Source organism: Arthrobacter sp. SDR-2R, assembly GCF_057747955.1.
Map to the genome: position 1 here is coordinate 1,306,729 of NZ_CM173231.1, position 55,389 is coordinate 1,362,117.

A 55,389-nucleotide genomic window follows, 5' to 3' on the forward strand; every position below is an offset into this window, starting at 1 on the left:
AGGTGGTCCGGAACAGGGTCCACTCATCCGGCTGGCGGTGAAGGGTGGTTCGGGGCCAGTGCGCCAGGCATGCCAGGGCCTGGTCAGCGTCCGTGTCGAAACGGTGGTCCAGCAGCAGGTTTTCGCGTCCGCCGGCAGTCCCGGCGACGCGCAGGGAGGCGTACTCGGCCTGGCTCCGCGGGCCCTGGTGCAGCGCAAGCATGGCTGCGCCGCCTTCGTCAACAGGGACGTCAACCGCCAGCAGTTCGGCGCCGTCCACGGCGACGCGGATGATCCGGCCATCATCGCTGACCGCAAGGTTCCGCCAGGCGCCGGACGCCGCGTTGGTGGCCTGGGCGCTGGCTATTAATTCCGTCTCCGGAGCCGCGGGGGAGGGGATCTCCCATGCAGGGGCGTGGCGGAGCACCACTTCCCCCGTGGCGCCCAGTTCCAGCAGCAGGCCGGTGCCGGGGCCGCTGCTGCGCAGGAGCAGGCCGGCCCGGCCCATCACGGGGCGTACTCGGGCGTCAATCCGGAAGCTGGGCAGCGCAGGGCAGGGAACAGGGAGGAAGGGGGAACCTGCCACCCGGAGTGCGTGGTCGAGCACTTCCAGCGGGGCCCGTCCACCCGGGGCCCGTCCCATCCAGCCGGCCCGCCACGAACTGTCCGTGAGGCCGGTGCTGAAGGGCTGGAGGGCGGACCAGGGACCGGGGACACCGGTGGCGTCCCGGATGCGCACGCGCCAGGCGTAGTCGCTGTCCTCGTCAAGGCGGGAACCGCCGTACGGAACGCCACGCTGGGAGGAGGCCGGCACCTGCCCCGAGTTCCACAGCACGGCGCCCGGGGCATCCTGGACCTCAAGCTCGTAGCCGGTCTGCCGCGCAAGGGCGGGGTCGCCGTCGTCGTCCTGCCCCAGCTGCCAGCTGAACTGAGGTGACAGTGCGGCGGTCAGGCACGAGGCAAGCCCGTCCGTCAGGAGGTTGATGGCGTGGAGCTGCCCTGCGTCTTCCGAAATCGCTGCGGCCTCGCGGTCTGGGGCTTCCTCCACGCCCCTCATGAGGCCGGGATTTCGAAGGAAGTTGGTTTGGCGGCAGCCCAGGGGAGGCCAAGCTCACTGAACGTGGCATGCTGCCGGCCCGCGCGCTCCAGGGCGTCCTCGATGCCAACCACCACGGCATGGGCTGCATCGCCTTCGCCTTCCCACCGGACATGCGCTGGATCGATGGGAACGGGACGCGGTGCTGTCCTGACGGCCTCAAGCACCAGCATGAACGCCCCGCTGTCCACCAGGCTGCTGATCAGCGGAACGCCGTGGGCCCGGTGGGCCAGGAGGTTCTCCGTCAGGTCGTCGCGGCCGTAGGTCTCCTCCGTGCGCCCGGACGCCGTCTCGATGGTGAGCCGGTCCTCGGTGTAGTGGAACACCGCACTGCCGGCCGAGCCCTGAAGGGTGACATAGGGCTCCACGGATTCCGACGCGCAGATGGTCAGGGCGCAGGTGATCGGCAGGCCCGTAGCGGTGCGGATCCGGATCACGGACGTGTCATCCGACTCGATGTCGTTGGCACGGTACAGGTCGGTCTCCACGGAAGCGAGGTCCGCGGTGGTGCGCGCCCCGGCAATCCGCAGCGCGGTTGCCACGGCGTGCGCAAGTGGATTGGTGGCAACACCATCCACCACGTCCACCCCATTGATGCTCCGTTTTCCCGCCCAGCGGGAGCGCTTGAAGTAGGCCTTGTCCCGCACCCAGCGGCCGGTGGCGGAGATGCCTTCCAGGGTTCCGATGGTTCCGGCGGCAACCAGTTCTTCGATGGCTTTCAGGCCGTGCGAGCCGAGGCTTTGAAAGCCGATTTGTACCTCCCGGCGCGGTTGCGATGCCGCCGAACACAGCCGGTTGAAGTCCACGAGGGAGGCCACGGGAGGCTTCTCCAGGTACAGCTCAGCGTCCGTTGAGAGGGCGGCCAGGGCCAGCGGGGCATGGGTCTGGATGGGCGTAGCCACAATGATCAGGTCCAGGTCCCGGGTCGCCTCGAGGAGGTCATCGAGCCCCTGGTAAACAGCGGCCGACGGCGGGACGGCGCCGGGTGCCGGCGGCTGCGGGTCCGCCACGGCCACCAGTTCAACGCTCCCGGCCGCCTGGAGGCGTTCGAGGTTCCGAAGGTGATGGGTGCCAAAGCCGTGCACCCCCACCAGGGCAATCCTTGCCGCAGCAGGTGCGGCGACTGTCCCGGCGCCGCCGCCGGCGGCTTCCGTTGCTGTTCCCAATGGTTCTCCGTTCTGCCCGGGCACCGGCCTGCGGGTACCAGCATCGAGGTGCGCAGCAGTCCAGCAAGCGCTTTCCACCTTTTAGTGTGCGGTATGCAGGCGTCCCCCGTCCAGCTATGTAACGATTCAAAATTCCGCTTGACCCGGGTGTGGAGGGAGGGCTAGATTTTCGAGGAACCGATTACTGGCGTGATGCGGACCACTTTCCGCTTCGCCTCTGCAACGATGGAGAAGGGGGATTGCGGCATGCTGTCCGGAACCTTGAGTGCGCGCGCCTACTCATTTTTTGACACGCTCGTATGGATAGCCTGCCTCAATCTGCTGTGGATCGCCTTCACCGTTCTGGGTCTGGGGGTCTTCGGTGCTGGACCGGCTACTGCCGCCGCCCAGATTGCGGTGCGCAAGCGGGCCGCTGGGGACGCCGCTCCTCTGCTGCGTGGCTTCACCGCCGCATACTTCCGGAGCTTCCCCAGGGCGAACATGCTTTCACTCCCGGTCATGGCCATCGCAGCGGCGCTTGTCCTGAACTGGAACTACTTCTCCCGGGGCGCAGGCCTCTTTTCGCAGCTCATGGCGGCCGGCATTTTCGTTGCGGCGATCTTCGTGGCCGGTGCCGCCTGCTACGTGTTCCCCATGTATGCGCGGTATGAGCTCCCAATGGCGCAGTACCTGCTGGTGTCCTCCCGGTTTGCGGTGCGGCACCTGGCGGGAACGGTGATCCTGCTCTTTGTTTCGGCCGCGGTGGTTTATGCCAGCGGCAGCCTTCCGGGCCTGATCCCGTTCTTCAGTATCGGCGTCTGGCTCTACCTCACCGGCTGGTTGTGTGACCGCTTCTTCACCGCCAATGACGCGGCCGTAGCAGCTGTGGCGGAACCAGCCGTCCCGCCAGCCCTCCAGCAGGCCTCGACTGCCTGACTTCCCCCGGGCAGCCGGCCGCTTGCATTGATGTGGCCCAGACCTGCCCGGACACGTGACTGAAACGTATCAACAAGGGGCGGAACAACCCCCAAGTACCCCAACGAAGTGGAAAAGGAAGAATATGATCCGCAGGAAACTTTCCCTGGCCGCCGCCGTCGTCACCGCCACGGCACTGAGTCTCACGGCCTGCAGCGGGAGCAACACTCCCGCTGCGGACCTCACCTCGGTCTCCATCATGGCCCCGTTCCTGGAGGCGCAGCCGCCAGCAGCGGACGGCGCGGTCCAGAAGAAGCTGGAAGAACTGACCGGCAAACAGGTCAAGATCAACTGGGCCCCCAACGCCTCCTATGAGGACAAGACCAACATCACGCTGGCCGGATCCGACATCCCGCAGGTCATGGTGATCCAGGGCAAGACACCCGGCTTTGTGAAGAACGCCCAGGCCGGCGCCTTCTGGGACCTCACGGACAAGCTGGACAAGTACCCCAACCTCAAGACAACTCTTCCGGACATCCAGAAGAACGCCAGCGTCAACGGCAAGGTCTTTGGGGTATTCCGGGGCCGCGCCCCCATGCGTACGGCCGTCATGTTCCGGCAGGACTGGCTGGACAAGCTGGGTCTCCAGCCGCCCAAGACCGTGGAGGACCTGTACAAGGTGGCCAAGGCCTTCACCGAACAGGACCCGGACGGCAACGGCCAGAACGACACCTACGGCATCACCATCCCTAAGTGGGGTGCGCTGGGCACCAACAGCCCCTACGACGTGATTGAGGAGTGGTACGGCGCGGGGAACCGCTGGACGGAGCGGGACGGGAAACTCATCCCCAGCTTCGAAACGGACGAATTCCTCGAGGCGGACCGGTTCATCAAGAAGATGGTGGACGAAAAACTCATCAACCCGGACTTCGCCACCTTTGACAGCACCAAGTGGAACGAACCGTTCTTCAACGGAAAGGGCGGCATCATTGTCGACGTCGATTCCCGGGTGAGCGTGCTGATCAACCTGTTCAAGCAGGCAGACCCCAACAACTTCCAGAACAAGGTGGGCTTCGTGGGCAACCTCGAAGGACCCGACGGCGAACTGCACGCGCACCCCACTGACGGCTACTCAGGATTCCTGGCCATTCCCAAGGCCAGTGTCAAGAGCGAGGCCGAGCTGGACAAGGTCCTGCAGTTCCTGAACACCATGAACGGCAAGGACGTGGCCGTCCTGCTGAACAACGGCATCGAAGGCGTGAACTTCACGGTGGAGGACGGCAAAGCGGCCACCATCAAGCCCGAGACCCCTGAGGGCAAGGCTGTGACCACCGATATCAAGAGCTACGCGCAGCTTGGCATGAATGTGGCGGGCAACCAGTTCTACCCGGTCAAGCAGCCCACCGACTACGAGCAGCAGGTGTTCGACAAGCGCACCGAAGTGATGGCGGAAGACTTGAAGAGCGCCGTCTACAACCCGGCCGCCCCCTACGTCTCAGAAACCTACGTTGCCAAGGGTGCGCAGCTGGACAACATTGTGGCCGATGCGCGCATCAAGTACCTCGCCGGCCAGATCGATGAGCAGGGCCTCAAGGACGCCATCAAGCTGTGGGGCACCAGCGGCGGCAACAAGGTCAAGGAAGAGATCAACAAGCTGTGGCAGGACAACAAGTAAATGGCAGCCCCTGTCATTGACACCCTCGCCGGGGAGCAGACGCGCGGGAATGCCACCGCTCCCCGGACCGGGGGCAGGTTCTCTGTCCATTTCGCCCACTACAAGTGGCTGTACCTGCTGCTCCTGCCCGGAGTGGTGTACTTCGCGGTGTTCCGCTACGCCCCCATGTACGGGGTGTCCATCGCGTTCAAGGATTACGTCCCGTTCCTTGGCGTGAACGGCAGCCCCTGGGTGGGGTTCCGGAACTTCGAGGACTTCTTCGCGAACCCCGACTTTCCCCGGCTGCTGGGCAACACCCTGATCCTGGCCTTCCTGAACCTGGGCGTGGCCTTCCCGCTGACCATCATCCTGGCGCTGCTGCTCAACGAGGTCCGGCTGTCCATCCTGAAGCGTACGGTCCAGACGCTGGTATATATCCCGCACTTCCTGTCCTGGACCATCGTGGCATCGCTGAGTTTCCTGCTGTTCGCGTTGGATATTGGCCCGCTGTTCCAGCTCCTGAACAACGTCCTGGGCACCCACATTGATTTCCTGTCCGACCCCGCGTGGTTCCGGCCCCTGATCGTGCTGCAGGAAATCTGGAAAAACACGGGCTGGGGGACCATCATCTTCCTGGCGGCTCTGTCCACCGTGGACCAGGACCAGTATGAGGCGGCGATCATCGACGGCGCCGGCCGGTTTCGGCGGGTCTGGCACATCACCCTTCCCGCGATCCGTTCCACGATCATCGTGATGCTGATCCTGGCCATCGGGCAGATGCTCAACACGGGCTTCGAGCAGATCTACCTGATGACCAATGCCCTGAACCGGGAAGTGGCGGATGTCTTTGACACCTACGTCTACTTCGTGGGCATCACCCAGGGTGCCTACAGCTACTCCACCGCGGTGGGCCTGTTCAAATCCCTGGTGGGCATTTTGCTGATCTTCGGCACCAACGCCCTGGCCAAGCGATTCAACCAGAGCGGACTGTTCTAGCCATGAAAATCCACAACACCCGCGGCGGCCGCGTCTTCGATGCCGTCAACTACGTCTTCCTGTCCCTGATCGGCATCATCACGCTGTTGCCGTTCGTCTACGTCTTCGCCGGGTCCTTCGCCAACGAAGCCGAGATCACCCGCCGGGCCTTTTTCGTGTGGCCGGAGCAGTTCACCCTGGGCTCCTACGAATACATCTTTGCCACCCCGGCGTTCATCCGCGCTCTGGTGACCACCATCCTGGTCACCGCGGTGGGCACCCTGGTCCAGCTGGCCTTCACCGTGACCATGGCCTACCCGCTGGCCAAGAAAACCCTCCGCGGCAGGAACGTCATCCTGTCCCTGGTGGTTTTCGCAATGGTCTTCTCCGGCGGCATGATCCCTACCTTCCTGCTGGTCAAGGACCTGGGCCTGCTCAACACCTACTGGGCCCTGATCCTGCCCGCGGCCATCAACCCGTTCAGCCTGATCATTATCAAGAACTTCTTCCAGGAACTCCCCGCGGAGCTTGAGGAATCAGCCAAGATGGACGGCGCCACCGAGATTGGGATTCTCTGGCGGATCCTGCTGCCGCTGTCCAAACCGGTCCTGGCAACGTTCGCGCTGTTCTACGCCGTGGGCATCTGGAATGACTTCATGTCGCCCCTGCTCTACCTCAGCGACAACTCCAAGTGGACGCTCCAGATGTACCTCCGCCAGGTCACCGCCGCCTCGGACCTGCTGGGAACCGGCAACGTGGACCCCAACTACATTCCGCCGGAACAGGGCATCAAGTTCGCCGTGATCGTCGTGGCTACTTTGCCCATCCTTATTTTCTATCCGTTCCTGCAAAAGCACTTCGCCAAGGGCATGCTCATCGGTTCCGTGAAAGGCTGATCCGCCCGTTGAGGAAAGACACAATGAAGATCCTGCTGGCCGGAGATTCCACCGTGGCCAACTGTCCCACCCATGAGTTCCCCATGAGCGGCTGGGGTGCACACCTGCCTCCGCTCACGTACAGGTGGGGAGCGGTCCACAACTTCGCCAAGGGCGGGGCCAGCACGGAGTCCTTGCGCGATGACGGGCTGTGGGCGGCGCTGCTGGCGGAGGCCGGTGAAGGCGACGCGGTGGTCATCCAGTTCGGCCACAACGACCAGAAGAAGCAGCACCTGGCCGCCCGGACCGGCTACGCGGCCAACCTGCGCGCCATGGTGGGGGAGGTCCGGGACCGGGGCGCGGCTGCGGTGCTGTGCACCTCCGTGGAGCGGCGGCACTTCCTGGACGCGCCGTCGTCGGACGCTGTCCTGGCGGAAAGCCTGGAGGACTATCCGGAGGTGGTCCGCGAACTCGGCCTGGAGCTGGCGGTCCCCGTCGTGGACCTGAATGCCTGGACCCGGCGCCTGTACCGCCGGCTGGGGCCGGACAGATCCCGGGAGCTCTTTTGCCACTTCGGGCCCGGAGAGCACGCACATTGGCCTGCCGGCCTGGCGGACAACACCCATTTTTCCCAGTCCGGGGCTGCGTTGGTGGCGGAAGAAGTGGCCCGGCAGCTTGGTTCGCTGGGATACGGCGCGGCCGGCACCAAAGAGTTAAGTACGACGGCGGGACGCGGCTAGGTGGGCACGACGGGCTTGGAGACGGGCATCCTCTACAGCAACCCGCTGGCAGGACCGGATGACGTGGCCGGTTGGGTGGCGGAAGGGCCGCTGCGGATGGGGAGCCATGAAGGAGCCCTGGAGCTGTCCGGCGCACTGGACGACCAGGAGTTCGGCGACCACGCGCATTGGACGGTCTGGTGCCCCCGGGACTTCCCGGACGGCATCCGCATCAGCTGGGACTTCCGGCCGCTCGCGGAGCCCGGCTTGGCCATGCTGTTCCTTGCAGCCACAGGACAGGCCGGGCTGGACCTGTTCAGCCCGGCCCTTGCGCCCCGGACGGGCTTCTATCCCCAGTACCACTCCGGCGACATCAACACCCTGCACGTCTCCTACTTCCGGCACAAGCACCCGTCCGAGCGTGCCTTCCGTACCTGCAACCTGCGCAAGAGCGCGGGATTTGAGCTGGTGGCGCAGGGTGCGGACCCGTTGCCGCCCGCGGAGGATGCCGCCGGCTTCTACCGGCTGGAGGTGGTGAAGGACGGGCCCCGGGTGGCATTCTCCATCAACGGCCTGCTCCTCTTTGAGTGGGACGATCCCTCGGGAAGGGTGCTTGGCGGCGGCCGGATCGGCTTCCGGCAGATGGCTCCGCTCCGGGCTGCCTACCGGAACCTGGTGGTGGAGAGGCTTTAGGGACAGCGCAAAAACTTGGGGGGACAGCGCAAAAGCGGACGGCCTCGAAGGGCCGCCCGCTCCTGGCAATACCTGGTTGTTGGTGCTGGCAGACTACAGTCCCAGGACCCGGTTGAGCAGGTTGGCCAGGCCGCTCAGGCCGGTCCCGCCGTCCAGGAGTCCGGTGATGGCGCACAGGAGGTTGCCCACCAGCTTGCCTGCGCCGGACTGCGCCACGATGTCCAATACCACCTGGTTCAAGTCGACGTTGAGTCCCAGGACATCGAGGTGAAGCGGGCCGAGGACAAGGTTCACCACGTCGCAGCCGCCACCGCCGCCGCCGGCCATGGTAGTGGGTGCAGCAGCGGCGGTTGTGGTTACCGTCTGGCTCACCTGGGTGGCCTTGCCGGCGAGGTCGGTGAAGGTGCCCTGCACCAGGCCGGTGACCATGAGCTGGCCGTCCTGGGCATCGAAGCCGGTGGGAGTGAAGGAGCCCGCAAAGCTGCCTACGCCCTCGATGGTCTGGTTGATGGTGCCCGTAACGCCGGCAACCTTTGATGACTGGGAGGCGGCAGAAGGAGCCGCGGGTGCTGCTGCCGTGGCCGGGCCTGCCATGCCAAAGAGCATGGCGCCGGAGAGGGCGAGAGCGGTGATTGAAGCTGAGACCTTGGTTCGCATTTTCGGTAAATCCTTTCAGCGCCGGGTGGCGGCGCAATGAATCCTCCGAGGCTCCGCCCCCATGGAGAACCCCGGCGGAACTGTTTATTTCAAATGCAGTTCATTTCAAATGCAGCCCCGACGGGCCGCGACACGTGGCGTTTGACTGGTGATCCAGGCCACGGGCACGTCGACCAACCTATTAGTAAGCATGCTGATCAGTCAAGCCCGTCGGAGGGCAGGCCCGTGGTCCGGGGAGTGGCGCGCGCCTGGCTGTCCATGCGTGGGGCAAGATAGAGGGGTTCAGCAACTGCCCACTGGAGGGAGGCGGCGTCATGGAGCCCGTAACGGTCGACGGTGGCAAGGGCACCGTGGAATTGCGCACCGATGGCATCATCCATCTCATTTGGGAACCTCGTGTCCGGATAGAACTCCAGGATGCGCAGGCGGCCATGGCGACGGTGAACCGGATAGCCGGGGATGGCAGCTACCCCATGCTGGTGGATATGGCCACCACGGAGGCCGTCAGCAGGGATGCGCGGTCGGTCTTCTCCATTCCATGTGCGGCCAACCGCATCGCGCTGCTCGGGGCAAGTCCGGTGGACCGGATCATCGCCAACTTCTTCCTGGGAGTCCATATTCCACCCTGCCCCACCCGCTTTTTCACTTCGCGGGATGAGTCCATGAAGTGGCTGCAGCAGGGCGGAAACTAGCCTGGCCGGTGGGGTTGTCAGCCGGCGGTCGGTGCCGTGCTCTGCCGGATGACAAGCTCAGGCGTGAAGACCACTGACCGGTGGACGGGGTTCTGGGACTCCACTTCTTCGGCCAGCAGCTCGATGGCTGTCCGGCCCAGCAGCTCTGTGGGCTGGCGGATGGAGGAGAGCGGCACCACGGCGGAGACGGCAAAATCGATGTCGTCGTAGCCGATCAAGGCCACGTCCTCAGGAATGCGGAACGTGTGCGTCATGGTCAGTGACTGCATGACACCCAGGGCCAGAAGATCGTTGGCGCAGAAGATCCCGTCCGGCAGTTCCGCCCGGCCGCGCTGCACCAGCATGTCGCCCACGCTGCGTCCCGCAAGGACCGTCTGCCCCTTTGAATCCAGCACCTCCAGCGTGGCGTCCGGCTCCTCCTTCACGGCCCGCCGGGCACCCTGGAGGCGGTCCGCCACCTGCCGGATGGAGGTGGGGCCGCCAACGAAGGCGAGCCGGCGGCGGCCGGTGTCCAGCAGGTGCCGGGCTGCGAGGTACCCGCCGGCGTCGTCATCCACTGCGACTGAACTGAACTTTGATTCGTCAGCCAGCCGGTCCACCAGCACCGTGGGCACCCCGCGCTCGCGGAGGAGGTCCAGCCGCTCCGTGATGTCCCCCACCGGCGAAATCAACAGGCCCTGGACACGCTGCTCCTGGAAGAGGTCGATGTAATTGGCCTCCCGGCCGGCGTTGTGGCCGCTGTCGCCCAGCAGGACGGCGCTTCCCTGCAGTGCGGCAGCGTCCTCGGCGGCGCGGACCACGGAGGTGAAGAAGGGGTTGCCGACGTCCAGGACAATGAGTCCGATGGTGCGGCTGTGGCCCGCGCGGAGTTGCCGGGCGGCGTCGTTTCGGACAAAGCCAAGTTCATCGATGGCGCGCAGGACCCGTTCCTTGGTCCGTGCCGACACCCGGTCCGGATAATTCAGGACGTTCGACACCGTCCCCACGGCCACGCTTGCATGGTTGGCCACGTCCTTGATACTGGCTGTGCGGTTCATCGATTCTCCGTGCTGACTTGCCCGCTGCAGGAGGTTCCGTGCGGGAGATCAAAAGTTCCTGTCATTGCTTGACAGCTGCTCAAGTCCAAGAGTACTTTGAATCGTATTAATGAAACGATTCAAAGATCAACGTTTGAAAAAGGAGTCCCAATGAGGGTGTGCTTCCGTTCCTCGGTGCAGCCGGCGCTGATCGATGAATACCGTCGCCGGCACGCCGCGGTGTGGCCGGAGATGCTGCATGCGCTCAAGGAAGCGGGATGGCATAACTACTCCCTCTTCCTGGCGGAGGACGGCCTCCTGGTGGGCTACGTGGAGTGCGACGACTTTGACGCCGTCCGCGCCCGCATGGCCCTGACCGAAGTCAACGCCCGTTGGCAGGCGGAAATGGCAACCCTCTTTGCAGATTCCGGCCAGGCGCCCGACGAAGGGTTCCAGGTCCTGGAAGAAGTTTTCAACCTTGACAGCCAGTTGGCCGCACAGCCCTCGGCGGGCTGACGGGCTGAAGCAGGCAGCCCGCCGTCGAATCCGTCGGGCACCACCACCAGCACGGCTCCAGCAGCGGGGCACCCATCCACAACGCATCAGACAGACGCTCAGACACCGGAAAGAACCATCATGAATGACGTAGCAAAGGCGCTGGGCAGGCTCGGGGAGCTTGCCATCGAGGTCCCATCGTGGGCTTATGGAAATTCAGGCACGCGGTTCAAGGTGTTTGGCACACCCGGTACGCCGCGGACGGTCCAGGAAAAGCTGGCCGACGCCGCGAAGGTCCACGAGTTGACCGGGCTGGCTCCCACCGTGGCCCTGCATATCCCGTGGGACAAGGTGAACGACTACTCCGCACTGAAGGATTACGCCGCCGGACTGGGGGTGGGGCTGGGCACCATCAACTCCAACACCTTCCAGGATGATGAGTACAAATTCGGTTCACTGACCTCCTCCAACGAGTCGGTCCGCCGCCGGGCCATCGACCACCACCTGGACTGCATCGACATCATGCACGCCACGGGTTCGAAGGACTTGAAGATCTGGCTGGCGGACGGCACCAACTACCCGGGCCAGGACGACATGCGCGGCCGCCAGGACCGGCTGGCCGAGTCCCTGCAGGAAATCTACGCGGCCCTGGGGGATGGGCAGCGGCTGGTACTGGAGTACAAGTTCTTTGAGCCGGCTTTCTACCACACCGATGTTCCGGACTGGGGCACTTCCTACGCCCAGACCCTGGCCCTGGGTGAGAAGGCGTTTGTCTGCCTCGACACCGGCCACCACGCGCCGGGCACCAACATCGAGTTCATCGTGATGCAGCTGCTGCGCCTGGGCAAGCTGGGTTCCTTCGACTTCAACTCGCGCTTCTATGCCGACGACGACCTGATCGTGGGTGCTGCGGACCCGTTCCAGCTCTTCCGCATCATGTGCGAGGTGATCCGCGGTGGCGGCTTCGGCAAGGATTCCGGTGTGGCCCTCATGCTGGACCAGTGCCACAACCTGGAGGAGAAGATTCCTGGCCAGATCCGTTCCGTCCTGAACGTCCAGGAAATGACCGCCCGCGCCCTGCTGGTGGACACCGCGGCGCTGGCCGAGGCGCAGCGCGCCGGCGATGTGCTGGCCGCCAACGGCATCTTCAACGATGCGTTCTACACCGACGTCCGCCCGGTCCTTGCCGAGTGGCGTGAATCCCGCGGCCTGCCCGCGGACCCGATCGCTGCCTTCAAGGCCAGCGGCTACCAGAAACAGATCAACGAGGACCGCCTTGGCGGCCAGCAAGCCGGATGGGGCGCATAACCAGCCATGAGCAACAAGACTGTTGAAGACCTGATTTCCCGTTCCAACCGCCTGGGTGCGGACAAACGGAACACCAACTTCGCCGGTGGCAACACCTCCGCCAAGGGCACGGAGAAGGACCCGGTCACGGGCGAGGATGTACAGCTTTTGTGGGTCAAGGGTTCCGGTGGTGACCTGGGCACGCTGAAGGCACAGAACCTGGCGGTGCTCCGGTTGGACCGGTTGACCGCCCTGAAGAACGTGTACCCGGGTGTTGAGCGTGAAGACGAGATGGTGGCGGCTTTCGATTATTGCCTGCACGGCAAGGGCGGCGCCGCTCCGTCGATCGATACGGCGATGCATGGTTTGGTGGACGCCGCGCATGTGGATCACCTGCACCCGGACTCCGGCATCGCCATTGCCACCGCCGTTGACGGGGAAGCACTGACCACCAAGATCTTCGGCAACAAGGTGGTCTGGGTTCCCTGGCGCCGTCCCGGATTCCAGCTGGGCTTGGACATCGCCGCCATCAAGGACGCCAACCCGCAGGCCATCGGCACCATCCTGGGCGGCCACGGCATCACCGCCTGGGGCGCTACCAGCGAAGAAGCGGAAGCCAATTCCTTGTGGATCATCGAACAGGCCGAAAAGTACATCGCAGAGAACGGCACGGCCGAGCCCTTCGGCGCCAAGCTGCCCGGATATGCGGCCTTGCCGGAAGCTGAGCGCCGCGCCAAGGCCGCAGCCCTGGCGCCTGTGATCCGCGGCCTGGCCTCCACGGACAAGCCGCAGCTGGGGCACTTCAGTGACGACGCCGTCGTCCTGGACTTCCTGGAAGCCGCCGAGCACCCGCGCCTGGGCGCCCTGGGCACCTCCTGCCCGGACCACTTCCTGCGCACCAAGGTCAAGCCGCTGATCCTGGACCTTCCGGCCGACGCCTCCATTGAGGATTCGATTGCCCGGCTGCAGGAGCTCCACGCCGGCTACCGCGAGGACTACCAGGCCTACTACGACCGCCACGCGGATGCCGATTCGCCGGCGCTGCGCGGCGCCGACCCGGCCATCGTGCTCGTGCCCGGCGTGGGGATGTTCTCCTTCGGTGCCAACAAACAGACCGCCCGGGTTGCCGGCGAGTTCTACATCAATGCCATCAACGTCATGCGCGGCGCCGAGGCCATCTCCACCTACGCACCCATCGAGGAATCCGAGAAGTTCCGGATCGAATACTGGGCGCTGGAGGAAGCCAAGCTGGCCCGGATGCCCAAGCCCAAGTCGCACGCCACCCGCATCGCCCTGGTGACTGGTGCGGCATCGGGCATCGGCAAGGCCATCGCCACGCGCCTCGCCGCGGAAGGCGCGTGCGTGGTCATCGCCGACCTGAACCTGGAGAACGCCGAAAAGGTCGCCGAAGAACTCGGCGGACCCGATGTTGCCGTCGGTGTGCAGGCGGACGTCACCGACGAAGCCCAGGTCGCCGCGGCGATCGACGCCGCCGTGCTGGCCTTCGGCGGCGTGGACCTGGTGGTCAACAACGCCGGCCTGTCCATCTCCAAGCCGCTGCTGGAAACCACCGAAAAAGACTGGGACCTGCAGCACAACGTCATGGCCAAGGGCTCCTTCCTGGTGGCCAAGGCCGCCGCCAGGGTGATGATCGCCCAGGGCCTGGGCGGGGACATCATCTACATCTCCTCCAAGAACTCCGTGTTCGCCGGCCCCAACAACATCGCCTACTCCGCCACCAAAGCAGACCAGGCCCACCAGGTCCGGCTCCTCGCGGCCGAACTGGGGGAGCACGGCATCCGCGTCAACGGCATCAACCCCGACGGCGTGGTCCGCGGCTCCGGCATCTTCGCCGGCGGCTGGGGCGCCAAGCGCGCAGCGGTCTATGGCGTTGACGAGGAGAAACTGGGCGAATACTACGCCCAGCGCACACTGCTCAAACGTGAAGTCCTGCCCGAGCACGTAGCCAACGCGGCCGCCGTCCTCACCAGCAACGAACTGTCCCACACCACCGGCCTGCACATCCCCGTGGACGCCGGAGTAGCCGCAGCCTTCCTCCGATGAGTGCGGCTGTGTTTGCCGCCGTCGACATCGGTGCCTCCTCCGGGCGGGTCATGCTGGGCCGGGTCTCCCCGGACTCGGGGGTATCGCTGGAGACCGTCCACCGGTTCCCCAACGGTGTAGTGGAGCTCGACGGCGGCCTCCGCTGGGACTTCGACGCCCTGTTCGCGGAGGTCCTTGCGGGCCTCCGCGCCGCGGCTACGGCGGCGGCGGCGCAGGGCGAAACAATTGCCAGCATCGGCATCGACACGTGGGCCGTGGATTACGGCCTGGTGAACAAGGCCGGCGAGCTGGTGGCACAGCCCTTCAGCTACCGCGATGACCGGAGCAGGGCCGCCGTCGCGCCGGTGCACGCCAAGCTGGACCCTGCACGGCTCTACCGGACCACCGGGCTGCAGTTCCTCCAGTTCAACACCATCTACCAGCTGGCCGCCGAGCGTAACCTGGCCGGGCTGAAGGCCCTGTTGATCCCGGACCTGATCGCGTTCCTGCTCACCGGGGTGCGCCGGACCGAGGCCACCAACGCCTCCACCACAGGGCTGTTCGATGCCGTCGCGGGGGAGTGGGCCACCGATTTCTTCACCGCCCTCGGGCTGCGGAAGGACCTGTTCCCGCCGCTGATCCAGCCCGGGGAACCCTACGGGTACCTCCTGCCGGACATCGCCGCGGCCCTGGGACTGCCGCGTGAAACCACGGTGGTGGCGGTAGGTTCGCACGACACTGCGTCCGCCGTCGCCGCAGTCCCAGCGCAGGGCGAAAACTTTGCCTACATCTCCTCCGGCACCTGGTCCCTGGTGGGGCTGGAGCTGCAGCAGCCCGTCCTGACCGAGGCCAGCCGGGAAGCGAACTTCACCAACGAACGCGGCGTGGACGGCACCATCCGCTACCTGCGCAACGTGGGCGGACTCTGGCTCCTGAGCGAGTGCCAGCGGACCTGGGCGGGCGAGGGTTTCCAGCCTGACCTGGCCGCGCTGCTCTCCGCTGCCGCAGCCCTGCCTGCCGGCGGTCCCCAGGTCAACGCCGACGACCCCTACTTCATCGCCCCGGGCGATATGCCCGAGCGCATCCGGGCAGCAGTCCGGCGAACCGGGGACGTCCTGCCCAACGAGCCCGCGGCGATCACCCGCTGCATCATGGACAGCCTCGCAGCTGCTTATGCCAGGACCATCACCACGGCCGAACGCCTGGCAGGCCGTGAGGTGGACGTGGTGCACGTGGTGGGCGGCGGCTCGCAGAACACCCTGCTCTGCCAGCTCACCGCCAACGCCACCGGCCGCCCGGTCATCGCCGGTCCGGTCGAAGCCACCGCCCTGGGAAACGTGCTCATCCAGGCCCGCGCCGCCGGGGCTGCCACCGGGGGCCTGCCACTCCTGCGCGGAATCATCGCCGCCGGAACGGACCTTCGACGGTACGAACCCCAGGAGCTGACACTGAACGCCGCCAGGAATTGAACTCCTGGGTGTCCACAGGCCCAGGCGGCGGGATGCCGTCATCGTGCGCTAGAAATAGAGGAGCGTCCCGCTGGGGCGCCAACAACCGAAAGCAGGACGGACAACGATGCCCCTCTTCGACCTACCCCTGGCCCAGCTCCGCAGCTACACCTCCGACGTCACCCCGCCGGAAGACCTGGATGCGTTCTGGGATGCCACCCTGGCGGAGGCCCGTGCCTTCCCGTTGAACCCCGCGTTTGAGCCGGTGGAGAACTACCTGGCACTGATCGACACCTTCGACGTCACGTTCGCCGGCTTCGGCGGGGCACCGGTCAAGGGCTGGCTGCACCTTCCCGCCAACCGGGACGAGGGGGCCCGGCTACCGGTGGTGGTGAACTACATCGGCTATTCCGGTGGCCGCGGCCTGGTCAACCAGGACACGCGCTGGGCGCAGGCCGGGTACGCGCACTTCATCATGGACACCCGCGGCCAGGGGTACGGCGGCACCCTGGGCCACACCGCGGATCCCCACCCCTCGGCGGGGGATGTGGCGCACGCAGGCCTGATGACCCGGGGCATCGCGGCCCGGGAGGACTACTACTACCGCCGGGTCTACGTGGATGCCTTCCGGGCGGTGGAGGCGGCCCAGGCCCACCCCGCGGTCGATCCGTCCAAGGTGGTGCTGGCCGGAGTCAGCCAGGGCGGCGGCCTGGTGGTGGCCACGGCAGGGCTTACCGCGGGACGGCTCGACGGCGTCATCGCCGCGCTGCCCGACGTCCCCTTCCTCCAAGACTTTCCCCGCGCCATCGACATCACCCCGCGCGGGCCGTACCCGGAGATTGCCCAGTTCCTGGCACGCCACCGGGACCGCTATGAGTCCACCCTTGCCGTCCTCAACTACTTCGACGGCGTCAACCTGGCCCGCCGCGCCAGCGCCCCGGCACTGTACTCCGCGGCGCTGATGGACGACATCTGCCCGCCGTCCACCGTTTTCGCCAGCTTCAACGCCTACGGTTCCGGATCGGGCGCCTCCTCCGCCAGCGGGGCGGACAAGGAGATCGAGGTGTACCGGTTCAACAACCATGAAGGCGGCCAGGAACATCACTGGATCCGGCAGCTCCAGTACCTCCGCAAACTCCTCGGCTGAGCCCGGGCAGCGGGCCGCTAAAGCCTAAGCTTGTTCGCGGATCCGCACCTTGTGCGTCCGGATCCGCGAACAAGCCCGGGATGGAATGTGACGGAAGCCGATTTTGCTCCCGCGGCGGCCCGGGTTTATTGTCTTTTCCATGACTAACCGTTGGTATGCGTATTTTTCGTTGGCTCTGGAGGGGCCCGCGTCTAACTGACACGCATCCAGCATTCCTTCAGAGCCAACAGGGCAGAGATTATTCTCTGCCCTTCGCCGTTTCTCCGGCGGGTTCTGAAATCCGGGCCCGCTTCCCATCTGGAACAGGACCCGAACATGAGCACCGCAACAGCACCGGCACAAACCACCTCAAACCAGCGCGCCAGCGACACCAAGTCCACGTCCAACCTGCGCGTCAGCGAGTTCACTCCGCTGCCCACTCCTTCCGACCTCCTCGCGGAACTGCCGCTGGACGCCCGGGCCGCTGCCGTCGTCGAACGCGGCCGCGACGAAGTGCGCGCCATCATGGACGGCGTGGACGACCGCCTGCTGGTCATCGTGGGTCCCTGCTCCATCCACGACCCCAAGGCAGGGCTGGAATACGCCCGCCGGCTGGTCAGCCAGGCGGAGAAGCACAAGGAAGACCTGCTGATCGTCATGCGGACGTACTTCGAAAAGCCGCGCACCACCGTGGGCTGGAAGGGCCTGATCAACGATCCACGGCTGGACGGCACCCATGACATGGTCACCGGCCTCCGCACCGCCCGGCTGTTCCTGCAGCAGGTCACCGCGCTGGGCCTCCCCACGGCAACGGAGTTCCTCGAACCGATCAGCCCCCAGTACATGGCGGACCTGATCTCGTGGGGTGCCATCGGTGCCCGCACCACCGAGAGCCAGATCCACCGCCAGCTCGCGTCCGGGCTGTCCATGCCCATCGGCTTCAAGAACGGGACCGACGGCGGCCTCCAGGTGGCCATCGATGCATGCGGTGCCGCGGCGGCGGCGCAGGCCTTCCTGGGGATCGACGGCGACGGCCGGGCTGCGCTGGTGGCAACGGCTGGAAACCCGGACACCCACGTGATCCTGCGCGGCGGCCGCAAGGGACCCAACTACTCAGCGGCCGATGTGGAACGCGCCTCCGGTGAACTGGCAGGCAAGGGGCTGAACCCGCGGCTGATCGTGGATGCCAGCCATGCCAACAGCGGCAAGAGCCACCACCGGCAGGCTGAGGTGGCCCTGGAGATTGGCGCCCAGCTGGAGCAGGGCGGGGCTGCCGCGCGGGCCGTGGCCGGCGTGATGCTGGAAAGCTTCCTGGTGGGCGGCGCGCAAAACCTGGATGTTGCCGAGCACGCGGCCGGACGCGCGGAGCTGGTGTACGGGCAAAGCGTCACGGATGCGTGCATGGACTGGGACGTTTCCGCGTCCGTCCTTGAGCAGCTGGCGGCATCGGCACGGAAGCGGCGGCAGTCAGATTAGGGGCTGAAATAGGGGAGGCACTACTTTCACATCTGCCACATGAACATCTAGAGTATCTTTTTAGGTGGTTGGTGGATGGCTCAGCATCGTAACACCGCATTGGCACGTACCTGGGGTCACTGTTGTCCATCCGTCAGCAAAGGAAAATAGGGAAATGTCGGCAGAACAGAACTTCTCCAACGCGAAGTTCCTGACCGTGGCTGAAGTAGCCGAGGTCATGCGGGTCTCCAAAATGACTGTTTACCGGCTGGTCCACTCCGGCGAAATGCCGGCGGTGCGCTTCGGCCGCTCCTACCGGGTCCCCGAAAACGCCGTCGAACAGTACCTCAGGGGTGCTGTCGTGGAAGGCCACACCGAAACCGCCTGAGGCTGCCTGTCCTGAGCGGCTCCCGATAAGCGGTACCCTGTTAAGGAACGTTTTACGTCATTGTAAGAATCTGTCAGTTGTTCAGTTCGTAGCTTTGTCCACGGACATTCTCCATCAGACAGGTACTGCATCTAGTTTGTAAGGAACTTTCGTGGGTTCAGTTATTAAGAAGCGTCGCAAGCGTATGGCCAAGAAGAAGCACCGCAAGCTGCTTCGCAAGACCCGTCACCAGCGCCGCAACAAGAAGTAGCGATACTTCAAGCAGCGTGGAAATGCCCGTCGCCTTCCAAGGTGGCGGGCATTTCGTTTAACCCGGCAAGAGGTAAGAATTATGCCCGCGGGCCGCGGATGCGGGCGAAGCCCTTCCAGAGGCCGTAGATGGCCCCGCCGAAGGTGGCCGCCTTGAGTCCCAATGTCGCGGCACGGCGGCCTGCGCGGAAATCGTAAACCGGCCAGTTGCGGTCGCGGGCGTGGCGGCGCAGCCTGGCGTCCGGATTGATGGCCACCGGATGGCCCACCAGCGACAGCAGCGGGACGTCGTTGTAGGAGTCGCTGTAGGCCCAGCAGCGCTTGAGGTCCAGGCCCTCATCGTCGGCGATGGCCTGCACGGCCACGGCCTTGGCCGAGCCGTGCAGGATGTCTCCCACCAGCCGCCCGGTGTACAGGCCGTCCGAGACCTCGCCCACGGTCCCCAGGGCTCCGGTCAGTCCCAGCCGGGTGGAGATTACGGTGGCCACTTCGATGGGGGTGGCTGTCACCAGCCAGACGCGGCGGCCCACCCTCAGGTGCTGTTGCGCCAGCGCTTTGGTGCCGGGCCAGATCCGGGACGCGATCATCTCGTCATAGACTTCTTCGCCCAGCGCCTTGATGTCATCCACACTGATGCCCACGGCCAGGGTCAGGGCCGAGTCCCGGACGGCATGGACATCGTCCATGTTCTCGCCGCGGGCCACAAACTTGAACTGCTTCCAGGCCATACCCGCCGCCTGCCTCAGGGTGAAGGCTCCCCGCTGGTGCATCTTGCGGGCCACATGGAACAGGCTGGCACCCCGCATCAGGGTGTTGTCCACATCGAAGAACGCCGCCTCGCCGGGCTGCGGCGCAGCAACCGGCCGTGTGACTACGGCGACGTATTTCTCCTGGGGCATGGAGTTGAGTCTAGTCAATCCACTGGCCCGCCGCCGTCGGCGTCAGCCTCACGCCGGGAACGGCGATACCGTTAAGCCATGGCTACACCCCGCGTCGTCCTGGTCACCAAAGCTGACTGCCACCTTTGTGAGGAGGCGCGCGACGCCGTCGGCCGGGTCACTGCCTCATTGGGCCTTACCTGGAGCGAAGAGCTGGTGGACAACCAGCCTGAACTGCGGGAGCGCTACGCCGAAGAGATCCCGGTGGTCCTGGTGGACGGCGTGCAGCGCGACTTCTGGAAGATCGACGAGGTCCGGCTGGCACGCGTGCTGCAGCGCGCCATGGGCCGGTAGGGCAGTGGCGGCAGTTTCTGATGGTCCTGGTTTTGAAGGCATGAGCGGCAGGGACCTAGAGTGGACTCACAACGCGACGCAAGGGAGGTGCGGGTGACATCCCTGGGTTCTTCGCCCCAGTCTGTCCCGGACCTTCCGGATGCCACGGGCGCACTGACCAAGCAGATACCTCCTGCCGCCGTGGCCCGGCTCACCATCTACCTCCGTGCCCTGAACACATTGCTGTCCGAGGGCGTGGAGCGCGTTTCCTCCGAATCCCTGGCAGAAGCCTCCGGCGTCAGTTCTTCAACCCTCCGCAAGGACCTGTCCCATGTGGGGTCCTATGGCACCAGGGGCGTCGGTTATGAGGTGCAGTACCTCAGCCGCCACATCGCCGCCGCGCTCGGACTGACCCACGACTGGAAAGTGGCCATTGTGGGCGCCGGCAACTTGGGCAAGGCGCTGGCACGCTACGGCGGCTTTGAGTCGCGCGGGTTCGATGTGGTGGCCATCTTCGACGCAGACCAGATGGTGGTGGGCAACGAGGTGGGATGGCTGCGCGTCAGCGACGTGGCAGACCTGGAGACCGTCCTGCACCGCACCGGGGCCAACATGGTGGTCCTGGCCCTTCCCGCGGCCGTCGCGCAGGGCGTTTGCGACCGTGTGGTGGCGGCAGGCGTGCGCAGCGTGCTGAGCTTTGCACCCGTGATGCTGCAGGTTCCCGAAGGGGTCAATCTTCGCAAGGTGGACATGGCCACTGAACTCCAGATCCTGGCCTACCACGCCCAGCGGGCCCAGACGCCCGGGCAGACGGCCTAGGGTTTCCCTGGAAGTTTTCCCCCGGCCCAAGTCTTGGCGGACCCGTTAAAGCAGGTGGCCCGGGATGCGAATGATGCATCCCGGGCCGCGTGCAGTGTCAGCGGGCGGAGTGGCTACCGCCCGTAGGGGTTGCCGAAGCCGCCCGAATAGGGGTTGGCGAAAGGCTGCTGCTTCCGGAAGTACGGGGCGGCTGCCGGAAGGTAGAGCAGCACGATGGCCGCAATTCCCAGGAGCGTTCCGATGGTGGCAAAGCTGGGGGGACCAAAGAGTCCGAAGACGGACAGTGCAGCGAAGACCGTTCCCAGGATGCGGGCCCAGTTCTTGCCCTTTCGGACGAAGAAGGCCACCAGCAGGTAGAGGGCCACGCCAATGATCGCGAACACCACCAGGGTGCCGGCGATGACCCCCTTAATGTCGTCATAGGTGACTCCACTGGCGCCTCCGGCCGCCATCTGGTCCTCGAATGTCCGCCGGAACACCGGATCATCCAGCTGCGTCAGCCCGGTCAGCAGGGAGATCACGAAGATCACTGCCGACGCGATCAACAGCCAGAACGAGATGTTCACCAGCTGCGGGACGCCGTTGCCTCCGGCCGGCTGCGGCTGCTCCGACGGGTACTGGCCGTAGGGGGACTGCCCGTAGGGCGGCTGGCCGTACTGGGGTGCATTCTGCCCGAACTGGGCGCCATACTGCGGCGGGTTCTGGCCGTAGCCCGGGGCCTGCGGCGCATTCTGGCCGTACTGGGGCTGGTTTTGGCCGTACTGCGGCGCTGCCGGCGGCTGGTTCTGGCCGTACTGGGGCGCGTTCTGCCCATATTGCGGGGCGTTCTGGCCATACTGCGGCGCATTCTGCCCGTAGCGGGGCTGCTGCTGGTCTCCGGACTGGGGGCTGCCGGCCTGTTCATGCCCCGGCTGGTCGTTGCTGGGGTCTTGGGGCGACGGGGGCGGGACGGGAGGAGTACTCATGGCGTTCCTTCTGCAGGTCGGGATCCGGGTAGGCTGCCGGGAATCAGTCCTCTGCCTTCCCCCAGCATGGCTTAAGTCCACCGTACCCCCGGCGGGCGGCGTTGTGGGTGATTCAGCGGGTATTGGCGCAGGTGGTTGCCGTTAAACAGGGAACCCCGGCGCCAGGCCGGGGAGGCCTGGCGCCGGGGTTGTGCCCTGGCGGGCGGAACTACGCTGCGGGGGCGATGAAGGCGAGTTCAAGGTTGATGGCAACCTTGTCGCTGACCAGCACGCCGCCGGCTTCCAGGACGGCGTTCCAGGTGAGGCCGAAGTCCTTGCGGCTGATGGTGGTCTCGGCGGAGACGCCGGCGCGGGTGTTGCCGAACGGATCAACGGCAACACCGTTGAATTCGGTTTCCAGGGTCACCGGGCGGGTGACACCCTTGATGGTCAGGTCGCCGGTGAGCTCGTAGCTGTTGCCCTTGGCCACCAGGCCGTTGGATACGAAGGAGATCTCGGGAAACTTCTCCACATCGAAGAAGTCCTCGCCCTTGACGTGGCCGTCGCGGTTGGCGTCGCCGGAGTCGAAGCTGGCGGTCTGGATGGTGGCGTTGATCCTGGACTCAGCCACATCCTGGCCCAGGTCCAGCGTGGCGGCGGCCTCTTTGAACTGGCCGCGGACCTTGCTGATGCCGGCGTGCCGGACAGTGAAGCCGATCTCGCTGTGGGAGTTGTCCAGGGTCCAGGTGCCGGTGGTGACGTCTGCGGGAAGTGCCATGATGTTGCTCCTTGTAAAGGTGTATGTACTGAGGTCCTGCCGTTGAACCTTCATCTGTTGAAGCCTCAACTAACTTGCTGCATCCAGTATAAACATGCATTTGCATGTTTTGTTCCCGTCCACGGAACATTTCTTCAAAAACTTAAGTTCTACTCTTTGTAGAAGGAGCGGCCCGAGATTTCGGATCGCACGCCATCTTTGAGAAACTGGTAAACATGCCCCAAGCCACTGTCCATCTGCTCCGCCACGGCGAGGTCCATAACCCCGAGGGCGTTCTCTATGGGCGGCTTCCCGAATTCCACCTCTCCGAACTGGGGCAGGAGATGGCCCGGACGCTAGCCGAATACTTCCGGCAGCGCGCCGAACGCGGCGCCCGCATCACCTACCTGGCCGCCTCCCCACTGGACCGCGCGCAGGAAACGGCGCGGCCGACGTCGGAAGCCCTGCAGCTGCAGGTCCACACCGACGAGCGGATCATCGAAGCGGAAAACTACTTTGAGGGCATGAAGGTCACCAAGGCCGAACTCCGCCGGCCCAGGCACTGGCCGCACCTGGTCAACCCGCTGCGCCCCTCCTGGGGCGAACCGTACAAGGAGCAGGCCGCGAGGGTGGCGGCCGCGGCGCAGGACGCCCGGCTGCGGGCCATCGAACTTGCTGCCGGCGACTTCGGTGCCCACGGCCCCGAGGCGATCCTGGTGAGCCACCAACTGCCGATCTGGGCTGCCCGGCTCAGCGCCGAAGGCCGGCCCCTGTGGCACGACCCACGCAAGCGCGAGTGCACCCTGACGTCCGTCACGTCCCTGGTGTTCGACGACGACGGCTCGCTTTTGCGGGTCGAGTACAGCGAACCCGCGGCGTCCCTTCTTCCCGGTGCCGCCAGCACCCCTGGAGCCTAGAAGTGAGCAACAACAACCTCCCCTCCCGCCGCAGCATGCTCGCCGCCGGCGGCATGGCCCTGACCGCACTGACCCTGGGCCTCTCCGGCTGTGCCCAGGAGGATGCGCTGGCCAAGCAGGCCAAGGCAGGGGACAACAAGAACTATGTGGCCGGCGACGGCTCCGTGACAGAGTTCGCCGCCGGGGACCGCAAGGAAGCCGTGCAGATCCAGGGTGCGCTTTTCAACGGCACTGCGGTAACCCCGGCCGACTTCCAGGGCAAGGTGAGCGTCCTGAATTTCTGGTTCGCCGCCTGCGCGCCGTGCCGCGTGGAAGCTCCCCTCCTGGAAGCGCTGCACCAGGAGTTCAAGGACCAGGGCGTGCAGTTCTTCGGCGTCAACCTCCGGGACGAGAAACCCACGGCGGAGGCGTTCGAAAAGACCTTCAACCTGACCTACCCGAGCTTTGACGACAAGGACGGAAGCGTCCTGCTGTCCGTGTCCGGCCTGGTACCGCCCGGCGCCGTGCCCACCACCCTGGTCCTGGACAAGCAGGGACGGGTGGCCTCGCGCGTCCTCGGCGAGATCGAGAAGGGCACCCTGAAAGCCCTCATCACCGCCGCCGTGGCCGAGTAGGGCGGGCCGGGACCATGAACAGCCCCTTCGCCGAAGCCATCCTCAGCGGCTCCATCCTGCTGGCCATTCCGGTGGCACTGCTTGCCGGACTGGTCTCCTTCCTTTCCCCCTGCGTCCTTCCCCTGGTTCCTGGCTACCTGGGTTACGTCACGGGCCTGAGCGGCGTGGACCTGCAAAAGCAGAAGCGCGGCCGGATGCTGGCCGGGATCGGGCTCTTCGTCCTGGGCTTCTCGGTGATCTTCGTCCTGCTGGGCGGCGCATTCGGTCAGTTGGGCACCCTCATTACCGGCAGCCAGAATGCCTGGATCACCCAGCTCCTGGGGGTCCTGGTGATCATCATGGGCATTGTCTTCATGGGCGGCTTCAGCTGGCTCCAGCGGGACGCCAAGATCCACGCCAAGCCGCCCGCCGGGCTCTGGGGAGCACCGCTGCTGGGCCTGACCTTCGGCCTGGGCTGGGCGCCGTGCATCGGCCCCACCTACTCGGCCGTGCAGCTCCTCAGCCTTTCCGGCGGCTCCTCGGCCGCCAAGGGCGCCTTCCTGGCATTCGTCTACAGCCTGGGACTGGGCATTCCGTTCCTGTTGATCGCGCTGGCCCTGCGCCGCGGAATGGGCGTCATGGCGTTCTTCCGCAAGCACCGCCTTGCCATCCAGCGGACCGGCGGCGGAATCCTGGTGGTGCTGGGCCTGCTGATGGCCACCGGCGTATGGGGAGCCTGGGTGACCGGGCTGCAGTACTGGTTCCAAACCGACGTGAAGTTGCCGATCTGATGAGCGAGCGTGTGAACGTAAAGAAGAAGCAATCCGCCCCCGTAGCGGAGGCAAAAGCCCAAGCCGCCCTTCCGGCCCTGGGCCCCAAGGGCATGCTGCGGTGGGCCTGGACCCAGCTGACCAGCATGCGCACCGCGCTGTTCCTGCTGCTGCTCCTCGCCGTCGCCGCCGTCCCCGGATCCCTGTTCCCGCAGCGGCCCGCCAACCCGGCCGTGGTGACCCAGTACATCAAGGACCATCCGGACTACGGCAAGCTGCTGGACTCCCTGCAGCTCTATGACGTCTACTCCTCGGCCTGGTTCTCGGCGATCTACCTCCTGCTGTTCATCTCGCTGATCGGCTGCGTGGTGCCGCGTGCCATCGCCCACTACAAGGCCATGCGCTCCCAGCCGCCACGGACGCCGCAGCGCCTGTCCCGGCTGCCGGAATACGGCACCCTGGTGATTCCCGCCCGCACCGGCATCCCGGCGTCGGAGGCCATCAACAGTGCGGCCGGACTGCTGCGGAAGCGCGGCTACCGGGTGGAGGTCAGGGACGCCGACGGCAACCGCCCGTCCCTGGGGGCCGAGCGCGGCTTCCTGAAGGAAGTGGGCAACCTCGTCTTCCACACCTCGCTCATCGGCGTGCTGGTGGCCGTGGCCGCAGGGGGCCTGTTCGGCTACAGCGGCCAGCGCATCCTGGTGGAAGGCGACACGTTCGTGAACACCCTGGTGGGCTACGACCAGTTCAACCCGGGCACCAACTTCCAGTCCAGCCAGCTGCAGCCGTACTCGCTCCAGCTGGACAAGTTCAACATCACGTTCGACCGCGAATCCAAGGGCAAGTTCGGCCAGCCCATCGACTTCGCCGCCACGGTGACCACCAAGGAAAACCCGGACGCTCCAGCCAAGCAGGAAATCCTGAAGGTCAACGATCCCGTGACCCTGGGCGGCACCAGCATCTACCTCACCGGCAACGGCTACGCACCGGTGGTGACCGTACGGGACGGCGCCGGCAACGTGGCCATGCAGGGCCCGGTGGTGGCCAAGCTGCAGGGCGATAACTACTACTCGTCCGTGGTGATCAAGGTTCCGGACGCCCAGCCGGACCAGCTGGGGTTCGTGGGCTTCTTCCTCCCCACCGCGTTCGTGACGGACAAGAACGTTTCGTTCAGTGCCGACCCCGAACTGTTCAACCCCCAGCTGACCCTGAACTCCTACTACGGGGACCTGGGCCTGAACACCGGTGCCCCGCAGAACGTCTTCGAACTGGATGTCAAGAACCTGACGCCGCTCAACGCCAGGAACCTGGCGGCCGGCGGCATCACGCTGGCACCCGGCTCCACCTTCACACTGCCGGACGGCAAGGGCACCATCAGTTTCGACGGCGTGAAGCGGTACATCGGCGTGGACATCCACCACAACCCCGGGCAGGTCTACGCCCTGGTCTTCGCTTTGCTGGCCGTGGCCGGGCTGATCCTCTCGCTCTACGTCAACCGCCGGCGCGTCTGGGTACGGACGGGTACCGCTGCGGACGGCCGCACCATGGTGGAATACGGGCTCCTGGCCCGCGGCGAGGACCACCGCCTCGCCGGGGAGGCGGCAGCGCTCCGGAAACTGTTCTCCGCCGAGTGGCAGTTGCCGGAAGACACCGAAGACACGGGCCAGTCCCAGCAAACTCCCAGCCGGCGGAGCGATAATGTCGCAGGCTCCGCCGCTAATGCCGCAGGCTCCGTCACCACCCCAGCAGGCCCCACCGGGCCCGAAAAGGACCAGTAATGCCATTTGGAATCAATGAAACCATGGGCCAGTACAGCGAACTCTTCATGCTGCTGGCGGCGGGTACCTACACGGTGGCCTTTATCGCCTTCGCCTGGGACCTGGCCAAGAGCAGCAAGGCGCTGCGCGCTGTGGACCTCAAGGCCGCGCAGGCCGGTGCTGCCGCCAAGGTCCCCGTAACCGCCGGCGTTGCTGCCGGAGCAGGGGCGCGCGAAGGATCCCGCGGTGTTGAGGCCCGACTGGACGGGCCGGCCGGACGGGCCGAGCGCCCGTCGTCGTCCGCCGCCAAAGCCAGCGGTGCAGGAACCGGAGGCTTCGTGACTGCCGACGGCGACATGAAGTACGCCGCCGAGCGCCGGGTTCCGGCGCGTGTTGCGGTGGCCGTGACCACCCTTGCTGTCGTCATCCACGGCGCCGGCGTGGTCACGAGGGCCCTGGGCGCAGGCCGGGTGCCGTGGGGCAACATGTACGAATTCCTCACCACCGGCGCCTTCCTGGTGGCGGCCGTGTTCCTGCTCTCGCTGATCCGCCGCGACCTCCGCTTCCTGGGCACCTTCGTGGTGGGCCTGGTGATCATCATGCTGGTGGCTGCCTCGGTGGCGTTCTGGACCCCCGTGGGACACCTGGTTCCCGCCCTCCAGAGCTACTGGCTGGTCATCCACGTTTCCATCGCCGTGCTCTCCTCGGCGCTGTTCACCCTGACCTTCGCGATGTCCGCACTGCAGCTGGTGCAGACCCACCGGCAGAAGACCGTGGCCGCCGGCGGTGCCGACAAGCTCGGCTTCATGCGCCTGGTGCCCTCCGCGCTGAGCCTGGAAAACCTGTCCTACCGCATCAACGCCATCGCCTTCATCGGCTGGACCTTCACCCTCATGTTCGGTGCCATCTGGGCGGAAAAGGCCTGGGGCCGGTTCTGGGGGTGGGACACCAAGGAGGTCTGGACCTTCGTGATCTGGGTTGTCTACGCCGGCTACCTGCACGCCCGGGCCACCCGCGGCTGGACCGGAACACGGGCCGCCTGGCTGTCGATCGTGGGCTACCTTTGCGTGATCTTCAACTTCACCATCGTCAACCAGTTCTTTAACGGACTCCACTCCTACTCCGGCCTTTAAAACAAGGGCCTTTCGGCCCCTGAAACGGGGGTTTCCGGGTCCTAAAACCGGGGGCGCAGTCGAGAGACGGCAACGGTCCGATAAATAACCATTCGATGTAGCAACAGGGGTGTTCCCCGGTCCTTCGGAAATGCTACGTTGGTGACGTTCCCTGTGATGAAGCTTGCAGGTGGACCACCAGCCTTTCGAGGTACCCCAATGAGCTACGCTCTCGCCGTTGACGTCGGGACCAGTTTCACGGCAGCTGCCGTTGTGCGCTTTAACCAAGGTCCCAACGCCGTGCCCGAATGCCTGCCCCTGGGCACGCGTGGAGCGTCTGTGCCCTCCGTGGTGTACTACCCGGAGGAAGGCGCGGTCCTGGTGGGGGAGGCGGCAGAACGCCGAGGACTGGACTCTCCGGAACGCGTGGTCCGGGAATTCAAGCGCCGGATTGGCGACGACGTACCCTTCGTCCTGGGCACCCTGGTCCTGCGGCCGGAGGACGTCTATGCCACCGTTGCCCGCTGGGTGGCGGACCGGGCCACCGAGCGTGAGGGGGGCCCGGCGTCGGCCATTTTCCTGACCCACCCCGCAGCCTGGGGCAACCACCGGCTTTCCGTCGTCCGCGACGCCCTCGCCGCGCATGGCCTGGAGAACGTCACGCTCCTTCCCGAACCCGAGGCCGCAGCCCTGCATTACGCCTCCCAGGTGCGCGTGGAGGAAGGCAGCACCATCGCCGTGTACGACCTCGGCGGCGGCACGTTCGACACCGCCGTGCTGAGGAAGTGCGGCAGCAGCCGCTTTGAGCTCTTGGGGCACCCGGAGGGCATCGAGGACCTGGGCGGCGCCGACTTTGATGCCGCAGTGTTCCGGTACGTGGCTGCGCACACCGGGAACGCCCTGGACGATCTGGACACTGGTGACCCGGCGGTGCTGGGGGCCCTCACCCGGCTCCGCCGCGAATGCGTCGAGGCCAAGGAAGCACTCTCCGCGGACAGCGAATCCACCATTCCGGTGCTCCTGCCCGGCATCCAGCAGCAGATCCGGCTGGTCCGTTCAGAATTCGAGGCGCTGATCGAAGAGCCCGTACGGGAAACAGTGGAGGCGCTGGAGCACTCCCTGGCCCAGCTCCACCTGGTACCGGCAGACTTGTCCACGGTGCTGTTGATCGGGGGATCGTCCCGGATCCCCCTGGTGGCCCAGGTGGTGTCGGAGGAGCTGGACCGGCCTATCGCTGTGGATGCCGATCCCAAGTCCTCCATCTGCCTGGGGGCGGCAGTGGCAGCCGTCCTCGCCCACACGGCCGCAGTGGCGGCAGCAGCTGACCCGGCAGAAACTGAAGCGGACGCCCGGGAGGCGCCGGCCGCCGTCGTACCCTCCGACGTGCCGCCCGCTCCAACCGGCCCGGGCAGGCCCAGTTGGTCGCGGAAATATACGACGGCGGCAGGCGCCCCGGCAGGGCCAGTCGCCGTCCGCGGTGCCCGGCGCGGGGCGCGGGGCGCGCACGCGCCGAAGCCCACCGTCCGCGTGACCGCCGTGGCCGCGGCTGCTGCGGTCCTGACGGTCCTCACGGCAACGGCCGCGCAAAGCCCGGACGGTTTCGGAAGCCTGACTGCCATGTTCGTGCCGCAGGCCGGTGCCAGTACCACGGGAGGCTCCGCCGGCACCGATGCGGGCGGTTCGGACGCCGCCGATGCAGGGGAGTCAGCAACCCCGGCCGCGGTGGCCCAACCACTCGCGGGCATCGAGGCCAGCGCCAGGAAACCCCTTGCTCCAGGGACCGGACTGGAAGCATCTGCCACGCCCCCCGGCGGGCAGGCGGCCGGCAACGACGGGCCGGCGGCTGGAAGCAGCGCGATTGCTGACGGACCTGTCGTCGCAGCGGCGGCAGTCCCCGATGCGCTTGCCGGCTCCGGGGGGACAACGGGCGGGTCAGGCGTTGCTCCCGAGGCCGTTACGGTGGTTCCCACGCCCGCTTCCGACACCCCGCAGGCAGGCGGTTCCGCCGACCCCACACAGAGTGAAGGCACCCCAACGCCCACCGACTCCGGGACGGCTGACCCGACGACTCCTGCGGCGACTGATTCGCCCACGGCAACTGAACCGCCTACACAGGACGACACCAGCCAGCCCACGCAGACAGAGAGCCCAAGTGCCACAACTGCCCCGGATCCCTCGATGACACCAACGGAGGTGGCCGTGGAAGCTACCGGCAGCCCAGCGCCGCAAGTAACACCGCTTGAACCCGAAACCACGTCCGCCGCAGCCGCCGTTGAAACGGCCACGACCGCCGCTCCGGGGGCCTGAGATGGACGGGCAGCTTCAGGACGGACAATTCCAACGGGAGGAACAACCCGGGGCGGCGTCTACGGGACCGGACCACCAAGGGCACCCGCTGCACGCTGCCGAGCAGATGGCCAAGCAGCTGAAGGGTGCCAACGCCGTGGTGCGGGAACTGCTGCTGGCGCTCTCGGTGGGCTTCGCCTTGCCGGGGCCGCTGCCTGCGGACCTGCAGCAAAAGTTCGGCAGCGGCGGGGCGGAGGACCTCGATGTCCTGGTGGACCGGGCCGAGGCCGCGGGACTGCTTGGGCCGGACGGCACCGTGGTGGGGACGGCGCAACACGCACTGCTGGCTGCCACACCTATTGCCAAGGTGCACGCGCTCCAGCGTGAGCTCGTGGGCGTCTACACGGCCGCCGGACAGCGGTTGGGTAATCTTGCCCGCGAGCTTGCCCGCGGCGGGCTCACCGACCCCCGGGTGGCTGCTGAACTGGAGCTGGCCGCGGACAGTGCGTTGGAGCATAACCCACGGCTCGCGTCGCAGCTTTACGAGGAGGCCCTCCTGGCGGGCGCCGATCCGGTATCGACGGCAGCCCGCCGCGCGCAGGCGGCGGCCGGTGATGGTGAGCTTGATGCGGCTGCGCGCATCATTGACACCCTCCTGGTCAGCGCCGACCCGCGGGATGTGCGCCGGGGTGCGGATGTGGCCGCCTCCGTTTGGGCGCAAAGGGGCATGCTGGCCCGCGGGGCCGATGTTTACAACTGGTTGGGCCCCGAGCGTGTGGGCGTATCAGCGCCCCTCGCCGCCGTTGTCCTGATAGGAGTCGGAGACCGGTCTGGGGCGGAGGCGTTCTTCCAGCCCGCCGCGCCGGCAGCTTCCCCCACCCTGCTTGCCGCCACGCTGGTCCAGACGGGGCAGGGGGTCTTCGCATCCTTGGGGGAGAAACCACAACAGGGCATCTCCGTGCTGATCCATGCCTCGGACATGCTGAACTCGGCAGGCATATCGCTTCCGCTGCCGGAAACGCCGGCTGCGCTGGCAGCCCTGCTGGCCCTGCACACCGGTGAGCCGCACCTGGCGGAAACCGTCTGCCGGGCAGCGGCCGCTGCCGGGCAGGGAGGCAATGCCGCACAACCCAGGCTCCTGCTGCTGCAGGCCTGGGCGGACATGATGCAGGACAAACTCGAGGATGCCCGGCTTGCCGCCACGGAAGCCGCCAAGGCCAACCATTGGCCGCTGGTCCCGCGCGACGAGTTCATGTGCGCTGCACTTGAGGTGGGGCTAGCCCGGCGGAACGGTGACGTGCCGGAGCTCCTCAGGGCGTGGGAACGGGCCCGCGAGGCCATGCTCCATACCTCGGTGGACCTCTACAACCTCCTGCCGTGGGGGGAAATGCTGATTGCTGCTGCCCGCCTGCGCGAAACGCGGCGCGTGGCGCACTACCTGGAAGAAGCCTGGAAGCTGCTGGGGCGCGTGGACGAACCCGCGCTGTGGGCCGTTCCCCTGCACTGGGCCGGCGTCCAGGCCGCACTGCTGAATGAAAGCCCCGCCGATCTTGCTCCGCATGCCACTGCACTGGCCCGGGCCTCCGTCCACAGCCAGCTTGCCGCAGTCTTGGCCACCGCGGGAAAGGCCTGGGTTTCGGTGCTCGCCGGCCGCTTCCGTACTGCCGACGTGGAGGGCGCGGCCCGGCTGCTGGGCGCTGTAGGAATGCCCTGGGAGGGTGCAAGGCTGGCCGGCCACGCTGCCGCACGTGCCGACGAGCGGCGGGACATGATGCGCCTGCTGTCCTGCGCCCGGGACCTCCACCCGCAGGGCAACCCGGCCGGTGCCGCGTCAGGGGCCGCCATCCAGGCAGGAACCCCCGCCGACAACGGCGGCAGGGCGCACCAGCCGGACGGCTCCGGACTGAGTGAGCGGGAAAAGGAAGTTGCCAGGCTGGTGCTTGAGGGCAAAACCTACCGGGAAATCGGTGAGGCCATCTACATCTCGCCCAGGACGGCAGAACACCACATTGCCCGGATACGCCGCCGCCTGGGCGCCGAAAACCGGTCTGACCTGCTGGCCCGTTTACGGGTGGCCTTGGGCGTTGAGAATTCCCAGCACATGAACCCGCAACAGGAGTAGTCCCTAATGCCCCTAGCCGCGGACCCGGGAGCACCCCGGCACGGCTTCCACCGGTAGGGGGAATGCGCCCGATGCCCAGTCTCCGGCAGCGAACCTAGTTTTGAAGCAGCCAGACACGTTCCGCCGGATGATCCGCAACTCGACGAAGATGTGAGGACCACTCATATGCCAACACTCGCAAACGACCTTGTTCAATTCCTGATGCACCTCTTTGGCAGCCGCAAGGCAATCCAGGCGTTCCTGGACAACCCGGAGAAGACGCTGGCCGAACACGGCCTGGGCAACGTGTGCTTGGCCGACGTTGACGCTGCAATGCCTGTTGTCCTCGACTACGCTCCCATCACCGTCAACGCCTCGTCGTTCGAACGCGAATACAACACAGGCGGCAGCAGCGCATGGGCGGGCGCAGGTGCGTCGGCTGGCTCTGTGTCAGCGGGTTCTGTGGGGGGCGCAACAGCCATCCACGCCGGAAGCCAAGGAATGGTACATGGCATCCCGAACTACGACCAGGACGACCACGCCCACGCAGTACAGCAACTGCACAACGTGATAAACCACTTCTCCTACACCACCAGCACCACCACGGTTGACGACCGGGACACCATGACCGACCAGTCCGTCAACCAGAACATCTGGGCGCACGGAGACGTGGAGCAGTGGTTCGACAACGACGCCGTGGTGGCCACCGGGGACCGGGCCGTCGCCGCCGGCGATGACGCCGATCTCAGGGACTCGAACAACATCAGGGATTCCTACAACACCGACCACTCCACCGATAACTCCACGGACAACTCCATCCACGCCGGCGGGGACGTCGGCATCGGCAATGAGGAGACTGACATCTCGGACTCCTTCAACACCGACGTCGGCCTGGATGTTGACGACTCCTTCAACGACAACTCGGACAACTCCGACTACTCGGACCATTCGGACCACTCCGTCAGCACCGATACTGACCTCGATGTCCGCGACTCGTTCAACGACAATTCCGACAACTCCACCCAGGCCTCGGTGGATGTGGAGGACTCCTTCAACCAGGACAGCTCCAGCACCACGACGCTGGAAGATTCGTTCAACCAGGACAACTCCACCGCCAGCACAGTGGATGTCAACGTGGAGGACTCCTTCCAGGACAATTCGGCCACGAGCATCGTGGAGGACAACGTGGTGGTGGCAGACAACCAGTTCGATTTCACCGAGGACAATTCCAGCCACACCGATATCGACCAGGACAACCACACCACCATCGACGATTCAGTGGTTGACGACTCCACCGTCCTGTAACACGCTGTTTTCGGGAGGCGAACCGCCCGGCAGGAGGCATCCCACCTTCTGTCGGGCTCTTCCCGTATTACCGAAGGCGCACTGGACACATTTTCCGCACTGGAACGAGGGGCACGCTGTGGCAGAAGCAGGACCGGCAAGGGCAGCGGGGCCCATGACGGCCGGCCAGCTGGTGAGGCTTGTTGACGAGGGCCTGCAGCTGGTGGGCGGCGGGGAGCGTGCGGACCTGCGCAGGAGGCTGGAGCAGGCCATGGCACGGCTGCAGGATCCCAGCATCCGGGTGATTGTGGTGGGGGAGTTCAAACAGGGGAAGAGCAAGCTCATCAATGCCCTGGTGAACGCGCCGGTGTGCCCGGTGGATGACGATATTGCCACCTCGGTTCCCACCATCGTCCGCTATGGTGAACCGGCCTCGGCCGCCGTGCTGGTCCCGGCAGCTGAAAAGGCGCCCGGGGAGGCTGCCGCCGACGGCCGGGAAGGAAACGTTGAGCGCCGGCCCGTCGACCTGGCAGAACTGCCGGCCCTCGTCTCGGAGCAGGGCAATCCGGGAAACAGCCTGAAGCTTGCGGCCGCGGAGGTCTGCCTGCCCCGACGGATCCTCACCGGTGGGCTAACCATCATCGATTCCCCTGGGGTGGGCGGCATGGGCTCCACCCACACCCTCACCACCCTTACCGCCCTTCCCACCGCGGATGCCATGCTGCTGGTCTCGGACGCCTCCCAGGAATACACGGAACCGGAACTGCGGTTTCTGCGCCAGGCCATGCGGATTACGCCCAGCGTTGCAGCCGTCCTTTCCAAGACGGACCTCTACCCGGACTGGCGCCGCGTAGGGGAACTGGACAGGACACACCTGGACCAGGTGGCACCGGACATTCCCCTGTTTCCCGTCTCCGCGGACCTCCGCCTTGAGGCCTCCCGGCTCCAGGACAGCGAGCTCAACGCGGAATCGGGCTTTCCCGGCCTGGTGGCCCATCTGCGCAACGATGTGGTGGGCAAGGCGCAGCGCATCCAGCGCCGCTCCGTCAGCCAGGACCTGCTGTCCGTGACGGACAACCTGCGGCTGTCCCTGCAGTCCGAGCTTGAGGCCCTGGAGAACCCTGCGGGTACGCCGCAGATGCTCGCGGACCTTGAGCAGGCGAAAACAGAGGCGGACGACATGCGGAAACGGTCTGCGCGCTGGCAGCTGACCCTCAGCGACGGCATCAACGACCTCATTGCCGACATGGAATACGACCTCCGGGACCGCCTGCGCCGGATCCAACGGGAAGCCGAGTCGGCCATCGACCAGGGCGATCCCGGGCCGGTCTGGACGGAATTTTCCCAGTGGCTCGAAGATTGCGCCGCCGCGGCGGTGTCGGACACCTTTGTCTGGACCAGCGAGCGGTCGCAGTGGCTGGCGGCGCAGGTGGCGGAACATTTCGCTGCCGACGAAGTATCGCTGCCCGTCCTGCACGTTGCCGATTCAGGGGACGCGCTGGATCCGGTCGACCAGATGGCGGAACTGGACCCGGGCCGGGTCAACCCAATCCAGAAAGTCCTGATCGGCATGCGCGGCTCCTATGGCGGCGTTCTGATGTTTGGCCTCCTCACAGGTATTTTCGGGATGGCCCTGATAAATCCCCTGTCGGTGGGCGCCGGACTGCTGCTGGGGCGCAAGGCCTACCGGGAGGACAAGGAAACGCGGCTCAAGCGGCGCCAGGGCGAGGCCAAGGCGCTGGTGAGGCGCCAGCTCGACGACGTGACGTTCCAGGTGGGAAAGCAGCTCAAGGACAGGCTGCGCCTGGTCCAGCGGACCATCCGGGACCACTTCACCGACATCGCGGACGAGTACCACAGGTCATTGTCGGATTCGGTGGCCGCGGCCCAGAAGGCCGCCAAATCGTATGCCGAGGAGAGGGAAGGGCGGATCCGGGAGATCAGGGCCGAACTCAAAAAAGTGGATGCGCTGCACCGGGCCGCGGAAGCCGTGGCCGCGGAGGTCATGGCTGCCGGGACCCGTGCCGGGGCGGGCGTTGGATGACGCCGTCCACCACGGCCGGGGCAGCCGGACTGATCCGGGAAGCGCTGGAGGTCTACGGCGACGACACCCAGGCTGCCGAAGCGCTGCGCGGCTACGCGCGGCGGCTTGCCGAGCCATTGCGGATTGCCATTGCCGGCATGGTGAAGGCAGGAAAATCCACGCTCCTCAACGCCATCATTGGTGAGGAGATCGCGCCGACGGACACCGGCGAATGCACGCGGATCGTCACCTGGTACCGGCACGGCCACACTCCCCGCATCACGCTCCACCCCGTCACTGGGGAGCCCCGGAACCTGCCGTTGAAACGCGTGGACGGGCGCCTGGTCTTCGCCCTCGACGGCGTCGAGGCGGAGGAAGTGGAACGGCTCGACGTCGAATGGCCTGCGCCGGCCCTGCAGGCCATGACGCTGATCGACACCCCCGGCATCGCTTCCGTGTCCCAGGACGTGTCCGCACGGTCCATACGTTTCCTGACTCCGGAGGATTCGGCGTCGGAAGCTGATGCCGTCATCTACCTGATGCGCCACATGCACGCGTCCGATCTGAGGTTCCTGGAATCCTTCCGCGACACCGCGGCGGGCCGCTCGGGTACGGTCAACGCCATCGCGGTGCTGTCCCGTGCCGACGAGGTGGGAGCCGGACGGATCGACTCCCTGTTGTCCGCCGGCAGCATCGCGGAAAGGTACAGCCGGGACCCCAACCTCCGGAAGCTGGCACTGGGCGTTGTCCCGGTGGCCGGACTCCTGGCCCAAAGTGCCCGCACCCTGCGCCAGCCGGACTTTGAAGCCCTCCAGTTGCTGGCCACCCTGGACCGGGCCGCGCGCGAACGGATGTTGCTGTCCGCCGACAGGTTCCGCCGGTCCGGGGAACCCGTGGCACTGACGGAAGAGGCACGGTCCTCACTGCTGGAGCGCTATGGCCTTTTCGGTATCCGGCTGGCCGTGGTCCTTATCCGCAATGGCTACCCCGAGCCAACGCCCCTGGCCCATGAGCTGGCCCGGCGCAGCGGCCTGGATCCGCTGTTGGAGGTGCTGGACCGGCAGTTCCAGGCGCGGGCGGAAGCGTTGAAGGCCAGGACCGTGCTGGTGGCGGTGGGGAACCTCCTGGACAGCCGCCCCCGCGAGGGAACGCAAGAGTTGGCGGCGTCCCTGGAGCGCGTCCAGGCCAACGCGCATGAGTTCCGCGAACTCCGGCTGCTGGCGGCCCTGCGCACTGCCGGAGTGGACCTGGCCCCCGAACTGGCGGCGGAAGCTGAACGGCTCATTGGCGGCCGCGGCGCGGCGGCATCCCTGCGGCTCGGCATGGCGCCTGACTCCGGTCCGGACGTGCTGGCCGCTGAGGCGCGGCGCTGCCTGGCGCGGTGGCGCAGGGTCGCTGAAAGCCCGTTGACGGCCAGGTCCGCTGTTGAAACGTGCCGGGTGGTGATCCGCAGTTGCGAGGGTGTCCTTGCGGATTTCGCAGCCAGGGACGCCCAGGCGCAGTCAGCGTAGGGCTCAGGCCTGCGTGGCCTCCCGCTTCAGCCAGGAGCCGGCGGACGGCAGGAACAGAAGCACCAGCCCGGCGAACGCCAGGAGCAGGCCGGCACCCCACAGCATCACCACGTAGCTGCCGTCGGCGCCGTTTGGGACCAGGAAGGCGGATGCCAGGAGCAGGACGGGAAGGTGGGCGGCCAGCAGCAGGACCAGGACCCAGCGGGCCCAGTTTTTGCGGCCCAGCGCCGCGGCCAGGACAGCAGCTTCAAGCACGGTCACCAGCAACAGGGCGCCGATGCTCCCCCAGAAGACGATCTCCGCCGCGGTCCCTACCGAGCCGGCGTCGCTGCCCGCAGCCATGTCCGCCACTACGCCACGGAGCCGCTGCAGGTTGGAATCCCGGGCCACGAAGGATCCCAGCAGGACGGCCAGGCCCGCCACGAAGCTCAAGATCCAGAGCGTGCGGGCCGTCCGGACAACCTGGGGTACCGGGGGAATGACAGGGATGGGCGGCGGCGCGGAGTAGGACAGGCCGGGCCTCGGTGGGGGAGCCGGCACGCGCCGCTCTTCTCCGCCGGGTTGGAACGCCATAAGCGTTATTTCAGTCCGTCGGTATCGTGTTCATCGGTGCCGCGCTGGCCTTTGCCGCCGTCCTCCTTGGCTTTTGCGTCCAGCTCGTCCCGGAGTTTCTTGAGGCGCTCCGTTTCGGCCTGCTTGCGGCGCCGTGCCTCAAGGTTGCGGAGGAAGTCCGGGTCATCGTCCGGAGCCACGGGATGCGGGTAGCTGGGCCGGGGCTGCTCAGTACCGCGCGGCCTGCCAATCAGCAGCCACAGGATGGCTCCCAGGACGGGCAGGACAATCTGGACGATGATCCAGGCCGGTTTGGAAATCCCGCGGGTCAGTCGGCCCTCAGTGCGAATCACGTCCACCAGGCCATACACGAAGATGACGAGGACTGCGACGGCCAAAGCCACACGGAAGAGCATGCCATTAAGTCTATCGTCAGGACGCGCAGGGGCCGCTGGCGGAGGCGGCTAAACTTGAATAGTGGCCTTTTTGAAATATTCCCTGATCCGGCTGGCAATCTTCGTGCCCCTGTTTGCCCTGTTCGCGCTTCTGCAGGTGGGGGTGCTGATGTCCGTGATCTGCGCCGCGCTCATTGCCTTTGCCATCAGCTACCTGTTCTTCCAGAAGCAGCGCGACGCTGCCGCCGCGGCCCTGCAGCACCGCTTCTCCGGGAAGGCCAAGCCGCTGCGCTCCGCCGGCGAAGTCCAGGACGCCAACGCCGAGGACGCCCTGCTGGACGCCAACCCGGACATCACCATCAACAACGCCAAGGGCAGCAACAACAACAAGCGCTAGAACCCGTGGCTGAGGATCAGCCCCAGTGAGAACAGCACGCTGTAGCCAAGGTTGATCAGGCCGGTCTGCTTCAGGACCGGGATCAGGCTTTTGCGCTTGCGCCCGTTGATCATCAGCCAGGCCGGCATCAGGCAGGCCGGAATGAGCAGCAGCACGATCAGGATCCACGGCCGGCCCGGTGCCAGGATCACCACCAGCAGGATGGCGACGGCGAGCATCAGCACGTAGCTTTCCCGCGCATGCTTGTCGCCCAGCCGCACCGCCAGGGTCTTCTTGCCGGCCTGCATGTCGGTGGGGATGTCCCGGACGTTGTTGGCCATGAGCAGCGCCGTGGCGATCAGGCCGGTGCCGATCGCTCCGATGACCGCGGACAGGCTGATGTGGCCCGCCTGCGTGTAGGTGGTGCCCAGGGTGGCCACCAGGCCGAAGAAGACGAAGACGAACAGGTCGCCCAGGCCCATGTAGCCGTAGGGGTTCTTGCCGCCGGTGTAGCCCCAGGCGGCCATCACACAGCCGAGCCCCACCAGGATCAGCCACCAGGCCTGGGTGAGGACCACCAGGACCAGGCCGAACACCATGGCCAGGGCGAACGTCCCCAGCGCCGCCCACTTGACGTGTTCAGGCTTGGCGGCGCCGGAGCCCACCAGCCGCAGCGGACCCACGCGGTCGTCGTCGGTCCCGCGGATGCCGTCCGAGTAGTCGTTGGCATAGTTCACGCCCACTTGGAGCAGGAGCGCCACCAGAGCCGCAAGGATGGCGTTGGGCAGGAGGAACGAGTCCATTTCGTAGGCGGCGGCGGTGCCGATCAGCACTGGCGCGATCGCTGCCGGCAGCGTCCGGAGTCGGGCGCCTTGGATCCATTGGGCGGCTGTTGCCACGGTTAGTACCTCGTGTTGTTTCGGTAAGACGGCAGGATGGAACGTGCGCACCCGCCGCGGTGGTGCAGGTCCAACTCTACTTTCCCCCGTGCAGGGCGCTGAGTTCGGCGGTCATGGCGAGCCGGTCCGGTTTGCCGTTGGGCAGCATCCGCAGGGCCGGTGCGGTGAGGACGGTCTTGGGCGCCAGGACGCCCAGTTGCTGCTGCCACAGTTGTTGGAGCACGACGGCGGCGTCCCCGGCTTCCTGCCCGGACGCGCCTTCGGGGGTGAGCGCCACGTAGGCGGCAACGGCCTGCCCCCACTCCGCGGACGGCACACCGGCCACGAAAGCCGCGGCGACGGCGTCGGATTGTTCCAGCTGCTGCTGGACGTGCCCGGCGGAGACCTTCACGCCGCCGGTGATGATGACGTCGTCGGCCCGGCCCAGCACGGTGAGCCGGCCGTCGTCGTCAATGGAGCCCAGGTCGCTGGTGCGGTACCAGCGCACGCCGTCCTCCTCGAAGAACGTCCCGGTTTCCTCGTCCGGCGCCTCGATGTAGCCGGCGGCCACCGTGTCCCCGCCCAGCAGGATCCGGCCGTCCTCTGCCACGCGGACCGAGACGCCTTCCAGGGGGTAGCCGTCGTAGACGCAGCCGCCGGAGGTCTCGGCGGAACCGTAGGTGGTGATGACCCTGGCCCCGGCGTCCCGGGCGGCTGCCAGCAGGGCCGGCGGGGCCGGGGCGCCGCCCAGCAGGATGGCATTGAAGCGGCGCAGCACGGCGAGCGTGTCCGGTGACGGGTGGTCCAGGAGCCGCTGCAGCTGGGTGGGAACAAGGGAGGTGAACCGGATTTTGTCCGTCAGTTCCAGCGCGGCGGCCGTGAACGCCTCCGGGGTGAAGCCGCCGGACATGTCCATGACCCAGGGCCGGGTGCCGGCGAACAGGGAGCGCACCAGCACCTGGATGCCGGCCACGAACTGGACGGGCAGCGCCAGCAGCCACTGGCCCTCGCCCTTGAGCCGGAGGGCGGTGGCCATGGAGGAGGCCGCCAGGGATTCCACGGTCAGCACTGTTGCCTTGGGTGTGCCGGTGGAACCTGACGTGCGGACCACGGCTACGGCGTCGTCGCAGCCCGGCGTCTCCACGTGGCCCACGACCAGGCTGCCGTCCGGGCCCAGGGACAGTTCGACGGCGGGGCCCTCACCATGGAGGGCGGCCGCGAGGGCTTTCAGGGCGGGTTCGATATTCAGCGGCCCGGTGGGGGCGGGCGCCGGTGTTGCTTCGCTGTTCATTGCCGTCCTGCCTTAGAAGTAGTGCGGGAAGCGTGACCAGTCGGGGTCGCGTTTTTGCAGGAAGGCCTCCTTGCCCTCCACGGCTTCATCCGTCATGTACGCCAGGCGGGTGGCTTCGCCGGCGAACACCTGCTGGCCGGCCAGGCCGTCGTCCGCGAGGTTGAAGGCGAACTTCAGCATGCGGATGGCCTGCGGGGACTGGCGGGCGATGTCCGCGGCGTACTCCAGCGCCACTTCCTCGAGCCGCGCGTGGTCCACGGCCTCATTCACTGCACCCATGCGAACCATGTCCTCTGCGGAATATTCGCGGGCCAGGAAGAAGATCTCCCGGGCTGTCTTTTGCCCCACCTGGCGGGCCAGCAGCGCGGAGCCGTAGCCGGCGTCGAAACTTCCCACGGTGGCGTCTGTCTGCTTGAACTTGCCGTGCTGCCGGGAGGCGATGGTGAGGTCGCTGACCACGTGCAGTGAATGTCCGCCGCCGGCGGCCCAGCCGTTGACCACCGCGATGACCACCTTGGGCATGGTGCGCATGAGCCGCTGGACTTCCAGGATGTGGAGCCGGCCGGCGCGGGCGGGGTCGATGGTTTCCTGCGTCTCGCCGTCGGCGTACCGGTAGCCGTCCCGGCCCCGGATCCGCTGGTCGCCGCCGGAGCAGAAGGAGTGGCCGCCGTCCTTGGGGGAGGGGCCGTTGCCGGTGAGGAGCACGGTGGCCACGTCGGGGGTCATCCGGGCGTGGTCCATGGCGCGGTAGAGCTCGTCCACGGTACCCGGCCGGAACGCGTTGCGGACCTCGGGCCGGTTGAATGCGATGCGGACCGTGGGCAGGTCACGCACCCAGCCGCCGTCGGAATCCCGCTCCACCTGCCGGTGGTAGGTCATGTCCTGGAAGTCCTCGAAGCCGGAGACCACCCGCCAGCGCGTGGGATCGAAGACGTCGGACACCGGGGCGGGGATCTGGTTGCTCACCGTCCAAGTCTAGTAATCGGCATCAGCTGATGCAGAACTCGTTGCCCTCGGGGTCCGCCATGGTGTGCCAGGAATGGGGCCCCTGCCGCGCCGACCACAGGAAGGAGGCGCCGCGGGCCTCAAGCTCGCGCCGCACTTCGTCCTTGTCCCGGCCGTCCAGCCTGACGTCCCAGTGCACCCGGTTCTTCACCGTCTTTCCCTCCGGGACCGACTGGAACAGCATGCGCCGCGCAGGCGCCTTGGCCTCGATCTCCTCCGGCGGCCGGATGGCAGCGCCGTCCTTCCACACCAGGTTCCCGCGGTGCGTCATGGTCTGGTCCTCCGTGGCGAAGCCCTGGTCGATCATGGAGCGGATGAACCCGGCGTCCTGCGGTTCCACGGCCCACTGCAGGGTTTCCGCCCACCAGTCGGCGAGCTCGTGCGGCCTGGCGGAATCAATGACTATCTGGATATTCAGTCCCATCCGTCCACCGTACGGCCGCATGCAGCGGTGCGGAAGATGTTGTGGAGCGGGCCTATGCCTGGATGTTCTGCATCTGCTCGAAGAGTTCCGGCGGGATGGCGTAGACCAGGATTACCGCCAGCAGGTTCTTGGCGGCGTGCACGAAGTAGGAGAACATCACGTTCTTCCCCGTCCACACGTAAACGAACACCAGCGTGGCGCCCATGGCCAGGTAGGGGAGCAATGCGGTGAGGGTGATCGCTTCCTGCCCCACGATGTGGAGCGCTGCGAACAGCAGGACGGACAGGGCACAGCAGATCCAGATGTTGAGGCGCCTGCTGAGCTTGCCGATCAGCAGGTGGCGGAAGATGTATTCCTCCACGAACGGGCCCACCACCACCAGCAGCGGAACCATGAGCCACGCGGGAACCTGCTGCATGAGCGCCTGCAGGCCCGCCTGGTTCGCGGAGGTCTCCACCTGCCCGTTGGCGGCCACCACAATTGCGGTGAGGATCATCATGGCGATTACGGCCGCCGGCACCATCAGCAGCGTGAACCAGGGCCGGGTTGCCAGGACCTTGAGGTCCCGGACCACCACTTTGCGGGCGGCCAGCAGCGCCAGTATTCCCACCGAGGCATAGAACAGCAGGTTCACGGCGTAGGTGGCGGCGGCGGGGGACGGTGCGATCTGCCGGACGAAGGGAACCACCAGATCGCCGGCAACCGCGAAGAACCCTGCGATGGCAACGTAGAGGCACAGCGTGGCCAGGTCCATGGGGGAGAAGCGGTACAGCTGGGGCTGTGGCGCGGGCGGTACGCGGTGGACTGTTGCCATGCTTTCAGCCTATCCCCCAACCAGGCAGCAGCAGGTGCCGGTATCCGGGCTGACGGAACGGTGAGAATCGCGTAAAGCAGTCTTTACCGGGGGACCGGCGGCCGGAAACATCGGCGGCGGAAGATGGGCCCATGCCCGTCTTTCCGCCGGCCGAAAGGATCTGTCCGTGATCACCAAGAACCTTTTCCTGCAAGGCATTTACCACTTCCAGGGCGTGGGAATGGAGAAGCCCGTCCCCCTGCACAGCGAACTCTCGCACTACGTCCCGGACGGGGTGATCAACCAGGCGCTGTACTTCCGCGGCGGCAACTCAAGCAGCGAACTGATCGCCGTGGTGCTCATGCGCAACGGCGTTCCGATGCGGTACTTCCCCATCGGAGCCAGGAACGAGGTCCATGTTCCGCTGCGCGTGGTGGAGGACATCGACGGCGGCTCGGTGATTGAGCTGTACCTGGCGGCGCCCGAGGGAGTCCACGGATCCGTGGTGATCGACCTGGGGATGGTGGAGCACTGATGGGCAGCATGGCGGAGCAGACGCAAACCGGGGCGCAAGCCGCAGCCCGACCCAGGCCCCGGTCCCGCGCAGGGGACAGTCGCCGGCGCCTCGTGGTCATCGGCAACGGCATGGCCGGCGCCCGGGCGGTCGAGGAGATCCTGGCCCGGGGCGGTGCGGAGCAGTTCAGCATCACCATGTTCGGGGACGAGCCGTACGGAAACTACAACCGGATCATGCTCAGCCACGTCCTTTCGGGCGAGGAGAGCGACGCGGACATCTTCCTCAACCCCCTGTCCTGGTACCAGGACAACGGGATCACGCTGCACGCGGGCGTCCGGGCGGACAGGATCGACCGGTTCGCCAAGCACGTGTTTTCCAGCGACGGCCGGGTGACGCCCTACGACACGCTGATCATCGCCACGGGAAGCCGCTCCCACCTTCCTCCCCTGGACGGCCTTTACACCCCCGGCGGGTCGGTGAAGCAGGGCGTCTTCGGCTTCCGCACCATCGATGACACCCGCAAAATGGCGGCGCACGCGCAGCAGGAACATCACCGGCATGCCGTGGTGATCGGCGGGGGCCTGCTGGGGCTGGAGGCCGCTGCCGGGCTGCGCAGCTTCGGGCTGGGCGTGGACGTGGTCCACTCCGGCGGCCACCTGATGAGCGCGCAGATGGGGCCCGACGGCGGTGCGGTGCTCCGCCGGAGCGTTGAGGCCCTGGGCATCGGGGTGCTGACCGGCTGCCGGACCACGGCCGTCCTTGGCAGGGAGAGGGTGACCGGCGTCAGCCTCCGCGGCCGGCCGGACATTGCGTGCGACATGGTGGTGGTGGCGGCCGGGATCCGTCCCAACGTGGACCTGGCTGTCCTCAGCGGGCTCCCGGTGGAGCGGGCCATTGTGGTGGATGACAGCCTGCGGGTCCAGGACGAGGACGACATCTACGCGGTGGGGGAGTGCGTCCAGCACCGCGGTGAGGTGTACGGGCTGGTGGCCCCGCTGTGGGAGCAGGCGGTGGTGCTGGCCAACCATGTGACGGGGACGGACACGGGCGCCGCGTACCTGGGCTCGCGCACCGCCACCAAACTGAAGGTGGCCGGCGTCGAGGTGGCTTCCATGGGCCTGCACGGGCCGGAACTTGAGACGGACGACCACATCGTCTTTTCCGAGCCCAGCCGCGGGGTCTTCAAGTCCATCGTGGTGCGGGACAACAAGATGGTGGGCGCCACGCTGCTGGGGGACAGCCGCAAGGTGGCCTACCTGACCCAGGCGTTCGACCGCGGGCTTCCGTTGCCCGAGGAACGGCTCGGGCTGATGTTCGATCTTGGCGCGCCCGGGGAGGAGACCGGAGTCGCGGAGCTCGACGGCGAAGCACAGGTCTGCAACTGCAACGGCGTCAGCAAGAAGGACCTGGTGGGCGCGGTGAAGGGCGGCTGCACCTCGGTGTCCGGGGCCATGGAGGCCACCCGTGCCGGCAAAGGGTGCGGCTCCTGCAAGCTCCTGGTGCGGCAGGTGGTGGAGTGGGCGGCCGACGGAGCGGTGGAAGAGGATCCCGCTGCCGGCTACTACGTTCCCGGCATCCCCCTGGACAAGCAGGCCCTGATGGCAGAAGTCCGGGCACGCGGCCTGCGGTCGGTTTCGGCCGTGTTCCAGGCGCTGGCGCCGGGCGGCGCCGAGGATGCAAAGTCGAAGATGGGCCTGGCTTCGCTGCTCAAGATGATGCTGGGGGACCGGTACATCGACGAACGCGACGCCCGCTTCATCAACGACAGGGTCCACGCCAACATCCAGCGGGACGGCACCTTTTCCGTGGTGCCCCAGATGAAGGGCGGCGTGACGTCGGTCCAGCAGCTGCGCCGGATCGCAGATGTTGCGGAGAAGCACAACGTCCCACTGATCAAGCTCACCGGGGGGCAGCGCATCGACCTGCTGGGGATCCGCAAGGAGGACCTGCCGCAGGTGTGGGCGGACCTGGACATGCCCTCCGGCTATGCCTACGGCAAGAGCTTCCGCACCGTGAAAACCTGCGTGGGAAAGGACTTTTGCCGCTACGGCACCGGCGACTCCACCAAATTGGGTATCGAGATCGAATCCCGCTTCCAGGGCCTCGAGGCGCCCGCCAAACTCAAGCTCGCAGTCTCTGGGTGTCCCCGGAACTGCGCCGAATCGCTGGTGAAGGATGTGGGCGTGGTGGCAGTGGAGGGCGGCCGCTGGGAGATCTATGTAGGGGGAGCCGCCGGTGCCCACATCCGCAAGGGAGACCTGCTGGCCACCGTGGACGATCCGGAAGAGGTGAAGGTCCTCACCGGCCGTTTCATGCAGTACTACCGCGAACAGGCCAACTGGCTGGAACGGACCTATGCCTTTGTCCCGCGCGTGGGCATCGAGCACCTGCGGGCCGTGATTGTGCAGGACGCAGAGGGGATCGCCGGACGGCTTGACGAGGCGGTGCAGGCCTCCGTGGACAGCTACGTTGATCCGTGGCAGGAACGCGATGACCCGCGAACGCCCGGCCAGTTCAGGACTTCGCTGCCCCTGACCGTCCTCCCTCAGGTGCCGGTCCGATGAGCGGCGCCGGAACAGGTGCCGGCGCCCATGTCCTGGGACCGGTGGACCAGATTCCGCTGGGCGAGGGAAGGGCCTTCGGAGTCGGGAGCGAACAGGTGGCCGTCTTCCGGCTGCGGGACGGTTCGTTGCGGGCGGTCTCCGGGGTCTGCCCCCACCGCGGCGGCCCTGTTGCGGACGGCACCGTGGACCGGCAGGTGGTGATTTGTCCGCTGCACCAGCACGCGTTCGACCTCACGTCGGGATGCTCCACCACCGGAGCGGAACCCCTGCGGACCTACCGGATTTCCCTGGATCCGGAGCAGAATCTGGTGCTGGAGACGGCTGAGATGTAGTGCGCGTCACGTACCACTCCGGACTGTCTTGTAGGATGGTCAGGTCGCGTGAAGCTTCGGCAGTTCGACGATCCGCCCACACATCTGCAGGTTCAACGGCCCAGAGGCCGAATTTTGTGAGCTTGATCATACGAAGTCCGGATGCGGCCAACCCCCAACCCACAAGGAATCGTTGTGCCTCAAAGTACCCCCACAGATCTCGAGAACCGCACGGCCCCACCCGTCGCCGTCGACTCATCCCTCAGCGCCGAGGGCTACAGCAAGACGCTGGGCCGGCGCCACGTCACCATGATCGCCATGGGCGGCGCCATCGGCGTCGGCCTCTTCATGGGAGCCGGCGGCCGCCTCGCCTCCACCGGCCCGGCCCTGATCTTCTCCTACGCCATCGCCGGCGTCATCGCCTACCTGCTCATGCGGGCCCTGGGCGAACTCATCATGTACCGCCAGACCTCCGGCTCCCTGGTGAGCTACTCCGGTGAGATGTTCGGCCAAAAGGGCGCCTACCTGTCCGGCTGGATGTACTTCATCAACTGGGGCATGACCGGCATCGCCGAGCTCATCGCCATCGGCCTGTACTTCCAGTTCTTCTTCCCCAATGTCCCCGTGGAAGCCTCGGCCATCGCCGCCCTGGCGCTCCTGGTGGCCGTCAACCTGCTGAGCGTCAAAGCGTTCGGCGAGTTCGAATTCTGGGCCTCCTGCCTCAAGGTCGGCGCAATCGTCATCTTCCTGGCCGTGGGCACCTTCATGGTGGTCACCAACGCCAAGGTGGGCGACGGCCACGCGTCCGTGTCGAACCTCTTCGCGGCCGAGGGCGGCATGTTCCCCAAGGGCGCGCTGGTGATGGTCCTGGTCCTCAATGCCGTCATCTTCGCCTACAACGGCATCGAACTGGTGGGCGTCACCGCCGGCGAGATGGAAAAGCCGGAACGCGAAGTGCCCAAGGCGATCCGCGCCGTCGTGCTGCGCATTGTGGTGTTCTACGTAGGGTCCGTCCTGCTTCTGGCCATGCTGCTGCCGTCCGACCAGTACAAGGCCGGCACGTCCCCGTTCGTGACCGTCTTCGGCCAGATGGGCCTGGGCTGGGTGGGCGACGTCATGAACATGATCGTCATCACCGCCGCCCTCTCCTCCTGCAACTCCGGGCTGTACTCCATCGGCCGGGTCTTCCGCACCATGGCCAACAACGGCCACGCCCCGCAGTGGCTCACCAAAATGTCCAAGCGGCACGTCCCGTATGCAGCCATCCTGGCCATCGCCGCGTTCTACCTCGTGGGCATCATGCTGAACATCTGGCTGGGCGGCTCGCACGCGTTCGACCTGGCGCTCAACAGTGCCTCCATCGGCGTGATCTTCTGCTGGGGCTCCATCTTCGCCAGCCAGATCGTGCTGCGGCGCCGCAAGGGCGTCACTTCCACCCTGCCCATGCCCGGCTCGCCGTGGACCAGCTGGGCGGGCATGCTGGGCCTGCTCGCCATCACCGTGCTGATCGGGTTCGACACCATGACCAGCAAGGACGGCGAGGTGTTCTACCTGGGCCTGTGGACCCTGGCCACCATTCCGTTCTTCGCGCTGGTCCTGTGGCTGGGCTGGCAGAAGGTCAAGAACAACCAGCCCAAGAGCCAGCTCTTCAGCTAGCCCTTCCGGCCCCAGCAGCACGGACGACGGTGGGACTCCCCTTGGCGGGAGACCGCCGTCGTCCGCGTTTGGGCCACTTGGCCTTGCTCCGTCCAGCCAGGCGGCCCGTCAGCCGCGAAGGTACCTGGCGAAGTGATCCTCAATGCGCTGCCAGGCTTCGGGCGAGGACTCCGGGTCCGGTCCCACGCCCATGACGCGCATCAAGGGCCGGAGGAGGACCGGACCCAGCTCTTCATCATTGAGGAAGGCGTGTCCGGCGGTAGGGAATTCCTTGACGCTGCCAGCCTGTCCGCGTGCCGGCGGGTCTGGTCATCCAGGCCGAACACCTCGTGGATCATGACGACGGCGGGAAAAGGGCCTTGGCCTTCAGGTACCGCCAGATAGCCGCGCAGGCCGGGGGAACCGCCCGCGGCGGCGCTCCCTGGGCCCAGGTCAACGATGGTCATCGGCCAAGGCTAACCGGCCGCCCCGGGGAAATCCCGCCTTTTGCGTTCCAGCCCTGAAGGGATGCGGGAAAGATGGCCTGCGGCGCCCGGCCGGGGCAGACTGGGCATGTGAGCGAACCATGGGTGCTGCATGTGGACCTGGACCAGTTCATCGCTGCCGTCGAGGTGCTCCGCCGGCCGGAGCTTGCGGGCAAGCCGGTGATCGTGGGCGGCCGCGGTGATCCCACCGAGCGGGCGGTGGTGTCCACGGCGTCCTACGAGGCCAGGGCCTACGGCGTGGGCTCCGGCATGCCGCTGCGCATCGCCGCGCGGAAAGTGCCGGACGCGGTCATCCTTCCCGTGGACCACGAGGCGTACCTGGAGGCGTCGGAGAAGGTCATGGCAGTGCTGCGCTCGCAGCCCGGGGCAACGGTGCAGGTGCTCGGCTGGGATGAGGCGTTCGTTGGCGTCGAGACGACGGATCCGGAGGCCTGCGCCCGGCAAATCCAGCAGGCCGTCCTGGCGGAAACGCGCCTCCACTGCAGCATCGGGATTGGCGACACCCTGGTCCGTGCCAAGGTTGCCACCGGATTTGGCAAGCCCGCCGGCATCTTCCGGCTGACGGAAGGCAACTGGCTTGACGTCATGGGGGGCCGTCCCACGATTGAGCTGTGGGGCATTGGTGCAAAGGTCTCCCAGCGCCTGGCCAAGCTGGGCATCAAGACTGTCGAGGCGCTCGCAGCCGCGGACCCCGGTGACCTGGTCCCCGAGTTCGGTCCCAAGATGGGTCCCTGGTACGCCCAGCTTGGGCGGGGCGACGGCGCGCGGGTGGTCGACGATACTCCCTGGGTGGCCCGGGGGCACAGCAGGGAGACCACCTTCCAGCGCGACCTGACGGATGCGGCGGAAATTGACGACGCCGTTAGGGAGTTGGCCGCGCGGGTGCTGGAGGATGTTGCTGCCGAGGGGCGGCCGGTGATTGGCCTGACGTTGAAGGTGCGGTACGCCCCGTTCAGCACCACGACCTACGGACGGAAGATCCCCGCGACGTCCGATCCGGGCGAAGTACTGGCCCGGACCTTCGACCTCCTGGCGAAGATCGAGCCGGGCCGGCCCATCCGGTTGCTCGGCCTCCGGGCCGAGATGACCATGCCCGAGGATTCGCGAAAGGGGCACACGCCCACCCGCAGTGGATGGTGAGGGCTGGTGCAGCACGCCGTTCGCTGCGGCCGCACCAGCAAGGAACTAGTCCCGCTTGAACTCGTCCTTCACACTCTCGCCGACCTTCTTGGCATCGGCTTTGACCTGGTCGGCCTGGCCCTCTGCCTTCAGCCGGTCATTGTCGGTCGCGGTTCCTGCAGCTTCCTTGGCCTTGCCGCCAAGGTCCTCTGCCGCGTTACTGATCTTGTCTCCGAGGCCCATGGTTCCGGCCTCCTTTCGTTTCCGTCGATCAACCGTGCTCTCTCACAATATGCAAAGCTTGCTTACTATTTCAAGCCCCTGGCCCTGGGCGTGCTGTTCCTTGTCGGTGCCGGCCGTTAGGCTCGGGCCATGGATAAAGTGCGAGGCAAGGGGGTGGCCAAAGTGGCGCCGCCCCGGCTCTCCCCGGTGGAACTGCAGGGTCTTGAGGACCGCCCGGACCTCGAGTTCCGGCGTGGCGGGAGGCATGAGAACGTCCGGTTCAGCCGTCCCGCCGCCGACGGCCTGGACCTGGGCGGTGCCGTCTTTTCCGAGTGCGTCTTCGAGGCCGCGTCCTTCAACGAGACCCAGCTGCGCGGTGCCTCGTTCCGCGACTGCATCCTGGCCGAACTGTATGCGCCCGTCTTCCGGGGCGCACGGAGCACCTGGCAGGAGGTGGAGTTCCGCAATCCGCGCCTGGGCTCTGCCGAGCTCTATGAAAGCGGCTGGCGGTCCGTCCGGATCGACGGCGGCAAGCTGGACTTCCTCAACCTCCGCGGCGCCAAGCTCACGGATGTGCTGATCACCGGCTGCATCATCAATGAACTTGACCTTGGTGCCGCCGTGGCAACCCGCGTGAAGCTTGTGGACTGCACGGTGGGATCGCTGGACCTGGCTGGAGCCAAGCTGAAGGACTTTGACCTCAGGGGCACGGAATTCCGCAAAATCAGTGGACTCGGCAGCCTGGCCGGCATGGTGATTGAGGATTACCAGCTGGGACTCCTCGCGCCACTCCTTGCCGCCCACCTGGGGGTGACAGTCCTGTAACTGGATGCGCATGCACAGCATCGCCGTGTACCATTTACAGAACGAACGGTCGGTAAGTGGAGGATTCCGCTGTGCCGGCCGCCGATGACAGTGCTGTTTATCGCGTGAAGGGTGTTTCCATGGCTGCAACCGCAGGTCCGCAGGCTTTCCTTGTTGGCGGGGTCCGAACGCCCGTGGGCAGGTACGGAGGCGCGCTGTCCGCCGTGCGCCCGGACGACCTCGCCGCCCTGGTGCTCCGCGAGGCCGTGGAACGCGCCGGCCTGGATCCCGAGAGCATTGACGAAGTAATTCTCGGCAACGCGAACGGCGCGGGGGAGGAGAACCGGAACGTGGCCCGGATGGCCACCCTGCTTGCCGGGCTGCCGCTGCACATCCCGGGCATAACGGTCAACCGGCTCTGTGCCTCCGGCCTGAGCGCCATCATCCAGGCCAGCCATATGATCAAGGCCGGCGCCGCGGACATCGTGATTGCCGGCGGGGTTGAGTCCATGAGCCGGGCACCCTGGGTGCAGGAGAAGCCCACCGCCGCCTTCGCCAAGCCGGGCCAGATCTTTGACACCTCCATCGGCTGGCGGTTCACCAACCCCCACTTCCAGCACGGCGGGCTGTCCCGCGACGGCAAGATGACCTACTCCATGCCTGAAACGGCAGAGGAAGTGGCCAGGGTGGATGGCATCTCCCGCGAGGACGCCGATGCATTCGCCGTCCGCTCGCACCAGCTTGCCCTGGACGCCATCGAAGCCGGCCGCTTCAAGGACGAGATCGTTCCCGTGACCGTCAAGACACGCAAATCCGAAACGGTGGTGGATACGGACGAAGGCCCGCGCCCCGGCACCAGCATGGACGTTCTTGCAGCGCTGAAGCCGGTGGCGCACGGCGGATCCGTGGTGACGGCCGGGAACTCCTCGTCCCTCAACGACGGCGCCTCGGCGATCATTGTGGCGTCGGAGGCAGCTATCGAGCGGTTGGGCCTGACATCCCGGGCGCGCATCATCGACGGCGCGTCTGCCGGCTGTGAACCCGAGATCATGGGCATTGGTCCTGTCCCCGCAACCCAGAAAGTACTCAAGCGCAGCGGCCTGGGCGTCGGTGACCTGTCCGCCGTCGAACTTAATGAAGCCTTTGCCACGCAGTCCCTGGCCTGCATCCGGCGCCTGGGGCTGGAGCCGGAAATCGTGAACCGCGACGGCGGAGCCATCGCCCTGGGGCACCCGCTTGGTTCCAGCGGCTCACGGATTGCCATCACCCTGCTGGGACGGATGGAGCGTGAGGACGCCCGAATCGGCCTTGCCACCATGTGCGTGGGCGTCGGCCAGGGCACCGCCCTGCTGCTGGAGAAAATCTGATGGCGGCCTGGGTGGACTTGGCGGCGGAAGAGTTCACCGCCCTTTTGGTGGAGGAGCGGGACGACCGCGTGGTGGTGCTGCTCAACCGGCCCGAGGTGAAGAACGCAATTGACCAGCAGATGGTGGATGAGCTCCATGTTGTCTGCACAGCGCTGGAACAGAACCCCAAGGTGCTGATCATTGCCGGCGTGGAGGGTGTCTTCGCCTCCGGCGCGGACATCGCGCAGCTTCGCGAAAGGCGTCGGGACGATGCCCTGCAGGGGATCAACTCCACCATCTTCGTCCGGATCGCCAAGCTGCCCATGCCGGTCATTGCCGCACTGGACGGTTACTGCCTGGGCGGCGGGGCGGAGCTTGCCTACGCTGCGGACTTCCGGATCGGCACCCCCAACGTGCGGATCGGCAACCCGGAAACCGGGCTGGGAATCCTCGCCGCGGCCGGTGCCAGCTGGCGGTTGAAGGAGCTGGTGGGCGAACCGATGGCCAAGCAGATCCTGCTGGCCGGCCTTATCCTCGGCGCCGATGAGGCCAAAGCGGCCAACCTCATCACCGAAATCCACGATCCCGCGGAGCTTTTGGATGCAGCCCACGGCCTGGCCAACAGGATCGGGCGGCAGGACCCGCTGGCCGTCCGCATTACCAAATCCGTGTTCCACGCCCCTGCCGAGGCGCATCCGCTGATCGACCAGCTGGCCCAGGGCATCCTGTTCGAATCCCAGGCCAAATTCGACCGGATGCAGGCGTTCCTGGACCGGAACGCAGCCAAGAAGGCCAACGCCGCCTCCGCCAATCCAGCCGACGGAAAGTAGACCATGAGCAACATTGAAGTCCCCGCCAACCTTCCCACTTACGTGGGAGTGCTGGGCGGCGGCCGCATGGGCGCCGGTATTGCCCACGCTTTCCTGATTAAGGGCGCCGACGTGCTGGTGGTGGAGCGCGACGACGTCTCCGCCCAGGCCGCCCGGGAAAGGGTGGAGTCTGCGGCCGCGAAGAGCATTGAGCGCGGCGGTGTGGACGCCAACTTCGAAGAGCTGGTGTCGCGGCTCACCGTCAGCACCGACTACGACTCCTTTGCCGGCCGTCAGCTGGTGGTGGAAGCCGTCCCCGAAGACTGGGACCTCAAGGTGACGGCGCTGCGCGGGATCGAGGAACGGCTGACGGAGGATGCCTGCATCGCGTCCAACACCTCGTCGCTGTCCGTCAACGGCCTGGCCCGTGAACTGAAGCGGCCGGAGAACTTCCTGGGCCTGCACTTCTTCAACCCCGTGCCGGCCTCCACCCTCATTGAGGTGGTGCTGGGTGAGCGCACGTCTCCCGAACTTGCCGCCGCGGCGAAAACGTGGGTGGAGGCACTCGGCAAGACCGCCGTCGTCGTCAATGATGCCCCGGGGTTCGCGTCATCCCGGCTTGGCGTGGCCATCGCCCTCGAAGCCATGCGGATGGTGGAGGAAGGCGTGGCGTCCGCTGAGGACATCGACGCCGCGATGGTGCTCGGCTACAAACATCCCACCGGACCGCTCAGGACCACGGACATCGTGGGCCTGGATGTGCGGCTGGGCATCGCCGAATACCTGCACTCCACCCTGGGCGAGCGGTTCGCGCCGCCGCAGATCCTCAAGGACAAGGTGGCCCGCGGTGAACTGGGTCGCAAGACGGGCAAGGGCTTTTTCGACTGGCCCAGCTAGAGACGCTGCCTAGTCGAAGAAGCCCACAATGTAGCCGATGAAGTACAGGAGGCACAGCAGGACCACGACGCCGATAACGGCGATCCACAGGAACTGCGTGCCCTTCCCGGGCCCGCGCTCCTCATGGCCCTGCGGGCCGACGGTGGATGCTTCCCCCGGCGGAGTTTCGCCCGGCGGAACCCCGCCGCCCGGCTCGAGGCCGGTGATCTTGTCGTCCTCGGGATCCGGGTTGGTTCCTGACACAGTAACTCCCTCGCTCGACGCCGTGGTGCTGCCCCCAAGCGTAACCCGCCTACCGGCGGCCCTAGGCTGGTGCAGTGACTTTCCTTGAACCCCTTACCCTGACCGGCCGCTACGTAATCCTGGAGCCGCTCGCGGAGGAGCACCACGACGGCCTGGTGGATGCGGCCAGTGACGGCGAGCTGTGGAAGCTTTGGTACACGTCGGTCCCGGCTCCGGACGCCATGGCGGCAGAGATCCGGCGCCGCCTGTCCCTGCAGGAGCAGGGATCAATGCTCCCCTTCACCACCCGTATGATCGACGCCGCCAGCGGCGGGCCGGGCCGCATCATCGGCATGACCACCTACATGAACATCGACCCCGCCACGCCGCGCGTGGAGATCGGCTCCACCTGGAACGCCGCCTCCGCGCAGGGCACCGGCACCAACCCGGACTCCAAGCTCCTGCTGCTTCGGCACGCCTTCGAGGTGGTCGGTTGCCCGGCCGTGGAGTTCCGCACCCACTGGCTGAACCACCAGTCGCGGGAGGCCATCGCCCGGTTGGGCGCAAAGCAGGACGGCGTGCTGCGCAGCCACTCACGGACCAGCGACGGGAACCTGCGGGACACCGTGGTGTTCTCCATCCTGGACCATGAATGGCCTGCCGTCCGTGCCGGGCTTGAGTACCGGCTGGCCCGGCGGACGTAGTGGTTTGGCCTGATTACTGCACGGCCAACGGCGCCGAACTAATGGCGCTCCTCACCGCTGACGCATAAGCCCGGTGTCCGGCGGCGTTTGGGTGAAAGTTGTAGTCGGCAGCGAAGTTGTTTGGGTCCAGTCGAAGCCACGGATCCAGGGAGTTGGCGGCATGCCCTGCGAACCGTGCCGTGACGTCGACGTAGCGGGCGTTGGTGCCGTAAAGGCCATTAGCGGTGTCCACGGCACCGGAAATGGTGCCGTTGACCGTCAGCGTGGCCTGGTTGATCAGCATTTGGTTGGTAACGGGAATGGGAGCGAAAGCGCTCGACGGCTCGAAGAGCAGCGGATAACCCAGCACTACGATCCTGGCGTTTGGGGCTGCTTGATGAATAGCGGAGTATGCCTGCACCAGGCCTGTCGTCAGGAAGGCGAGTGCTGCCGGCGATGTGGCCTGCGCAATTGCGGCCTGGCACGCCGTATCCCCATAGAAGGCGCACACACCCAAAACCCGGGAGAAGCCCAAATCGTTGGCTCCGGCCGTGATGGAAACGAGTTCGGTATCAGGGCTGAGCTTGCCGGAGCTTACAAGGCCCTGGAGCTGCTCCTGGACGGTGGGCGTGTAGACAACAGGATCGTAGGTGGGGCTGGCCGTCGACAGGACGGCTCCATGGCAGGCGGCATTCTCCACAAGGTCAACACGGCCGATCTTCGCCACGATGTCCACGTAGCCCGGATGGCTCTGCCAACAGGACACGCCGGCAGGGCGGAGGGCTGCGCCCGCCCCTGTTCCAGCGGTATAGGAATCTCCCAACGCGACATAGTCGATTGGGGGAGGCGCTGCCTGCGCCGGAATGGCCGCAAGGCCCAACGCCATGGCCATGCTGGCAAGGCCGGCCGCTATAGCCGGGAGTCGGCGTCGTAGTACAGCATTTCCCACTGGGGTCCCCTTTGAACATCGGTCATATGAAGTAGCTAGTGCCCGCAACAGTATTGCCCAGCGGGTGGAAGCCAGGAGGCCTTTGTACCCTTCCCTGTT

The 55,389-nt window shown here is 66.3% G+C and carries 55 protein-coding genes and 1 pseudogene (1 of these 56 only partly in view); 38 read left to right on the forward strand and 18 right to left on the reverse strand.

Features of this window, described 5'->3' with window-relative positions; translation table 11 throughout:
• Positions 1 to 1,027, reverse strand: the 5' end (the start) of a protein-coding gene (locus AC3ANU_RS06005) for a family 78 glycoside hydrolase catalytic domain (RefSeq protein WP_134164120.1). 2,237 nt of this gene lie to the left of the window's left edge; 1,027 of the gene's 3,264 nt are visible here — the first part of the coding sequence; it begins with the start codon at positions 1,025 to 1,027; its stop codon lies beyond the left edge, outside the window.
• A 5-nt stretch (positions 1,028 to 1,032) separates the two neighbouring features.
• Positions 1,033 to 2,241: a Gfo/Idh/MocA family protein gene (locus tag AC3ANU_RS06010; protein ID WP_488315641.1), complete on the reverse strand. Its 1,209-nt coding sequence runs from the start codon at positions 2,239 to 2,241 to the stop codon at positions 1,033 to 1,035.
• A gap of 192 nt (positions 2,242 to 2,433) precedes the next feature.
• Between AC3ANU_RS06010 and AC3ANU_RS06015 the strand changes: the two genes are divergently transcribed.
• The 6 genes from AC3ANU_RS06015 to AC3ANU_RS06040 all read left to right on the forward strand — a co-directional run bounded on the left by AC3ANU_RS06015 (position 2,434) and on the right by AC3ANU_RS06040 (position 8,051).
• Complete coding sequence (locus AC3ANU_RS06015) at positions 2,434 to 3,156, forward strand: YesL family protein (RefSeq protein WP_223992630.1); 723 nt, start codon at positions 2,434 to 2,436, stop codon at positions 3,154 to 3,156.
• A gap of 124 nt (positions 3,157 to 3,280) precedes the next feature.
• Positions 3,281 to 4,810: an extracellular solute-binding protein gene (locus tag AC3ANU_RS06020; RefSeq protein ID WP_488315642.1), complete on the forward strand. Its 1,530-nt coding sequence runs from the start codon at positions 3,281 to 3,283 to the stop codon at positions 4,808 to 4,810.
• Complete coding sequence (locus AC3ANU_RS06025) at positions 4,811 to 5,785, forward strand: ABC transporter permease (RefSeq protein WP_018768916.1); 975 nt, start codon at positions 4,811 to 4,813, stop codon at positions 5,783 to 5,785. It begins immediately after the preceding gene.
• A gap of 2 nt (positions 5,786 to 5,787) precedes the next feature.
• On the forward strand, positions 5,788 to 6,660 hold the full coding sequence (locus AC3ANU_RS06030) for a carbohydrate ABC transporter permease (protein ID WP_018768915.1): 873 nt from the start codon (positions 5,788 to 5,790) through the stop codon (positions 6,658 to 6,660).
• Positions 6,661 to 6,683: 23 nt separating this feature from the next.
• Entirely contained in the window at positions 6,684 to 7,379 is a 696-nt protein-coding gene (locus AC3ANU_RS06035) for a rhamnogalacturonan acetylesterase (RefSeq protein WP_488315643.1), read from the forward strand.
• Positions 7,380 to 8,051: a DUF1961 family protein gene (locus AC3ANU_RS06040; protein ID WP_134164117.1), complete on the forward strand. Its 672-nt coding sequence runs from the start codon at positions 7,380 to 7,382 to the stop codon at positions 8,049 to 8,051.
• Between the two features lie 93 nt (positions 8,052 to 8,144).
• Here AC3ANU_RS06040 and AC3ANU_RS06045 read toward each other — a convergent pair whose 3' ends face one another.
• Complete coding sequence (locus AC3ANU_RS06045) at positions 8,145 to 8,708, reverse strand: ABC transporter substrate-binding protein (RefSeq protein ID WP_223992628.1); 564 nt, start codon at positions 8,706 to 8,708, stop codon at positions 8,145 to 8,147.
• Between the two features lie 314 nt (positions 8,709 to 9,022).
• On the opposite strand from AC3ANU_RS06045, the gene AC3ANU_RS06050 reads away from it, so the two are divergent.
• A complete protein-coding gene (locus AC3ANU_RS06050) occupies positions 9,023 to 9,400 on the forward strand; it encodes a DUF7793 family protein (protein ID WP_043424831.1) in 378 nt (125 codons plus the stop codon).
• A 17-nt stretch (positions 9,401 to 9,417) separates the two neighbouring features.
• On the opposite strand, the gene AC3ANU_RS06055 is transcribed toward AC3ANU_RS06050, so the two are convergent.
• Entirely contained in the window at positions 9,418 to 10,437 is a 1,020-nt protein-coding gene (locus AC3ANU_RS06055; RefSeq protein ID WP_144601090.1) for a LacI family DNA-binding transcriptional regulator, read from the reverse strand.
• 150 nt (positions 10,438 to 10,587) lie between these two features.
• Between AC3ANU_RS06055 and AC3ANU_RS06060 the strand changes: the two genes are divergently transcribed.
• The 8 genes from AC3ANU_RS06060 (at position 10,588) to AC3ANU_RS06095 (ending at position 18,908) form a co-directional block, all read left to right on the forward strand.
• Positions 10,588 to 10,932, forward strand: coding sequence for an L-rhamnose mutarotase (locus AC3ANU_RS06060; protein WP_018768908.1), 345 nt, complete (start codon positions 10,588 to 10,590; stop codon positions 10,930 to 10,932).
• 120 nt (positions 10,933 to 11,052) lie between these two features.
• A complete protein-coding gene (gene rhaI, locus AC3ANU_RS06065) occupies positions 11,053 to 12,219 on the forward strand; it encodes an L-rhamnose isomerase (RefSeq protein ID WP_223992626.1) in 1,167 nt (388 codons plus the stop codon).
• A gap of 6 nt (positions 12,220 to 12,225) precedes the next feature.
• Complete coding sequence (locus AC3ANU_RS06070; RefSeq protein ID WP_223992616.1) at positions 12,226 to 14,262, forward strand: bifunctional aldolase/short-chain dehydrogenase; 2,037 nt, start codon at positions 12,226 to 12,228, stop codon at positions 14,260 to 14,262.
• Complete coding sequence (locus AC3ANU_RS06075; RefSeq protein ID WP_223992614.1) at positions 14,259 to 15,710, forward strand: rhamnulokinase; 1,452 nt, start codon at positions 14,259 to 14,261, stop codon at positions 15,708 to 15,710. The genes AC3ANU_RS06070 and AC3ANU_RS06075 overlap by 4 nt, the downstream gene beginning before the upstream one ends.
• A gap of 106 nt (positions 15,711 to 15,816) precedes the next feature.
• Positions 15,817 to 16,836, forward strand: coding sequence for an acetylxylan esterase (locus tag AC3ANU_RS06080; protein ID WP_488315644.1), 1,020 nt, complete (start codon positions 15,817 to 15,819; stop codon positions 16,834 to 16,836).
• Between the two features lie 315 nt (positions 16,837 to 17,151).
• The gene (locus tag AC3ANU_RS06085) at positions 17,152 to 18,291 is read left to right on the forward strand and encodes a 3-deoxy-7-phosphoheptulonate synthase (RefSeq protein WP_018768903.1); all 1,140 of its coding nucleotides are present in this window, start codon (positions 17,152 to 17,154) and stop codon (positions 18,289 to 18,291) included.
• 154 nt (positions 18,292 to 18,445) lie between these two features.
• Complete coding sequence (locus AC3ANU_RS06090) at positions 18,446 to 18,658, forward strand: helix-turn-helix domain-containing protein (protein WP_018768902.1); 213 nt, start codon at positions 18,446 to 18,448, stop codon at positions 18,656 to 18,658.
• A gap of 151 nt (positions 18,659 to 18,809) precedes the next feature.
• On the forward strand, positions 18,810 to 18,908 hold the full coding sequence (locus AC3ANU_RS06095) for a 30S ribosomal protein bS22 (protein ID WP_003792170.1): 99 nt from the start codon (positions 18,810 to 18,812) through the stop codon (positions 18,906 to 18,908).
• Positions 18,909 to 18,987: 79 nt separating this feature from the next.
• Here AC3ANU_RS06095 and AC3ANU_RS06100 read toward each other — a convergent pair whose 3' ends face one another.
• Entirely contained in the window at positions 18,988 to 19,806 is an 819-nt protein-coding gene (locus AC3ANU_RS06100; protein WP_018768901.1) for an HAD family hydrolase, read from the reverse strand.
• 78 nt (positions 19,807 to 19,884) lie between these two features.
• On the opposite strand from AC3ANU_RS06100, the gene AC3ANU_RS06105 reads away from it, so the two are divergent.
• Together AC3ANU_RS06105 and AC3ANU_RS06110 are read left to right on the forward strand one after the other, a co-directional pair.
• The gene (locus AC3ANU_RS06105; protein ID WP_018768900.1) at positions 19,885 to 20,139 is read left to right on the forward strand and encodes a glutaredoxin family protein; all 255 of its coding nucleotides are present in this window, start codon (positions 19,885 to 19,887) and stop codon (positions 20,137 to 20,139) included.
• 93 nt (positions 20,140 to 20,232) lie between these two features.
• Positions 20,233 to 20,937 carry a redox-sensing transcriptional repressor Rex gene (locus AC3ANU_RS06110; RefSeq protein ID WP_018768899.1) on the forward strand — a complete coding sequence of 235 codons (705 nt, stop codon included), beginning with the start codon at positions 20,233 to 20,235 and terminating at the stop codon, positions 20,935 to 20,937.
• 113 nt (positions 20,938 to 21,050) lie between these two features.
• On the opposite strand, the gene AC3ANU_RS06115 is transcribed toward AC3ANU_RS06110, so the two are convergent.
• Both AC3ANU_RS06115 and AC3ANU_RS06120 read right to left on the reverse strand, forming a co-directional pair.
• Positions 21,051 to 21,902 (reverse strand): hypothetical protein, encoded by an 852-nt coding sequence (locus AC3ANU_RS06115; RefSeq protein ID WP_018768898.1) that lies wholly within the window; start codon positions 21,900 to 21,902, stop codon positions 21,051 to 21,053.
• Between the two features lie 208 nt (positions 21,903 to 22,110).
• A complete protein-coding gene (locus AC3ANU_RS06120; protein WP_018768897.1) occupies positions 22,111 to 22,659 on the reverse strand; it encodes a YceI family protein in 549 nt (182 codons plus the stop codon).
• A gap of 215 nt (positions 22,660 to 22,874) precedes the next feature.
• Here AC3ANU_RS06120 and AC3ANU_RS06125 point away from each other — a divergent pair, with 215 nt between their 5' ends.
• The 10 genes from AC3ANU_RS06125 (at position 22,875) to AC3ANU_RS06170 (ending at position 36,992) form a co-directional block, all read left to right on the forward strand.
• Entirely contained in the window at positions 22,875 to 23,555 is a 681-nt protein-coding gene (locus AC3ANU_RS06125) for a histidine phosphatase family protein (RefSeq protein ID WP_026265708.1), read from the forward strand.
• 35 nt (positions 23,556 to 23,590) lie between these two features.
• Positions 23,591 to 24,169 (forward strand): TlpA family protein disulfide reductase, encoded by a 579-nt coding sequence (locus AC3ANU_RS06130; RefSeq protein WP_056393113.1) that lies wholly within the window; start codon positions 23,591 to 23,593, stop codon positions 24,167 to 24,169.
• A 14-nt stretch (positions 24,170 to 24,183) separates the two neighbouring features.
• Positions 24,184 to 24,939 (forward strand): cytochrome c biogenesis CcdA family protein, encoded by a 756-nt coding sequence (locus AC3ANU_RS06135; protein WP_018768893.1) that lies wholly within the window; start codon positions 24,184 to 24,186, stop codon positions 24,937 to 24,939.
• Complete coding sequence (gene resB, locus AC3ANU_RS06140; RefSeq protein ID WP_144601094.1) at positions 24,939 to 26,696, forward strand: cytochrome c biogenesis protein ResB; 1,758 nt, start codon at positions 24,939 to 24,941, stop codon at positions 26,694 to 26,696. Before AC3ANU_RS06135 ends, resB begins: the two co-directional genes overlap by 1 nt.
• Positions 26,696 to 27,808, forward strand: coding sequence for a c-type cytochrome biogenesis protein CcsB (gene ccsB / locus AC3ANU_RS06145; RefSeq protein ID WP_488315645.1), 1,113 nt, complete (start codon positions 26,696 to 26,698; stop codon positions 27,806 to 27,808). The genes resB and ccsB overlap by 1 nt, the downstream gene beginning before the upstream one ends.
• Before the next feature lie 198 nt (positions 27,809 to 28,006).
• Positions 28,007 to 30,094, forward strand: a complete 2,088-nt coding sequence (locus AC3ANU_RS06150; RefSeq protein ID WP_056392672.1) for an Hsp70 family protein — start codon at positions 28,007 to 28,009, stop codon at positions 30,092 to 30,094.
• A gap of 1 nt (position 30,095) precedes the next feature.
• Entirely contained in the window at positions 30,096 to 32,195 is a 2,100-nt protein-coding gene (locus AC3ANU_RS06155; RefSeq protein WP_488315646.1) for a LuxR C-terminal-related transcriptional regulator, read from the forward strand.
• A gap of 165 nt (positions 32,196 to 32,360) precedes the next feature.
• Positions 32,361 to 33,479, forward strand: a complete 1,119-nt coding sequence (locus AC3ANU_RS06160; protein ID WP_488315647.1) for an IniB N-terminal domain-containing protein — start codon at positions 32,361 to 32,363, stop codon at positions 33,477 to 33,479.
• Between the two features lie 154 nt (positions 33,480 to 33,633).
• Positions 33,634 to 35,502, forward strand: coding sequence for a dynamin family protein (locus tag AC3ANU_RS06165; protein ID WP_018768887.1), 1,869 nt, complete (start codon positions 33,634 to 33,636; stop codon positions 35,500 to 35,502).
• Positions 35,499 to 36,992: a dynamin family protein gene (locus AC3ANU_RS06170; RefSeq protein WP_056392677.1), complete on the forward strand. Its 1,494-nt coding sequence runs from the start codon at positions 35,499 to 35,501 to the stop codon at positions 36,990 to 36,992. Before AC3ANU_RS06165 ends, AC3ANU_RS06170 begins: the two co-directional genes overlap by 4 nt.
• A gap of 3 nt (positions 36,993 to 36,995) precedes the next feature.
• On the opposite strand, the gene AC3ANU_RS06175 is transcribed toward AC3ANU_RS06170, so the two are convergent.
• Positions 36,996 to 37,532, reverse strand: coding sequence for a hypothetical protein (locus tag AC3ANU_RS06175; RefSeq protein WP_488315648.1), 537 nt, complete (start codon positions 37,530 to 37,532; stop codon positions 36,996 to 36,998).
• 38 nt (positions 37,533 to 37,570) lie between these two features.
• Positions 37,571 to 37,960 carry a PLD nuclease N-terminal domain-containing protein gene (locus AC3ANU_RS06180; RefSeq protein WP_018768884.1) on the reverse strand — a complete coding sequence of 130 codons (390 nt, stop codon included), beginning with the start codon at positions 37,958 to 37,960 and terminating at the stop codon, positions 37,571 to 37,573.
• Between the two features lie 61 nt (positions 37,961 to 38,021).
• Here AC3ANU_RS06180 and AC3ANU_RS06185 point away from each other — a divergent pair, with 61 nt between their 5' ends.
• The gene (locus AC3ANU_RS06185) at positions 38,022 to 38,336 is read left to right on the forward strand and encodes a DUF4229 domain-containing protein (protein ID WP_018768883.1); all 315 of its coding nucleotides are present in this window, start codon (positions 38,022 to 38,024) and stop codon (positions 38,334 to 38,336) included.
• Here AC3ANU_RS06185 and AC3ANU_RS06190 read toward each other — a convergent pair.
• The 5 genes from AC3ANU_RS06190 to AC3ANU_RS06210 all read right to left on the reverse strand — a co-directional run bounded on the left by AC3ANU_RS06190 (position 38,333) and on the right by AC3ANU_RS06210 (position 42,727).
• A complete protein-coding gene (locus AC3ANU_RS06190; RefSeq protein ID WP_026265707.1) occupies positions 38,333 to 39,214 on the reverse strand; it encodes a 1,4-dihydroxy-2-naphthoate polyprenyltransferase in 882 nt (293 codons plus the stop codon). The genes AC3ANU_RS06185 and AC3ANU_RS06190 overlap by 4 nt on opposite strands.
• 76 nt (positions 39,215 to 39,290) lie before the next feature.
• Positions 39,291 to 40,484, reverse strand: coding sequence for an AMP-binding protein (locus tag AC3ANU_RS06195; protein WP_488315649.1), 1,194 nt, complete (start codon positions 40,482 to 40,484; stop codon positions 39,291 to 39,293).
• A 12-nt stretch (positions 40,485 to 40,496) separates the two neighbouring features.
• The gene (locus AC3ANU_RS06200) at positions 40,497 to 41,450 is read right to left on the reverse strand and encodes a 1,4-dihydroxy-2-naphthoyl-CoA synthase (RefSeq protein ID WP_018768880.1); all 954 of its coding nucleotides are present in this window, start codon (positions 41,448 to 41,450) and stop codon (positions 40,497 to 40,499) included.
• A 22-nt stretch (positions 41,451 to 41,472) separates the two neighbouring features.
• Complete coding sequence (locus AC3ANU_RS06205) at positions 41,473 to 41,913, reverse strand: VOC family protein (protein WP_142071216.1); 441 nt, start codon at positions 41,911 to 41,913, stop codon at positions 41,473 to 41,475.
• Between the two features lie 52 nt (positions 41,914 to 41,965).
• Positions 41,966 to 42,727, reverse strand: a complete 762-nt coding sequence (locus AC3ANU_RS06210; protein ID WP_018768878.1) for a CPBP family intramembrane glutamic endopeptidase — start codon at positions 42,725 to 42,727, stop codon at positions 41,966 to 41,968.
• Positions 42,728 to 42,893: 166 nt separating this feature from the next.
• Here AC3ANU_RS06210 and AC3ANU_RS06215 point away from each other — a divergent pair, with 166 nt between their 5' ends.
• From AC3ANU_RS06215 to AC3ANU_RS06230, 4 genes are all read left to right on the forward strand, one after another.
• Positions 42,894 to 43,241 carry a hypothetical protein gene (locus tag AC3ANU_RS06215; protein WP_018768877.1) on the forward strand — a complete coding sequence of 116 codons (348 nt, stop codon included), beginning with the start codon at positions 42,894 to 42,896 and terminating at the stop codon, positions 43,239 to 43,241.
• 110 nt (positions 43,242 to 43,351) lie between these two features.
• The gene (nirB, locus tag AC3ANU_RS06220) at positions 43,352 to 45,787 is read left to right on the forward strand and encodes a nitrite reductase large subunit NirB (RefSeq protein ID WP_488315948.1); all 2,436 of its coding nucleotides are present in this window, start codon (positions 43,352 to 43,354) and stop codon (positions 45,785 to 45,787) included.
• On the forward strand, positions 45,784 to 46,119 hold the full coding sequence (locus AC3ANU_RS06225) for a Rieske (2Fe-2S) protein (protein ID WP_018768875.1): 336 nt from the start codon (positions 45,784 to 45,786) through the stop codon (positions 46,117 to 46,119). The genes nirB and AC3ANU_RS06225 overlap by 4 nt, the downstream gene beginning before the upstream one ends.
• A 174-nt stretch (positions 46,120 to 46,293) precedes the next feature.
• Positions 46,294 to 47,754: an amino acid permease gene (locus tag AC3ANU_RS06230; protein ID WP_488315650.1), complete on the forward strand. Its 1,461-nt coding sequence runs from the start codon at positions 46,294 to 46,296 to the stop codon at positions 47,752 to 47,754.
• Positions 47,755 to 47,862: 108 nt separating this feature from the next.
• Here the strand turns inward: AC3ANU_RS06230 and AC3ANU_RS06235 are convergent.
• Positions 47,863 to 48,200, reverse strand: a pseudogene (locus AC3ANU_RS06235) (dienelactone hydrolase family protein).
• A 72-nt stretch (positions 48,201 to 48,272) separates the two neighbouring features.
• On the opposite strand from AC3ANU_RS06235, the gene AC3ANU_RS06240 reads away from it, so the two are divergent.
• A complete protein-coding gene (locus AC3ANU_RS06240) occupies positions 48,273 to 49,379 on the forward strand; it encodes a DNA polymerase IV (protein ID WP_442852633.1) in 1,107 nt (368 codons plus the stop codon).
• A 45-nt stretch (positions 49,380 to 49,424) separates the two neighbouring features.
• Here the strand turns inward: AC3ANU_RS06240 and AC3ANU_RS06245 are convergent, their stop codons facing one another.
• Complete coding sequence (locus AC3ANU_RS06245; protein WP_018768872.1) at positions 49,425 to 49,601, reverse strand: CsbD family protein; 177 nt, start codon at positions 49,599 to 49,601, stop codon at positions 49,425 to 49,427.
• A 129-nt stretch (positions 49,602 to 49,730) separates the two neighbouring features.
• On the opposite strand from AC3ANU_RS06245, the gene AC3ANU_RS06250 reads away from it, so the two are divergent.
• From AC3ANU_RS06250 to AC3ANU_RS06265, 4 genes are all read left to right on the forward strand, one after another.
• A complete protein-coding gene (locus AC3ANU_RS06250) occupies positions 49,731 to 50,405 on the forward strand; it encodes a pentapeptide repeat-containing protein (protein WP_488315651.1) in 675 nt (224 codons plus the stop codon).
• A 119-nt stretch (positions 50,406 to 50,524) separates the two neighbouring features.
• Positions 50,525 to 51,751, forward strand: a complete 1,227-nt coding sequence (locus tag AC3ANU_RS06255; protein WP_488315652.1) for a thiolase family protein — start codon at positions 50,525 to 50,527, stop codon at positions 51,749 to 51,751.
• Entirely contained in the window at positions 51,751 to 52,560 is an 810-nt protein-coding gene (locus AC3ANU_RS06260; protein WP_018768869.1) for an enoyl-CoA hydratase/isomerase family protein, read from the forward strand. Before AC3ANU_RS06255 ends, AC3ANU_RS06260 begins: the two co-directional genes overlap by 1 nt.
• 3 nt (positions 52,561 to 52,563) lie before the next feature.
• A complete protein-coding gene (locus AC3ANU_RS06265; protein WP_018768868.1) occupies positions 52,564 to 53,436 on the forward strand; it encodes a 3-hydroxyacyl-CoA dehydrogenase family protein in 873 nt (290 codons plus the stop codon).
• A gap of 9 nt (positions 53,437 to 53,445) precedes the next feature.
• Here the strand turns inward: AC3ANU_RS06265 and AC3ANU_RS06270 are convergent, their stop codons facing one another.
• Entirely contained in the window at positions 53,446 to 53,679 is a 234-nt protein-coding gene (locus tag AC3ANU_RS06270; RefSeq protein ID WP_018768867.1) for a DUF6480 family protein, read from the reverse strand.
• Positions 53,680 to 53,753: 74 nt separating this feature from the next.
• Here AC3ANU_RS06270 and AC3ANU_RS06275 point away from each other — a divergent pair, with 74 nt between their 5' ends.
• Positions 53,754 to 54,362 carry a GNAT family N-acetyltransferase gene (locus AC3ANU_RS06275; protein WP_056392686.1) on the forward strand — a complete coding sequence of 203 codons (609 nt, stop codon included), beginning with the start codon at positions 53,754 to 53,756 and terminating at the stop codon, positions 54,360 to 54,362.
• Positions 54,363 to 54,375: 13 nt separating this feature from the next.
• Here the strand turns inward: AC3ANU_RS06275 and AC3ANU_RS06280 are convergent, their stop codons facing one another.
• Complete coding sequence (locus tag AC3ANU_RS06280; protein ID WP_488315653.1) at positions 54,376 to 55,227, reverse strand: SGNH/GDSL hydrolase family protein; 852 nt, start codon at positions 55,225 to 55,227, stop codon at positions 54,376 to 54,378.
• Positions 55,228 to 55,389 lie beyond the last annotated feature (162 nt).

Excerpts from the sequence above, each read along its gene's own strand:
- AC3ANU_RS06205 (WP_142071216.1), bottom strand. The coding sequence starts at position 41,913 with ATGGGACTGAATATCCAGATAGTCATTGATTCCGCCAGGCCGCACGAG.
- AC3ANU_RS06250 (WP_488315651.1), top strand. The coding sequence starts at position 49,731 with ATGGATAAAGTGCGAGGCAAGGGGGTGGCCAAAGTGGCGCCGCCCCGG.
- AC3ANU_RS06170 (WP_056392677.1), top strand. The coding sequence starts at position 35,499 with ATGACGCCGTCCACCACGGCCGGGGCAGCCGGACTGATCCGGGAAGCG.
- AC3ANU_RS06045 (WP_223992628.1), bottom strand. The coding sequence starts at position 8,708 with ATGCGAACCAAGGTCTCAGCTTCAATCACCGCTCTCGCCCTCTCCGGC.
- AC3ANU_RS06225 (WP_018768875.1), top strand. The coding sequence starts at position 45,784 with ATGAGCGGCGCCGGAACAGGTGCCGGCGCCCATGTCCTGGGACCGGTG.
- AC3ANU_RS06210 (WP_018768878.1), bottom strand. The coding sequence starts at position 42,727 with ATGGCAACAGTCCACCGCGTACCGCCCGCGCCACAGCCCCAGCTGTAC.
- AC3ANU_RS06280 (WP_488315653.1), bottom strand. The coding sequence starts at position 55,227 with ATGGCGTTGGGCCTTGCGGCCATTCCGGCGCAGGCAGCGCCTCCCCCA.
- AC3ANU_RS06035 (WP_488315643.1), top strand. The coding sequence starts at position 6,684 with ATGAAGATCCTGCTGGCCGGAGATTCCACCGTGGCCAACTGTCCCACC.
- ccsB (WP_488315645.1), top strand. The coding sequence starts at position 26,696 with ATGCCATTTGGAATCAATGAAACCATGGGCCAGTACAGCGAACTCTTC.
- AC3ANU_RS06245 (WP_018768872.1), bottom strand. The coding sequence starts at position 49,601 with ATGGGCCTCGGAGACAAGATCAGTAACGCGGCAGAGGACCTTGGCGGC.
- AC3ANU_RS06255 (WP_488315652.1), top strand. The coding sequence starts at position 50,525 with ATGGCTGCAACCGCAGGTCCGCAGGCTTTCCTTGTTGGCGGGGTCCGA.
- AC3ANU_RS06165 (WP_018768887.1), top strand. The coding sequence starts at position 33,634 with ATGACGGCCGGCCAGCTGGTGAGGCTTGTTGACGAGGGCCTGCAGCTG.
- AC3ANU_RS06090 (WP_018768902.1), top strand. The coding sequence starts at position 18,446 with ATGTCGGCAGAACAGAACTTCTCCAACGCGAAGTTCCTGACCGTGGCT.
- AC3ANU_RS06085 (WP_018768903.1), top strand. The coding sequence starts at position 17,152 with ATGAGCACCGCAACAGCACCGGCACAAACCACCTCAAACCAGCGCGCC.
- AC3ANU_RS06195 (WP_488315649.1), bottom strand. The coding sequence starts at position 40,484 with ATGAACAGCGAAGCAACACCGGCGCCCGCCCCCACCGGGCCGCTGAAT.
- AC3ANU_RS06050 (WP_043424831.1), top strand. The coding sequence starts at position 9,023 with ATGGAGCCCGTAACGGTCGACGGTGGCAAGGGCACCGTGGAATTGCGC.
- AC3ANU_RS06015 (WP_223992630.1), top strand. The coding sequence starts at position 2,434 with ATGCGGACCACTTTCCGCTTCGCCTCTGCAACGATGGAGAAGGGGGAT.
- AC3ANU_RS06130 (WP_056393113.1), top strand. The coding sequence starts at position 23,591 with ATGCTCGCCGCCGGCGGCATGGCCCTGACCGCACTGACCCTGGGCCTC.
- AC3ANU_RS06060 (WP_018768908.1), top strand. The coding sequence starts at position 10,588 with ATGAGGGTGTGCTTCCGTTCCTCGGTGCAGCCGGCGCTGATCGATGAA.
- AC3ANU_RS06155 (WP_488315646.1), top strand. The coding sequence starts at position 30,096 with ATGGACGGGCAGCTTCAGGACGGACAATTCCAACGGGAGGAACAACCC.
- AC3ANU_RS06080 (WP_488315644.1), top strand. The coding sequence starts at position 15,817 with ATGCCCCTCTTCGACCTACCCCTGGCCCAGCTCCGCAGCTACACCTCC.
- AC3ANU_RS06150 (WP_056392672.1), top strand. The coding sequence starts at position 28,007 with ATGAGCTACGCTCTCGCCGTTGACGTCGGGACCAGTTTCACGGCAGCT.
- AC3ANU_RS06135 (WP_018768893.1), top strand. The coding sequence starts at position 24,184 with ATGAACAGCCCCTTCGCCGAAGCCATCCTCAGCGGCTCCATCCTGCTG.
- rhaI (WP_223992626.1), top strand. The coding sequence starts at position 11,053 with ATGAATGACGTAGCAAAGGCGCTGGGCAGGCTCGGGGAGCTTGCCATC.
- AC3ANU_RS06105 (WP_018768900.1), top strand. The coding sequence starts at position 19,885 with ATGGCTACACCCCGCGTCGTCCTGGTCACCAAAGCTGACTGCCACCTT.
- AC3ANU_RS06260 (WP_018768869.1), top strand. The coding sequence starts at position 51,751 with ATGGCGGCCTGGGTGGACTTGGCGGCGGAAGAGTTCACCGCCCTTTTG.
- nirB (WP_488315948.1), top strand. The coding sequence starts at position 43,352 with ATGGCCGGCGCCCGGGCGGTCGAGGAGATCCTGGCCCGGGGCGGTGCG.
- AC3ANU_RS06265 (WP_018768868.1), top strand. The coding sequence starts at position 52,564 with ATGAGCAACATTGAAGTCCCCGCCAACCTTCCCACTTACGTGGGAGTG.
- AC3ANU_RS06160 (WP_488315647.1), top strand. The coding sequence starts at position 32,361 with ATGCCAACACTCGCAAACGACCTTGTTCAATTCCTGATGCACCTCTTT.
- AC3ANU_RS06240 (WP_442852633.1), top strand. The coding sequence starts at position 48,273 with ATGGCCTGCGGCGCCCGGCCGGGGCAGACTGGGCATGTGAGCGAACCA.
- AC3ANU_RS06100 (WP_018768901.1), bottom strand. The coding sequence starts at position 19,806 with ATGCCCCAGGAGAAATACGTCGCCGTAGTCACACGGCCGGTTGCTGCG.
- AC3ANU_RS06025 (WP_018768916.1), top strand. The coding sequence starts at position 4,811 with ATGGCAGCCCCTGTCATTGACACCCTCGCCGGGGAGCAGACGCGCGGG.
- AC3ANU_RS06020 (WP_488315642.1), top strand. The coding sequence starts at position 3,281 with ATGATCCGCAGGAAACTTTCCCTGGCCGCCGCCGTCGTCACCGCCACG.
- AC3ANU_RS06055 (WP_144601090.1), bottom strand. The coding sequence starts at position 10,437 with ATGAACCGCACAGCCAGTATCAAGGACGTGGCCAACCATGCAAGCGTG.
- AC3ANU_RS06115 (WP_018768898.1), bottom strand. The coding sequence starts at position 21,902 with ATGAGTACTCCTCCCGTCCCGCCCCCGTCGCCCCAAGACCCCAGCAAC.
- AC3ANU_RS06180 (WP_018768884.1), bottom strand. The coding sequence starts at position 37,960 with ATGCTCTTCCGTGTGGCTTTGGCCGTCGCAGTCCTCGTCATCTTCGTG.
- AC3ANU_RS06030 (WP_018768915.1), top strand. The coding sequence starts at position 5,788 with ATGAAAATCCACAACACCCGCGGCGGCCGCGTCTTCGATGCCGTCAAC.
- AC3ANU_RS06075 (WP_223992614.1), top strand. The coding sequence starts at position 14,259 with ATGAGTGCGGCTGTGTTTGCCGCCGTCGACATCGGTGCCTCCTCCGGG.
- AC3ANU_RS06125 (WP_026265708.1), top strand. The coding sequence starts at position 22,875 with ATGCCCCAAGCCACTGTCCATCTGCTCCGCCACGGCGAGGTCCATAAC.
- AC3ANU_RS06070 (WP_223992616.1), top strand. The coding sequence starts at position 12,226 with ATGAGCAACAAGACTGTTGAAGACCTGATTTCCCGTTCCAACCGCCTG.
- AC3ANU_RS06120 (WP_018768897.1), bottom strand. The coding sequence starts at position 22,659 with ATGGCACTTCCCGCAGACGTCACCACCGGCACCTGGACCCTGGACAAC.
- resB (WP_144601094.1), top strand. The coding sequence starts at position 24,939 with ATGAGCGAGCGTGTGAACGTAAAGAAGAAGCAATCCGCCCCCGTAGCG.